61 protein-coding genes and 1 pseudogene (2 of these 62 only partly in view) are annotated in these 57671 nt (G+C 42.1%); 50 read left to right on the top strand and 12 right to left on the bottom strand.

Annotated elements, in window-relative coordinates; genetic code table 11:
- On the bottom strand, positions 1 to 418 hold the 5' portion of the coding sequence (locus L1611_RS06265) for an arylamine N-acetyltransferase (protein WP_236312247.1). It extends 416 nt beyond the left edge of the window; the window shows 418 of its 834 coding nt (coding positions 1-418); it begins with the start codon at positions 416 to 418; its stop codon lies beyond the left edge, outside the window.
- A 64-nt stretch (positions 419 to 482) separates the two neighbouring features.
- Entirely contained in the window at positions 483 to 755 is a 273-nt protein-coding gene (locus tag L1611_RS06260) for an SRPBCC family protein (protein WP_236312246.1), read from the bottom strand.
- A gap of 792 nt (positions 756 to 1547) precedes the next feature.
- On the opposite strand from L1611_RS06260, the gene L1611_RS06255 reads away from it, so the two are divergent.
- From L1611_RS06255 to L1611_RS06245, 3 genes are read left to right on the top strand one after another with little or no spacing between them, the layout of a single operon-like run.
- Positions 1548 to 2300, top strand: a complete 753-nt coding sequence (locus tag L1611_RS06255; RefSeq protein WP_236312245.1) for a DeoR/GlpR family DNA-binding transcription regulator — start codon at positions 1548 to 1550, stop codon at positions 2298 to 2300.
- Complete coding sequence (pfkB, locus tag L1611_RS06250; protein ID WP_236312244.1) at positions 2297 to 3220, top strand: 1-phosphofructokinase; 924 nt, start codon at positions 2297 to 2299, stop codon at positions 3218 to 3220. The genes L1611_RS06255 and pfkB overlap by 4 nt, the downstream gene beginning before the upstream one ends.
- Position 3221: 1 nt before the next feature.
- Positions 3222 to 5090, top strand: a complete 1869-nt coding sequence (locus L1611_RS06245) for a PTS fructose transporter subunit IIABC (protein ID WP_236312243.1) — start codon at positions 3222 to 3224, stop codon at positions 5088 to 5090.
- A 61-nt stretch (positions 5091 to 5151) separates the two neighbouring features.
- Here the strand turns inward: L1611_RS06245 and L1611_RS06240 are convergent, their stop codons facing one another.
- The 3 genes from L1611_RS06240 to L1611_RS06230 all read right to left on the bottom strand — a co-directional run bounded on the left by L1611_RS06240 (position 5152) and on the right by L1611_RS06230 (position 7968).
- A complete protein-coding gene (locus tag L1611_RS06240; protein WP_236312242.1) occupies positions 5152 to 5412 on the bottom strand; it encodes an atypical membrane-integrating protein (Mistic protein) in 261 nt (86 codons plus the stop codon).
- A gap of 227 nt (positions 5413 to 5639) precedes the next feature.
- Positions 5640 to 5840 carry an alpha/beta-type small acid-soluble spore protein gene (locus L1611_RS06235; RefSeq protein ID WP_236312241.1) on the bottom strand — a complete coding sequence of 67 codons (201 nt, stop codon included), beginning with the start codon at positions 5838 to 5840 and terminating at the stop codon, positions 5640 to 5642.
- Positions 5841 to 5955: 115 nt separating this feature from the next.
- On the bottom strand, positions 5956 to 7968 hold the full coding sequence (locus tag L1611_RS06230) for a molybdopterin-containing oxidoreductase family protein (RefSeq protein WP_236312240.1): 2013 nt from the start codon (positions 7966 to 7968) through the stop codon (positions 5956 to 5958).
- A 147-nt stretch (positions 7969 to 8115) separates the two neighbouring features.
- On the opposite strand from L1611_RS06230, the gene L1611_RS06225 reads away from it, so the two are divergent.
- Positions 8116 to 8481, top strand: coding sequence for a VOC family protein (locus L1611_RS06225; protein WP_236312239.1), 366 nt, complete (start codon positions 8116 to 8118; stop codon positions 8479 to 8481).
- A gap of 281 nt (positions 8482 to 8762) precedes the next feature.
- Here the strand turns inward: L1611_RS06225 and L1611_RS06220 are convergent, their stop codons facing one another.
- Positions 8763 to 9857: a citrate synthase/methylcitrate synthase gene (locus tag L1611_RS06220; RefSeq protein WP_236312238.1), complete on the bottom strand. Its 1095-nt coding sequence runs from the start codon at positions 9855 to 9857 to the stop codon at positions 8763 to 8765.
- 118 nt (positions 9858 to 9975) lie between these two features.
- Between L1611_RS06220 and L1611_RS06215 the strand changes: the two genes are divergently transcribed.
- From L1611_RS06215 to L1611_RS06130, 18 genes and pseudogenes are all read left to right on the top strand, one after another.
- Positions 9976 to 10860, top strand: coding sequence for a LysR family transcriptional regulator (locus L1611_RS06215; RefSeq protein WP_236312237.1), 885 nt, complete (start codon positions 9976 to 9978; stop codon positions 10858 to 10860).
- A 139-nt stretch (positions 10861 to 10999) separates the two neighbouring features.
- Positions 11000 to 12217, top strand: coding sequence for an MFS transporter (locus L1611_RS06210; protein ID WP_236312236.1), 1218 nt, complete (start codon positions 11000 to 11002; stop codon positions 12215 to 12217).
- A gap of 348 nt (positions 12218 to 12565) precedes the next feature.
- Complete coding sequence (locus tag L1611_RS06205; RefSeq protein WP_236312235.1) at positions 12566 to 14554, top strand: S9 family peptidase; 1989 nt, start codon at positions 12566 to 12568, stop codon at positions 14552 to 14554.
- A 312-nt stretch (positions 14555 to 14866) separates the two neighbouring features.
- Positions 14867 to 15255, top strand: a pseudogene (locus tag L1611_RS06200) (HIT family protein).
- 29 nt (positions 15256 to 15284) lie between these two features.
- Positions 15285 to 16049, top strand: coding sequence for a class I SAM-dependent methyltransferase (locus tag L1611_RS06195; RefSeq protein WP_236312234.1), 765 nt, complete (start codon positions 15285 to 15287; stop codon positions 16047 to 16049).
- Between the two features lie 350 nt (positions 16050 to 16399).
- On the top strand, positions 16400 to 16540 hold the full coding sequence (locus L1611_RS06190; protein WP_236312233.1) for a hypothetical protein: 141 nt from the start codon (positions 16400 to 16402) through the stop codon (positions 16538 to 16540).
- A 66-nt stretch (positions 16541 to 16606) separates the two neighbouring features.
- Positions 16607 to 18301, top strand: coding sequence for a M3 family oligoendopeptidase (locus L1611_RS06185; RefSeq protein WP_236312232.1), 1695 nt, complete (start codon positions 16607 to 16609; stop codon positions 18299 to 18301).
- A gap of 75 nt (positions 18302 to 18376) precedes the next feature.
- Positions 18377 to 19084 carry a purine-nucleoside phosphorylase gene (gene deoD, locus L1611_RS06180; RefSeq protein ID WP_236312231.1) on the top strand — a complete coding sequence of 236 codons (708 nt, stop codon included), beginning with the start codon at positions 18377 to 18379 and terminating at the stop codon, positions 19082 to 19084.
- Between the two features lie 177 nt (positions 19085 to 19261).
- The gene (locus tag L1611_RS06175) at positions 19262 to 19996 is read left to right on the top strand and encodes an ABC transporter ATP-binding protein (protein ID WP_236312230.1); all 735 of its coding nucleotides are present in this window, start codon (positions 19262 to 19264) and stop codon (positions 19994 to 19996) included.
- Positions 19986 to 21002: an ABC transporter permease gene (locus L1611_RS06170; RefSeq protein ID WP_236312229.1), complete on the top strand. Its 1017-nt coding sequence runs from the start codon at positions 19986 to 19988 to the stop codon at positions 21000 to 21002. Before L1611_RS06175 ends, L1611_RS06170 begins: the two co-directional genes overlap by 11 nt.
- A gap of 74 nt (positions 21003 to 21076) precedes the next feature.
- Entirely contained in the window at positions 21077 to 21733 is a 657-nt protein-coding gene (locus L1611_RS06165) for a TetR/AcrR family transcriptional regulator (RefSeq protein WP_236312228.1), read from the top strand.
- A 39-nt stretch (positions 21734 to 21772) separates the two neighbouring features.
- The gene (locus tag L1611_RS06160) at positions 21773 to 22513 is read left to right on the top strand and encodes a TspO/MBR family protein (RefSeq protein WP_236312227.1); all 741 of its coding nucleotides are present in this window, start codon (positions 21773 to 21775) and stop codon (positions 22511 to 22513) included.
- Positions 22514 to 22576: 63 nt separating this feature from the next.
- A complete protein-coding gene (locus L1611_RS06155) occupies positions 22577 to 23668 on the top strand; it encodes a class I SAM-dependent methyltransferase (RefSeq protein ID WP_236312226.1) in 1092 nt (363 codons plus the stop codon).
- Between the two features lie 383 nt (positions 23669 to 24051).
- A complete protein-coding gene (locus L1611_RS06150) occupies positions 24052 to 24351 on the top strand; it encodes a metal-sensing transcriptional repressor (protein ID WP_225065804.1) in 300 nt (99 codons plus the stop codon).
- 19 nt (positions 24352 to 24370) lie between these two features.
- On the top strand, positions 24371 to 26794 hold the full coding sequence (locus L1611_RS06145; protein ID WP_236312225.1) for a heavy metal translocating P-type ATPase: 2424 nt from the start codon (positions 24371 to 24373) through the stop codon (positions 26792 to 26794).
- A 26-nt stretch (positions 26795 to 26820) separates the two neighbouring features.
- The gene (copZ, locus tag L1611_RS06140; RefSeq protein ID WP_236312224.1) at positions 26821 to 27024 is read left to right on the top strand and encodes a copper chaperone CopZ; all 204 of its coding nucleotides are present in this window, start codon (positions 26821 to 26823) and stop codon (positions 27022 to 27024) included.
- A 228-nt stretch (positions 27025 to 27252) separates the two neighbouring features.
- A complete protein-coding gene (locus L1611_RS06135; RefSeq protein WP_236312223.1) occupies positions 27253 to 27615 on the top strand; it encodes a YuzC family spore coat inner layer protein in 363 nt (120 codons plus the stop codon).
- 161 nt (positions 27616 to 27776) lie between these two features.
- The gene (locus tag L1611_RS06130) at positions 27777 to 27992 is read left to right on the top strand and encodes a DUF2188 domain-containing protein (protein WP_236312222.1); all 216 of its coding nucleotides are present in this window, start codon (positions 27777 to 27779) and stop codon (positions 27990 to 27992) included.
- Positions 27993 to 28152: 160 nt separating this feature from the next.
- Here L1611_RS06130 and L1611_RS06125 read toward each other — a convergent pair whose 3' ends face one another.
- Entirely contained in the window at positions 28153 to 28749 is a 597-nt protein-coding gene (locus L1611_RS06125; RefSeq protein ID WP_236312221.1) for a CPBP family intramembrane glutamic endopeptidase, read from the bottom strand.
- Positions 28742 to 29656 carry a DMT family transporter gene (locus tag L1611_RS06120; protein ID WP_236312220.1) on the bottom strand — a complete coding sequence of 305 codons (915 nt, stop codon included), beginning with the start codon at positions 29654 to 29656 and terminating at the stop codon, positions 28742 to 28744. Before L1611_RS06120 ends, L1611_RS06125 begins: the two co-directional genes overlap by 8 nt.
- A 152-nt stretch (positions 29657 to 29808) precedes the next feature.
- Here L1611_RS06120 and L1611_RS06115 point away from each other — a divergent pair, with 152 nt between their 5' ends.
- From L1611_RS06115 to L1611_RS06090, 7 genes are all read left to right on the top strand, one after another.
- Positions 29809 to 32145, top strand: coding sequence for a putative bifunctional diguanylate cyclase/phosphodiesterase (locus L1611_RS06115; RefSeq protein ID WP_236312219.1), 2337 nt, complete (start codon positions 29809 to 29811; stop codon positions 32143 to 32145).
- Positions 32146 to 32425: 280 nt separating this feature from the next.
- Positions 32426 to 33460, top strand: coding sequence for a glycoside hydrolase family 15 protein (locus L1611_RS06110; protein ID WP_236312842.1), 1035 nt, complete (start codon positions 32426 to 32428; stop codon positions 33458 to 33460).
- Between the two features lie 394 nt (positions 33461 to 33854).
- Positions 33855 to 34127 (top strand): hypothetical protein, encoded by a 273-nt coding sequence (locus L1611_RS06105; RefSeq protein ID WP_236312218.1) that lies wholly within the window; start codon positions 33855 to 33857, stop codon positions 34125 to 34127.
- A 312-nt stretch (positions 34128 to 34439) separates the two neighbouring features.
- The gene (locus tag L1611_RS06100) at positions 34440 to 34661 is read left to right on the top strand and encodes a hypothetical protein (protein WP_236312217.1); all 222 of its coding nucleotides are present in this window, start codon (positions 34440 to 34442) and stop codon (positions 34659 to 34661) included.
- Positions 34662 to 34666: 5 nt separating this feature from the next.
- A complete protein-coding gene (locus L1611_RS20640; protein WP_265738376.1) occupies positions 34667 to 34801 on the top strand; it encodes a hypothetical protein in 135 nt (44 codons plus the stop codon).
- Positions 34802 to 35323: 522 nt separating this feature from the next.
- Positions 35324 to 35707 carry a transporter gene (locus tag L1611_RS06095; protein ID WP_236312216.1) on the top strand — a complete coding sequence of 128 codons (384 nt, stop codon included), beginning with the start codon at positions 35324 to 35326 and terminating at the stop codon, positions 35705 to 35707.
- A 168-nt stretch (positions 35708 to 35875) separates the two neighbouring features.
- Positions 35876 to 36283, top strand: a complete 408-nt coding sequence (locus tag L1611_RS06090) for a cupredoxin domain-containing protein (protein WP_236312215.1) — start codon at positions 35876 to 35878, stop codon at positions 36281 to 36283.
- Positions 36284 to 36288: 5 nt separating this feature from the next.
- On the opposite strand, the gene L1611_RS06085 is transcribed toward L1611_RS06090, so the two are convergent.
- The gene (locus L1611_RS06085) at positions 36289 to 36525 is read right to left on the bottom strand and encodes an IDEAL domain-containing protein (protein WP_236312214.1); all 237 of its coding nucleotides are present in this window, start codon (positions 36523 to 36525) and stop codon (positions 36289 to 36291) included.
- Between the two features lie 184 nt (positions 36526 to 36709).
- Here L1611_RS06085 and L1611_RS06080 point away from each other — a divergent pair, with 184 nt between their 5' ends.
- The 17 genes from L1611_RS06080 to L1611_RS06000 all read left to right on the top strand — a co-directional run bounded on the left by L1611_RS06080 (position 36710) and on the right by L1611_RS06000 (position 52561).
- Positions 36710 to 37087 carry a hypothetical protein gene (locus L1611_RS06080; RefSeq protein ID WP_236312213.1) on the top strand — a complete coding sequence of 126 codons (378 nt, stop codon included), beginning with the start codon at positions 36710 to 36712 and terminating at the stop codon, positions 37085 to 37087.
- Positions 37088 to 37197: 110 nt separating this feature from the next.
- Positions 37198 to 37884 carry an HAD family hydrolase gene (locus L1611_RS06075; protein WP_236312212.1) on the top strand — a complete coding sequence of 229 codons (687 nt, stop codon included), beginning with the start codon at positions 37198 to 37200 and terminating at the stop codon, positions 37882 to 37884.
- Between the two features lie 132 nt (positions 37885 to 38016).
- Positions 38017 to 39816 (top strand): GAF domain-containing sensor histidine kinase, encoded by a 1800-nt coding sequence (locus L1611_RS06070; protein ID WP_236312211.1) that lies wholly within the window; start codon positions 38017 to 38019, stop codon positions 39814 to 39816.
- An 18-nt stretch (positions 39817 to 39834) separates the two neighbouring features.
- Positions 39835 to 40476 (top strand): response regulator, encoded by a 642-nt coding sequence (locus L1611_RS06065; RefSeq protein ID WP_236312210.1) that lies wholly within the window; start codon positions 39835 to 39837, stop codon positions 40474 to 40476.
- Positions 40477 to 41045: 569 nt separating this feature from the next.
- Positions 41046 to 41681: a GntR family transcriptional regulator gene (locus L1611_RS06060; RefSeq protein WP_236312209.1), complete on the top strand. Its 636-nt coding sequence runs from the start codon at positions 41046 to 41048 to the stop codon at positions 41679 to 41681.
- 125 nt (positions 41682 to 41806) lie between these two features.
- On the top strand, positions 41807 to 42736 hold the full coding sequence (gene hpaI, locus L1611_RS06055; RefSeq protein ID WP_236312208.1) for a 2,4-dihydroxyhept-2-ene-1,7-dioic acid aldolase: 930 nt from the start codon (positions 41807 to 41809) through the stop codon (positions 42734 to 42736).
- Positions 42736 to 43530 (top strand): fumarylacetoacetate hydrolase family protein, encoded by a 795-nt coding sequence (locus tag L1611_RS06050; RefSeq protein ID WP_236312207.1) that lies wholly within the window; start codon positions 42736 to 42738, stop codon positions 43528 to 43530. Before hpaI ends, L1611_RS06050 begins: the two co-directional genes overlap by 1 nt.
- Positions 43511 to 45028: a 5-carboxymethyl-2-hydroxymuconate semialdehyde dehydrogenase gene (gene hpaE, locus L1611_RS06045; RefSeq protein WP_265738375.1), complete on the top strand. Its 1518-nt coding sequence runs from the start codon at positions 43511 to 43513 to the stop codon at positions 45026 to 45028. The genes L1611_RS06050 and hpaE overlap by 20 nt, the downstream gene beginning before the upstream one ends.
- A gap of 100 nt (positions 45029 to 45128) precedes the next feature.
- Positions 45129 to 46604 carry a 4-hydroxyphenylacetate 3-monooxygenase, oxygenase component gene (gene hpaB, locus L1611_RS06040; protein ID WP_236312840.1) on the top strand — a complete coding sequence of 492 codons (1476 nt, stop codon included), beginning with the start codon at positions 45129 to 45131 and terminating at the stop codon, positions 46602 to 46604.
- A gap of 11 nt (positions 46605 to 46615) precedes the next feature.
- Positions 46616 to 47599, top strand: a complete 984-nt coding sequence (gene hpaD / locus L1611_RS06035; protein WP_236312206.1) for a 3,4-dihydroxyphenylacetate 2,3-dioxygenase — start codon at positions 46616 to 46618, stop codon at positions 47597 to 47599.
- A 208-nt stretch (positions 47600 to 47807) separates the two neighbouring features.
- Positions 47808 to 48263: a pyridoxamine 5'-phosphate oxidase family protein gene (locus tag L1611_RS06030; protein WP_236312205.1), complete on the top strand. Its 456-nt coding sequence runs from the start codon at positions 47808 to 47810 to the stop codon at positions 48261 to 48263.
- A 567-nt stretch (positions 48264 to 48830) separates the two neighbouring features.
- Positions 48831 to 49457, top strand: a complete 627-nt coding sequence (locus L1611_RS06025; protein WP_236312204.1) for a TVP38/TMEM64 family protein — start codon at positions 48831 to 48833, stop codon at positions 49455 to 49457.
- Positions 49458 to 49553: 96 nt separating this feature from the next.
- Complete coding sequence (gene map, locus L1611_RS06020; protein ID WP_236312203.1) at positions 49554 to 50306, top strand: type I methionyl aminopeptidase; 753 nt, start codon at positions 49554 to 49556, stop codon at positions 50304 to 50306.
- A 397-nt stretch (positions 50307 to 50703) separates the two neighbouring features.
- Entirely contained in the window at positions 50704 to 51102 is a 399-nt protein-coding gene (locus L1611_RS06015; RefSeq protein ID WP_236312202.1) for a DoxX family protein, read from the top strand.
- Between the two features lie 353 nt (positions 51103 to 51455).
- Positions 51456 to 51683, top strand: coding sequence for a spore coat associated protein CotJA (locus L1611_RS06010; protein ID WP_236312201.1), 228 nt, complete (start codon positions 51456 to 51458; stop codon positions 51681 to 51683).
- An 18-nt stretch (positions 51684 to 51701) separates the two neighbouring features.
- Complete coding sequence (locus tag L1611_RS06005) at positions 51702 to 51953, top strand: spore coat protein CotJB (protein ID WP_225066192.1); 252 nt, start codon at positions 51702 to 51704, stop codon at positions 51951 to 51953.
- A gap of 38 nt (positions 51954 to 51991) precedes the next feature.
- Complete coding sequence (locus L1611_RS06000; RefSeq protein WP_236312200.1) at positions 51992 to 52561, top strand: manganese catalase family protein; 570 nt, start codon at positions 51992 to 51994, stop codon at positions 52559 to 52561.
- 127 nt (positions 52562 to 52688) lie between these two features.
- Here the strand turns inward: L1611_RS06000 and L1611_RS05995 are convergent, their stop codons facing one another.
- The 3 genes from L1611_RS05995 to L1611_RS05985 all read right to left on the bottom strand — a co-directional run bounded on the left by L1611_RS05995 (position 52689) and on the right by L1611_RS05985 (position 55303).
- Positions 52689 to 53492: a TerC family protein gene (locus L1611_RS05995; protein WP_236312199.1), complete on the bottom strand. Its 804-nt coding sequence runs from the start codon at positions 53490 to 53492 to the stop codon at positions 52689 to 52691.
- A 726-nt stretch (positions 53493 to 54218) separates the two neighbouring features.
- On the bottom strand, positions 54219 to 54854 hold the full coding sequence (locus L1611_RS05990) for an O-methyltransferase (RefSeq protein ID WP_236312198.1): 636 nt from the start codon (positions 54852 to 54854) through the stop codon (positions 54219 to 54221).
- Entirely contained in the window at positions 54851 to 55303 is a 453-nt protein-coding gene (locus L1611_RS05985) for a hypothetical protein (RefSeq protein WP_236312197.1), read from the bottom strand. The genes L1611_RS05990 and L1611_RS05985 overlap by 4 nt, the downstream gene beginning before the upstream one ends.
- A gap of 43 nt (positions 55304 to 55346) precedes the next feature.
- Between L1611_RS05985 and L1611_RS05980 the strand changes: the two genes are divergently transcribed.
- From L1611_RS05980 to L1611_RS20635, 4 genes are all read left to right on the top strand, one after another.
- Positions 55347 to 55886 (top strand): GNAT family N-acetyltransferase, encoded by a 540-nt coding sequence (locus L1611_RS05980; protein WP_236312196.1) that lies wholly within the window; start codon positions 55347 to 55349, stop codon positions 55884 to 55886.
- 5 nt (positions 55887 to 55891) lie between these two features.
- Positions 55892 to 56704 (top strand): HEAT repeat domain-containing protein, encoded by an 813-nt coding sequence (locus L1611_RS05975; RefSeq protein ID WP_236312195.1) that lies wholly within the window; start codon positions 55892 to 55894, stop codon positions 56702 to 56704.
- A gap of 84 nt (positions 56705 to 56788) precedes the next feature.
- Positions 56789 to 57580: a GNAT family N-acetyltransferase gene (locus tag L1611_RS05970; RefSeq protein WP_236312194.1), complete on the top strand. Its 792-nt coding sequence runs from the start codon at positions 56789 to 56791 to the stop codon at positions 57578 to 57580.
- Between the two features lie 70 nt (positions 57581 to 57650).
- Positions 57651 to 57671: the 5' portion of a hypothetical protein gene (locus L1611_RS20635; protein WP_265738374.1), read on the top strand. It continues 105 nt past the right edge of the window; only the first 21 of its 126 coding nucleotides appear in the window; it begins with the start codon at positions 57651 to 57653; its stop codon lies off the right edge, out of view.

Below are 57671 nucleotides of genomic sequence, written 5' to 3'. Positions count from 1 at the left end.
CCTCCGGTAATTTTATAGGAGAAAAGAGAGGAGAACCGTATCCCACGTCGACGTAGTAGTCTTGGTCATCAAAGCAGACCATGATTGCGACATGGCCTTTCCTTACCCGAACTAGTGAGGAGTTGTACCCAAGAGACTTCAGAAGCTTTGCGAAATGGATGTTCAGTGGATAGCAGGTGCCTCCCCAGCCGATTCTTGCCCGCATGACAAATGCCTCTGTATCATATATGTACCGCATACCCATATCATTTTTCATATAATGATATTTGCTGAAATTCTCGTAAGGGATCGTATGTAAATGAGATCGGATCAATGTCCTCAACAAAGCTAAATCCAAGTGAGAGACGTCTTTTACTTTTAAAATATCCATATATTGTTTTATCGTATCTATGGAAAGGGGATGTTGAGACGTGTTCACGACAACCTCCTTAATATGCGTGATCTTGATGTCGCAGGATATATTTGTTGAAAGGCAAACAGTCTTATGCTGTGACCTTTGCTTCTGACTCTGCCATTTCCTTCAATCTAGTCATTTGTTTGTGGAGGATACTCTTGGTCAGCCACCCGAACAAGAAGCCCATGATCTTAGTGAACGTATTGGCAGTATCCATTTCCGCCCGATAATCCAGACGTGTACCTTGTATGGTTTTTGAGAGTTGATAATACGCATTTACTATAAAACTTTGATTACCGATTTTGACAGCGATCATATTAGGACGATCATAAGCAAGCACTTCACCGTCATATTCCACCACGCGCCTACCTCCTATAATCTTCTGTTTGAACTGTGAGCCAACAGGGTTTTTCCGGATCATAGTCACCAACATATTTGGTTTCCTGTAAACCTTCCATCCAGATCATTTGCTTTCCATTGTCACTGATACAGTCGAAGCCCGTTTCTTTGGTGCTTGGATTTCAAGCGTATAGGTGAAAGTGCTCAAATTAAACCCTCCTTTTTCCCTTCTCAATCTATTTCTACAATAATGGAATGAATCCTTTCTTGTCCATTCATTTTTAAAGTTTGGATACAATGGACACCCATCTACGAATCAGCAGTATCCAATTTTGGACCTCACCCGGGATAATGTGAATTTAGTGGAGTGAATCTTTATTCGACCAAACCGGGCCTAAAAAACATGTCCTGAACGTGGTGATTCTCATGGAAACGAATGAAAGTGTATCAAGTTAAAAATAATAGTCCGTAATGAGGGTTTATTTTATACGTTAAAAAAGCCGTGTAACTTTTCAACGATGTAGCTAACCGACGTTGCAGAAAAGTTTACGAACGAAGTATAAGTGGGCTAACGCTAAGCCTTCGCCAAGGCATGGCAAAGCCCGAGTTTTTTTTATTCATTTTTCCGAATGATTTTTTCTGCTTCTAAAAAAATATCGTCCAAACAAACAAGAAATGACCTTTATCGCAACCATTATACGGTTCGTTTCACCACCTCATGAACTAGTAAATGATTCCTTTTGAATGAAAATGATTGAAAATGATTGAAATATGATAGAAAATGATTTACCTTTATATAAAAGGTGGTGTGAAAGTGCTTACAACGAAGCGGCATGAAATCATTTTAGCCTTATTGAAAAAACGGAAAACAGCATCTATACATGAGCTCAGTGAGCATACGGGCGCTTCCATCTCTACGATCCGTCGTGACCTTGAAAAACTGGAGCAGGAAGAAAAGCTCAAACGAGTCCATGGCGGTGCTTCACAAATTACGAATAATCGATATGAACCAGAATTAGAGGAGAAGCAAGGTCTCAATGAACCAGCAAAAGCTGAAATCGGAAAAGCAGCTGCAGAATTGATTGAGGAGGGAGATTGCCTCTTCATCGATGCTGGGACTACTACCCAACAAATCTTGCCGCATTTAGAAGATAAAAATGTCGTAGTGGTGACGAACGCCTATCATTTTGTCACCACGCTATTAGGGTTAGGAGTGGAAGTCTATCTGACTGGTGGACGGGCAAAAGCGAAAACCGGAGCTCTTATAGGTGTCCAGGCAGAGGAAACCCTCCAGTCTTTCCGGTTCGATAAAAGTTTCATCGGGATGAATGGCATCCATGCCAAACACGGGTATACGACCCCGGATCCGGAAGAAGCACGGGTCAAGCGACTCGCGATGGATCTGTCAAAGCGAGCATTTGTCCTCATGGATGATTCGAAATTCCAACAGGTGTCATTCTCTAAAGTAGGAGACATCCGGGATGCAGAAATCATCACCAACAGGGAAGAGGATTCAATTTTAAGTGAAATCCAAAAAACAACAAGAGTGAAAGTGGTGAAAATATGATTTATACAGTTACGCTCAATCCCTCGTTGGATTATATCGTCGGGCTTGAGGATTTGGAGCTCGGAAAGGTCAACAGGGCCGGAGAAACCTATAAATTCCCTGGTGGTAAAGGCATCAACGTATCCAGGGTGCTCAAACGATTGGGACATTCATCGTGCGCACTCGGATTTATCGGGGGCTTTACCGGTGATTTCATTCAATCGGCAATCGAAATGGAAGAGATCGAGACAGATTTTGTAGTGGTGGACGGTGATTCACGCATCAATGTGAAAGTCAGAGCAGATCTTGAAACTGAAATCAATGGTCCATCGCCTGGCATCGACCCTCAACACCTGGATTTGCTTAAAAAGAAGTTCAGCTCAATTCGTGAAAATGATGTGGTCATATTGGCAGGAAGCTTGCCTGAGAATCTGGAGCCTTCCTATTACAGAGAACTGATTGAATTGGTGCCAGAAGGAGCAAGGGTCATCGTTGATACAAAAGGGGTTCCATTGAATCAGGCTATCTTGGCAAGACCGTTTTTGATCAAACCGAATCATCATGAACTAGGCGACTTATTCAATGTCGAAATCATAACAAGTGACGAGGCGGAGAAATATGCACGAAAGCTGGTGGATAAAGGTGCTGAACATGTCATCGTTTCGATGGCGGGCAATGGCGCTCTCCTCGTTACAAGCGAAGGAAGCTATACGTGTAATGTGCCAAAAGGGAAAGTAGTGAATTCCGTCGGTGCAGGAGATTCAGTTGTTGCAGGTTTCGTTTCCAGCTACTTGAACCACGGAAACATTCTCGAAGCTTTCCAGTATGGTGTTGCTGCTGGAAGTGCGTCAGCTTTCTCACTTGAATTTTGTACGAAAAAGGAAGTAGAAGAGCTGTTCCAAACCATCCAAGTCCGTGAATTCGAAAAAGGAGGAGAATAACATGGCTGTATCTGATTTGTTGTCAAAAGTACTGTTGAACCTAAAGGCGATAAGTAAAAATGACGTGATTGACGAACTAGCTATTGCATTACATCAAGCTGGAAAGATTTCTGATCTGAATGTTTTCAAAGAAGCGATATTAAAACGGGAAATGGAAAGCACTACCGGTATTGGGGAAGGGATAGCCATTCCGCATGCTAAAAGTCGTGCCGTAAATGAACCGAGCATCGTATTCGGACGGTCAGCAGAAGGTCTGGATTATGAAGCACTTGACGGACAACCAAGTCACTTGTTCTTCATGATTGCGGTGCCTGAAGGGGCGAACAATGAGCATCTTGAGGCATTGTCGAAGTTATCCACTTACCTGATGGATCCTGGATTCAAGGAGACGCTGTTGAAAGCAGAGACCGAAGAAGATGTAGTATCTGCATTCAAGGTGAAAGAGCAAGAGGAAGGCGATGTTGACACGGAAGACACCGATCAAGCCCCTGTTGAAGAAACTGTGTCCCGTAAACGAATCGTCGCTGTTACGGCTTGTCCAACCGGTATTGCTCACACCTTCATGGCTGCTGATCATTTGAAAGCAAAGGCGAAAGAGCTCGGTTACGACATCAAGGTGCAGACGAATGGGTCAAGCGGTGTCAAAAATAAACTTACGAAAGAAGACATCGAGGAAGCGGATGGTGTAATCGTTGCCGCAAGTACGAAAGTCGACCTTGAACCATTTGTCGGGAAACCTCTCGTTCAAGCCCCTGTGACCGATGGAATCCGTGAACCAGAACGCCTTTTGAAAAAAGCAGCAGAAGGGGAAGCAGCTGTTTACGAGGGCGACTCATCTTCAGGCCGAAAAGGGGATGACTCAGAAGCGGCCAATGGCAGAAGCGGTTTTTACAAGCACTTGATGAACGGGGTTTCGAACATGCTTCCTCTCGTCGTCGGCGGAGGAATATTGATTGCTTTATCATTCCTTATTGATATTGATGGGAATAACCCTATTTCTCAATTGTTCATGACAATAGGTGGAGACAATGCGTTTTTCCTGCTTGTCCCAGTGTTATCAGGATTCATCGCAATGAGTATTGCGGATCGTCCCGGCTTGGCGCCTGGTCTTGTCGGTGGTCTGATGGCCGCTAATGGAGGCGCTGGATTTCTAGGCGGACTGATTTCCGGTTTTCTAGCCGGTTATGCCGTTGTACTCTTGAAAAAAGCATTCCGAAACTTGCCTCAATCACTTGAAGGCTTGAAACCGGTATTACTGTATCCGTTATTCGGAATCTTGATCACTGGTGTAGTGATGAGTTTCATTGTTGGACCGCTTGGAGGGTTCAATGAGTGGTTGAAAGACGCTCTCAGCAGCTTAGGGACAGGTAATGCTGTCCTGCTCGGTGTAATCATCGGAGGGATGATGGCCATTGACATGGGTGGTCCGATCAATAAGGCTGCCTATACATTCGGCATTGCCCTTGTGGAAGCAGGAAACTATGGGCCGATGGCCGCAATTATGGCGGGTGGTATGGTTCCCCCTCTTGGTATGGCCATTGCTACAACCATCTTTAAAAACCGATTCAACAGACAAGAACGTGAAGCAGGAAAAACTGCATATATTCTTGGAGTCTCATTCATAACAGAAGCCGCAATCCCGTTTGCTGCGGCAGATCCGGTAAGGGTGATTTCAGCTTCCATTGCTGGTTCTGCATTAGCCGGCGGACTTTCGATGCTGTTTGGAAACGCTACACCTGCACCACACGGCGGTTTGTTCGTCATCTTGACGGTTAATAATGCAATCCTTTATATCGTAGCTATTTTAGCAGGTGCATTACTGACAGCATTCCTGACCGGCATTATGAAAAAAACAAAAACGATACAATAAGCAAATGTCATTTAAGATGATCCTGAAACCAGGGTCATCTTTTATTGAAAAAAATAGATGTTCAGTCTCCATCCTCTTCATTTTCTTGTGCAGATAACCATGACAGGGCTTCCCTGATAAGATTGTTCATTTTTTTATGGATGAAGTCCTCACCGTATTTTTCCTTTGCTTCTTCTAATTCGTTCAATACCTTATCATCAAGTCGAATGATCGGCTTATCTTCCTCCAGTTCATTGAAGAGTTCGATGATCGCATCTAAACCTTCTGACATTTTATCGATTGAACGGCTGAACTCATTATATTCCCGTTTTATCGCTTTCATGGAATTCCCTCCGATGTATAAAAATGGCTGGTTGGTCTTAGTGTTGATTCTATTAAATTCACTCTATTTTATTGCTTTGGATCCGCAGTATCCTCGCTCGTTCCTCGCTATGGGGACTCCGGTTCATTTATCCGCAGAAGTATCGCGAGTTCGACTTGAAAAATTTTCGATATTCAAGAACAAATAAAAAGCACCCAGCATGAAGCTGGATGCTCTTCCCGGGGTGATTATCTCATACCGCCCATTGATTGTTGAGCCATTTGTACTAGACGCTTCGTAATTTCTCCACCAACAGAACCGTTAGCGCGTGAAGTTGTGTCTGGCCCAAGTTGTACACCGAATTCTCCAGCAATTTCGCTCTTCATAGCGTCGATTGCTGCTCTTGCACCTTGAACTACCAATTGGTTGTTATTTCCTTGTTGTGCCATTTGAACTCCTCCTTCAATTGACGTTCTGGATTGTTAAAAGGTAATTATGTACCTTTCAATCTAAGTATTTGAGAAATTACAAAAATCATTCAAGGAAATTAATGGTAAAAAAACTTCAGGCTTTTTTTATGCCTACAAAGCAGTTGAAAAATGTCGCTCCTCCCCCAATATCAGATAAGCCATCCGGGGTAAGGTGGTTGATGGAGTACCGTTCTTTTTCTTCATCATCCCACCATAAACCTTGGGTGATCAATACACCTTCCGATACATCCTCAGTAATCTCTGCTTGTAAGTGGACAGTGCCTAACTCATTAAATACCTCGACAAAATCCCCAGTTTGAAGATTACGATCTTCTGCATCTGAGGGATGAATATAGACGACTGGTTTTTCAAGAGCTTGTAGGCTATCCAGGTTTGAAAAGATCGAATTAAGAAACTGATGGTTCGGCCCTGATATCAACTGTAAAGGATAATCTCGTTTCTCATCCTTTTCCATGTTGAACAATTGATCATCAGCAGGAGAAGAAAGTTCAATTCTTCCAGATGATGTCGGGATTTTTTCTGGAAAAGTCGTCTCCTTTTCCAGTTTCAATTTCACCCAGCCATCTCTTTTCAACTGGTCTAAGGTGAGACCACTCAAGTATGGACTTCCAGGGTTGTCCAAAGCGTCACGGATCATATCTTCTTCCGTATCTTGAAAGCATTGTTCTGTGAAGCCCATTCCCGCAGCCATCTCTTTGAAAAGAGTGAAATTCGATTTGCATTCACCTATCGGATCCATGACCGGTTCGTTCAATTGCACATAAAGATGCCAATAGGATTTATAAAGATCCAAATTCTCAAAATGACTAGTGGCAGGAAGGACGATATCGGCATAACGACAGCTATCCGTAGGAAATAAATCGTGGACAACGGTAAATAAATCGTCTCTCATCAACCCCTTACGGACCAGTTTCTGGTTGGGAGCTACTTGGGCTGGATTGCTGTTATAGATGAACAAAGCTTTGATTGGATCATCCTTTTCCTGAAGCGCCATCCCAATTTGATTCATATTGGTAGACCGTACATCAGAATCAGGATGCATGTCAGGCCTTTGTACCTTCTGCATATTCCATTCAGCATAACGGCTGTTCCCTTTCAAAGCACCCCCGCCAGTTTTCCCCCATTGCCCTGTCAGTGCAGGCAGACACGTAATCAACCGAGTGATCCTCCCGCCATTTTTTTGATGTTGAAGTCCGTTGCCGATGCGGATGAAGGACGGTGAAATCGTTCCATACATTTGGGCAAGTTCCATCAATTGCTCTTCATGCAAGCCTGTCAGTCCCGCAACTTTGTCTGGTGGATATTCCATTGCCCGTTCCTTCAAACTTTCAAAGCCATTCGTATATTGATCGAGGAACTTCTCGTCAATCCAATCATTCTTTATGATGATATGCATAATTCCAAGGGCAAGAATATCATCTGATCCTGGTTTGATTTGATAAAAGTGGTCTGCCCACTTCGCCGTCCGGTTCCGATGTATGTCGACAACGACGATTTTAGCGCCTTTTTTCCGTGCTTTATTCGCATAGATGACCTGATGAAGATTTGTACTGATCAGGTTGCATCCCCAAATGACGATCAATTTTGAGTGGACCGTCTCTTCAGGGTCGATCCCGACTGCTTTTCCCATTGTGATCTGATACCCTTCTGAACCAGCGGTATTGCAGATGGTACGCTCAAGTTTCCGTGCACCGAGACGATAGAAGAAGCGCCGGTCCATGCCTTCGCTGTTGATGATCCCCATATTCCCATAAAAACTGTATGGAAGGATTGCTTCAGAACCATATTCTTCCATAATCGCTTTAAACCGTGAAATGATTTCTTCATACGCTTCGTCCCAAGTTATACGTTCAAAAGATAAACCACCTTTTTTACCAATCCGTTTCATAGGGTGGAGGAGCCGTTCAGGATGATGAGTGCGTTCGGGCATCTTTCGTACTTTATGGCAAATCATCCCTTTTGTGACAGGGTGATCCGGATTCCCATCTACTTTCGTTATTTTCCCATTTTCCTTTTCTACCAGAAGACTGCAAGTATCAGGGCAGTCAAGCGGGCAGACGGATCGATGATAGGTTTTCGTAGTCATGTATGTGCTCCTTCCTGAATGTGAACGTGATTTTATAAAGATTAACACTTTTATTAAAAAATATTAAGAGTTTAGCAGGAAGTTGTTATGTCGATGTCTAATATTTATAACGAACATATGTTCTAATACTATTCAGGAGGGTTCAAGATGAATCGAGTCGTACACTTTGAAATGCAAGTTCCTCATCCAGAAAAGTCAGTCGAATTTTTTAAAAATGTATTCGGTTGGCGTGTTGAGAAATGGGAAGGTCCGGAAGATTACTGGCTTATCCATACCGGAGAAGAAGCGGACGGGATTGATGGGGGCTTGATGAAATCCCCGGATGGTGAAACTCGGACTGTCAATATCATCCAAGTGGAATCAGTAGATGACTATTCCTCGAAAATCGAAGGTGAGGGAGGAGAAATCGTCTTACCGAAGATGCCAATCCCTGGAGTGGGTTATGTGGCATACGCCCATGATGTTAACGGCTTTCTTTTCGGCTTTATGCATGATGATCCAGAGGCGAAATAACCAAGGAGGAAAGGCAATAGCCTTTAATGTGAGGGACCTACTTATGAAACAGACGTTTAGTTCTTAGAGGCCATCTATTCCGTTAATTACGGAAAAAATGCGTAATTGCAAAAAATAGAGGACAGATATTCTGTTATTCAGGTAAATAGCTGCTGATTTTTAACGGATTACCAGTTAAGGCCTCTGGTGTCCTCTATTTTTGTAAAGTATAGCGTTGTAGAACAGATAAGGCTCTGGTATCCACTTAACTTGACTATGGAAATTTAAGGATCCAGCCCTTCTTAGATTTGCTTCGGCATTTGTCCTATATATAAAGATGATGGACGGATGATCCTGTTATTTTCGTTTTGCTCAAAGACATTTGCAATCCATCCGACGACCCGGCTCATGGTAAACGTCGGGGTGAAAAGAGCTGTCGGCAAGGCCAGGGCTTTCAATATTGCTGCGGCATAGAATTCCACATTCGTATATAGCTTTCTTCCTGGCTTATACTCCCCAAGAAGGTTGATCGCAATTTTTTCGACTTGGTTGGCAAGATCGAACCAGGGATCGTCTGCTGAAAGATTTGACGTGATTTCTTTGAGAGCCCTTGCACGAGGGTCCTCCGTTTTATATACCCTGTGGCCGAATCCCATCAGTTTTTCATCATTATCAAGCAATTGCCTTAAATGATTCTCTGCATTTTCTACGGTACCGATGTTCTGCAGAAGTTCGATGACGCCAGAAGGTGCTCCTCCATGAAGGGGGCCTTTCATTGCTCCGATCGCACCCGCTACAGCTGAAACCAAATCCGACTCTGTCGATGAGATGACCCTTGCAGCAAAGGTAGAAGCGTTCATGCCATGCTCCATCGTCAACACCAGGTATGCAGTCAATGCTTTGACATGGGAATACTTCGGTTCATAGCCATCTAACATGTAGAGGTAGTTGGCAACATGACCAAGTTTCGTATCAGGTTTTACAGGATCCAAACCATTCAAACAACGTTGACGATAAGCAATGATTGTAGGAATGATGGAGGTGATTTTAATGGCCTGTTCAATGGTTGATGGCCAACCGAAGTCATCGTTTCCTTTAGATGATAAAACCGTTCTGATGACGCTCATCATATCCATATCCACAGGTAGATTTTGGAGGATGGTTTCATCTGCATCACTCAAGAATCGACATTGTTTCATTGTTCCTTGAAAGTCTGAAAGCTTTTCATCTGTTGGAAAATGCCCATTCCAGAGCAGATAGGCGACTTCTTCAAAATTTTTTGTTTTAGCGATTTCTTCTGCCCAATGCCCTCGGTATACCAATAATCCTTCTTCACCATCCACTAAGCTGATCGTGGACTGAGCTACGGTGATGCCGTCTAATCCTTCTTTAATCATTAAGGACACTCCTTTAGTAAACATTTCTTAATATTAGTTTAAGATGATTTTATGATTATTACTAATAAACAATTAGGTTATAATTGATTATGAATCATAATGAATGGAGTGGATATGGATGCATATAAGATGGTTGCAGACTTTCGTCATTGCAGCGAAATATGAAAACTACAGGTTGGCTTCAGAAAAGTTGTTCATTGCCCAACCTACGGTCACAGTCCATATTCAACATCTTGAAGAAGCATTAGGCTGTAAATTGTTCAAGAAAAATGGAAGGAACATTTCTCTGACTGAGTCCGGAAAGCATTTTCTCCCGTATGCTCAGCAGATATTAGACTCCTATAATGGGGGATTGGAATCCTTATCAAACTGGCAGCAAGGCTATGAAAGAAAGTTGACCATAGCCGTTTCACCATTAATTGCCGCGTCAATCCTATCTTATGTCATAAAAGCATTCATGAAGGAACATCCGCATATTGAAGTAGGAATACAAGTCGCTGAATCGAATGAAATAAGTTCGCTTGTCTATGAACAGAAAGCGGACTTAGGCATATCCAGGATGAGCGCGATCCATCCAGGACTAGAATGTAAAGCACTCTATAAAGATCCCATCATTGCCGTATCAGCACATGATGGTGGAGACAGTGAAACAAGTCCGCCGATAGAGTTGAAAGAATTGCTTCGTAACGATGTGCTTCTTACCCATAACCATCCGTTGTACTGGGATGATTTGATATCAAGAATCAGGATGATCGAACCTGCCGTCAGGACGATGTCAGTCACACAAGTAAATGTTACGAAACGTTTTATCGAGGAAGGGATCGGCTTTTCGTTTTTACCGCAATCAACCGTCAAGAGGGAACTTTTGGAAGGAAGGATCCTGGAAGTGCATGCGGGAATGCTGGAACTTCCAGTAGCATATACGTATCTGATACAAAAGGAAACCACGGAAGAAATGGAACGATTCATCACCTTCATAAACCAATATCATTTCGGATCATAAAACGTGGAGGGATGTCAATGGTGCAGATTCGGAGAGAATAAAAAAGGTGCAATTTCACGTGAACCGTTTTATAATATATACATATATTTAGAGACTCGAAATACTTTCATTTCGATCATGCGAGAGGGGATAGACGACCGTGTGGAAAAACCGTAATTTTTTATTGCTCATGTTCGGTTTAGCGGTTTCAAGTACAGGACTCTGGGTAGGGATCATCGGTAACCTTGAGTTCTTACAAAAGAATGTTGGATCATCATTTTTACAGGCACTTATCATCTTGTCAGGATTTCTGGTAGGAATTTTCCTTGCTCCGTTGGCTGGTCGGGTAATCGATCGGAGTGTCAAACGAAACATTTTGATCTATGCGGGGATCGCCAGATGTATCGCGATATTGTTCATGTACCTGGCGATCGCAACAAATTCGGTATGGTGGATGTTGATTTATACGTTTATCATTGGAATTTCGGGTACATTTTCGAATCCGGCCATGCAAACCATGATCCCTTTGATTGTACCAAAAGAGCAGCTACTTGACGCGAACAGTGTGAACGTAAACATATTTACTGGTGCAAGGATTGTCGGTACTGCCCTTGGAGGGCTCATGCTCGTTGGAATGTCGCTCTTTTCCCTGTATACCGTCACACTTATATCCTATGTACTTTTGTTGATCGGCACCTATTTCATCAAAGTGGATGAAGAACCGAGGAAAGTGAATAAGAAAGATAAGAAAGAGAACTTCATCAGTACATTGCGTGAATTGTACCCGATCGTACGGAAACAACCGATGGTGGTCTATGGCATCTTTCTGTTGATGCCTGCGTTCCTGTTTTTGGCTGGATTTAACTTGATTGTTATCGAAATCAGTGAGCTGCAAGACAATCCAGGCATTAAAGGGATCCTTTATACGGTAGAAGGGCTATGTGTATTTGTGGGAACATTCCTGGCAGGGAAATTTTTTAAAGAAAATCCGAAGCTCACCTATATGTTTGCCATCACTTTTATTATTGCAACTGCACAGACCACATTGTTCCTGGCTGATCATCCGATAATGTCGATCTTTTCCTTCGGGTTATTCGGGTTAGCAGCTGGAACACTCTTTCCTGTGGTCACGACCATTTTCCAAACGGATGTGCCATCTGACTATCATGGCCGGTTCTTTTCGATCAAAGGGATGGTTGATAACATCGTATTCCAAGCATTGATGCTATTGACCGGCTTGTTTCTTGATACGATCGGATTCAAATACATGGTCATAGCATTTGGCGTCACTTCATTCCTATTTGTGATCATCATTCTAGTACGTCACCTGACAATTGCAGCACGAAAGAAAGAGAAGGCTGTCGCTTTACCAAGATAAATGTCGAACGATTGTGAGATGCAAAAATGTTTTTTTGCATCTTCTTTTTATGCTTAAAAAGTGTTGATTTTAAAAGGATTCTCAGCTCATTTACCTATATTATTTGAAAATACCTTGAATGTTTGTTTGGTTAATTTTATAATATTTTTAAAATAATTCAAAAAGTTCGAAAATTCGAACATTTGATAAGCAAATCAAGTTGGGTTATGAATACACCTCCATGGTGACCGATTTTCCCTGGAGTAATGATTCTGATTACTGTTTTAGCTTTTAACTTTGTTGGTGATTGATTATGAGATGCGTTCGATCCGAAGATGAAATCATAAAGATTTCGAAGGAGGATGAAATATGGATCAATTAAATAGTATTGAAATTGACGATCTATACAACTTGAAATTTGTCAGTGATCCACAATTGTCTCCCGATGGAAACCGCCTGGCCTATGTTGTAAAAGAAATCAATGACCAAAAGAAGTATCAATCAAGCATATATTTGTTGAATATCGGGACGAAAAAACCTGTACGATGGACGAGCGGTAGTTATATGGATTCATACCCGAGATGGTCTCCAGATGGTTCGTCATTGCTGTTTTTATCAAGTCGCTCCGGAAGAAACCAAGTGTGGCTGATTTCGACTGAAGGCGGTGAGCCACAGCAACTTACTGATGAAGAAAATGGTGTGTCCAACCCTTCATGGCATCCAGAAGGAAAATCAGTCCTTTATCAATACACTGTAGAGAAGAAGGATAAAAAAGAACCTAAGCCGATCGTGGTTGACAAATTGAAATACAAGGCCGACGGGAAGGCGGCGTTAACCTCTCAATCCTATGGTCATATCAGTGAAATATCGTTACAGGATCGGAAAATCAATAGGTTGTCTGAAGGGGATCATGATCATCTGAATGCCAACTTTACACCTGATGGCCAGGCAATCGTCTTTTCGAAATTTGAAGAAGATGTTCCAGGGTCATACCGTCGATCCAGCATTTATTATTGTGAAGTTGATGGTACCCCTCTAAGAATATCAGAAACTGATGGAACATATACTCATCCGCTATGTTCACCAGACGGGCGGTACATTGCTTATGTCGGTCATGATCAGCGATATGGCGGAGCAACGTACAACGAAATTTTCATTTATGATCGGGAGTATAGTACCACTCAATGCCTGACTGAAAAACTCGATCTCCAGGTCGGGGATATGATGATCAGTGATTTGCAAGCTGTCGAACCATCACCGGACTTGCGCTGGAGCAGCAATAGTGAGGTGCTCTACTTTTTAGCAAGCGAGTTCGGTAACACAGAACTCTATTCAATCGATTTATTTGGAAATGTTGATAAGATTGTGGAAGGAGACCGTCATATCTTCCAGTATGCTATCGATGACAACAGGAAAGATGTGTACCTTGCTCTAAGTACACCGACCCACCCAGGGGATCTCGTCCGTCATGATATCAATAGTCTAAAAGAAGAACCTCTCACTTTTCATAATAAATCGATGTTGGATAATACCATGTTATCCGTCCCGGAGCCGGTCCAGTTTCCGAGCCAGGATGGTCTTGTTATTCATGGATGGATTCTAAAACCGCATAAATTTAAAAAAAGTAACAAATATCCGCTGGTCCTGGAGATCCATGGCGGACCACACATGATGTATGGGAATACTTTTTTTCACGAGTTCCAGGTGTTGACATCAAAGGAATATGCTGTTTTGTACTTGAATCCCAGGGGAAGCCATGGGTATGGGCAAAACTTTGTCAATGCTTGTTGTGGTGATTATGGCGGTGGAGACTATGAAGACCTTATGGCAGGAGTTGATCATGTTTTAGAAAGTTATGAATGGATCGACCCAGAGCAGTTATTTGTCACCGGTGGAAGTTACGGAGGATTCATGACCAACTGGATCGTCGGGAATACAAATCGATTCAAAGCTGCTGTTACACAACGCTCCATTTGTAACTGGCATAGTTTTTACGGTGTAAGTGATATCGGGTATTTCTTTACCCAGTGGGAGATAGGTGCCCATATGGAGGACAATCCAGAAATGCTATGGCACCACTCTCCGATAAGACTTGTCAAAAAAATCGAAACGCCACTTCTCATCTTACATGGAGAGAAGGATTACCGATGTCCAATTGAGCAAGCAGAGCAATTATTCGTTGCTTTGAAGCAACAAAACAAGACGACACGCTTTGTTCGTTTTCCTGAAGCGGATCATAATTTATCACGCTCTGGAGACCCAGCAATGAGGGTTGCACGGCTGGAACAAATTTTAGGTTGGTTTGACGACTATAGGGTTTCCGTACATTCCTCAGACATGGTAAAAACACGATCATAAGATACTTGAGTCTGACATTAACCACATTTTCCAGGCTTTTATAAAGGATAAGGGAGTAAAAAATTTTGTTTCGATGAAGTGATGTCTAGCTCCATCGCCCAACAACTTGGATCACTTCAGTCCTCTGCGGCAGTCGACACATTGAAGTGCTACTTAAGATGTTGCCCACGCAGAACCGAACTTTATTTGGTTCGAGGCTCCTCACCGGACTTCCAGTTAACCAGGGCGTTTACGCTTTTCTATATTGGTGTGGACAGGAATCCTATCTTCTAAATCGAAATAAGTAGAACAGGACCAAGAGAGGTGGTTTATATGGAGGATTGTCCGTTTTGTAATCCATGTAAAGATCCTGGTCAAAATATTGTTTTTGAGAATGAATTCTGCTATTTCCTACAACATTCGAACCATCAGGAGGTCCTGGAAGGGGCAGGGGTGATTGTTCCTAAGGCTCATCGAAAAGATGTATTCGAACTTAGTAAGGAAGAGTGGGAGGCGACACATGATCTCCTTCAGAAATTGAAGGGATATATCGAAGAGACGTTCAATCCTGACGGTTTTACGTTGGGATGGAATGTCGGAGAGGCTTCTAATCAGTTCATCTTTCATGCTCACTTCCATATCATTTCGAGATACAACGACGAACCAATGCCGGACGTGGCATACGTTACTGGCTGAAACAGCCTGAAAACAAACGTCCATAATCTGATAAGAAAGTAGTGTAAGTAAGCTTATGAATAAGAAAGAAAAACTCGATTATTACATAGACTTATCGAAAAAACCGTTTTCCGGGTGGGATTTTTCGTTCCTTTCAAAATCAGAGAGGGTCAGTTCAGAGCCTCTTCCCTGGAGCTATGGAAGTACAGTTTTACCACTTATCAGGAAAGCACATTGTATGTTGGATTTGGGGACAGGCGGGGGAGAATTGCTTTCTACGTTTCAACCATTGCCGGAGACCACTTATGCAACTGAAGGGTATCCACCTAATATTCCGATTGCAAAAGGGAGGTTGAATTCGATCGGTGTAGAGGTATTTGAAGTTGCAGAGGACAATAAGCTGCCCTTCGAAAATGATTACTTTGACTTGATCATCAACAAACATGAGGCATACTCGGTTGAAGAAATATACCGTGTTCTGAAACCAGGAGGGCACTTCATCACCCAGCAAGTCGGAGGCCAGGACATTAATCGACTGAATGTCCTCTTAGGAGAGGATGAGGACTTTGGGTATGGGTATTGGGACTTGGAATATGCTGAGAAAGAACTGAAAAGTGCTGGCTTTTCAATAACTTCAGCAAAAGAATCGTTTCCTTACTGCCGTTTTTATGACATTGGAGCAATTCTTTATTACTTGAAGGCGGTTCCGTGGCAAGTACCGAACTTCAACATCGAATCTCATTTAAATGAATTGATGGAGATTGAAGATTTACTCGAAAAAGAAGCGTACATTGAATTGAATGAACATCGGTTCATTATTTCTACACTAAAAACGCAGTAATCATGAAAAAGGGGCTGTCCAATAACAACAGTGTGAGACCCTTATAAGCCAGCCCATCTTCATCCATTTCTCCGATTGGTAAGACAGCAATTTATATTGAAATCGGCATAAGGTGCTCTTGTACTTTCGCATAAAGTGTTTTGTAATGGATTATTGATAAAGGCAAGGCTAAATAAACGGTTATTTTATTATACGTCCACCTAATAACCTCAAACTCCCACTTATTATGGTTCCCCTATTACTGTCAACCACCATCTATTATACCTAGAAACATATTTTTAAAAATACATTTATGAGACATCCTGTAAGAATCATAGGATGGAAGGAACAGGGCGGGAAGGGTGAAGGCTATGAAGGGGTTAGATTGGCAGATGCTCGCATTTGTAACAGTATCTCTTTTCCATGATCATTGGGTATACTCAAGGCTCCCTAGACTTTATTATTATGATACGGATTCTTCCTGGAGGAAAGGTGAGGCAAAGGAAGAATAAAAGGTTTTCACGATGGAATCTAGAAAGACATATGGACTGGCAATTTGAAAAAAGGAGACTTCGTATATGAAATTTTCAGATTATAAGTATGAAAGACCTGATATGGAAAAATTTAAACATGCGTTCTTTTCTATATTGAAAGAATTCGAACAAGCTGACAGTTTCGCAGAACAGAATCAACAGCTTGGAAATATCGTCGAGCTCCGTAATGAGTTCGAGTCGATGATGAATATCTGCCATATACGGCATACGATTGATACGAATGATGCGTATTATAAAGAAGAACATGACTTCTTTGATGAAAATTCCCCAATCTATGAAGGATACATATCCAAGTTTTATAAAAAGCTTGTTGATTCAAAATTTCGATCCGAACTGGAAAGGGAATGGGGACCCCAGCTTTTCAAGATCGCAGAACTATCGTTAAAAACCTTTTCTGATGAAATTGTTGGCGATTTGAAGAAAGAAAACAAGCTGGCTTCAGAGTATTCCAAGTTGATTGCTTCTGCAAAGATCGAGTTTGAAGGGGAGGAACGGACGTTAGCACAGATGAGTCCTTTCATACAATCGAAAGACCGGAACATGAGAAAACGCGCAAGCGAAGCCCGATATGGATTCTTCGTTAAAAATGAAGCTATGCTTGATGATATTTACGATCAGCTTGTAAAGGTAAGAACAGAGATTGCGAGAAAACTAGGTTATGATAACTTCGTACAGCTAGGATATGATCGATTGACCAGGACGGACTACACAGCTAACGAGGTAAGTGTGTTCCGTGATCAGGTAAAGGATTATATCATTCCGATCACCCAGAAATTATATGAACGGCAGAAAAAGCGGATCGGCCTTGACAGGTTGGCCTATTATGACTTGCCTTTCAGTTTTAAAACAGGCAATCCTACTCCAAAAGGAAACCCAGAATGGATCATTGAAAATGGTAAAAAGATGTATGCGGAGCTTTCTACTAAAACGGATGAATTCTTTCAATTCATGAATGAGAATGAGCTTATGGACCTCGTCAGTAAACGCGGGAAACGTTCGGGTGGATATTGCACCTATATAAGCAAGTATAAAGCGCCGTTCATCTTTTCTAATTTCGTGGGTACTTCCCATGACATTGATGTTCTGACCCATGAAGCAGGCCATGCATTCCAGGTATATTCCAGCAGGCATTTATCTGTACCAGAATATAGTTTTCCGACCTATGAAGCTGCGGAGATCCATTCAATGTGCATGGAGTTTTTCACATGGCCATGGATGGAATTATTCTTTGAAGAGGACACGGGAAAATACAAGTTCAGCCATTTAAGCGGGGCATTGATGTTCATTCCATACGGAGTTGCAGTGGATGAATTTCAACACTACGTCTACGAGAATCCAGATGCATCACCTGCTGAACGGAAATCTGCCTGGAGGAAAATCGAGCGGAATTATCTCCCGCACCGTGATTTTACAGAAAATGACTACTTGGAACGAGGTGGATTCTGGCATCAACAGGGTCATATTTTCAGGACTCCTTTTTATTATATCGACTATACATTGGCTCAAATCTGTGCACTTCAATTTTGGAGAAAAGCAAACGAAAACAAAGACCTGGCGTGGGAAGAATACCTTCATTTATGTAAACAAGGAGGAAGTAAATCATTTACGGAGCTTGTGAATGTTGCCAACCTCCAGTCCCCTTTCGAAAAAACTTGTGTACAATCTGTTGTTTCTGAAATTGAAAAGTGGCTTGATTCTATTGACGACCAAGCTCTATAATAATGGAGTATTGCATTGGTTCGTCAGAACAGCAGCTACAGCATTGAATAAGATTTCAGAGGAAGGAATGATTTTATGAGTATTCATATAGGGGCCAAAGAAGGCGAAATTGCAGAAACGATTTTGCTTCCAGGAGATCCGCTTAGAGCGAAGTATATTGCGGAAACATTTTTAGAGGACGTGACTTGTTATAATGAAGTCAGAGGCATGCTTGGATTCACTGGAACCTATAAAGGGAAGCGTATTTCTGTCCAGGGAACGGGGATGGGGATCCCGTCCATTTCAATATATGCACATGAGTTGATGGATCATTACGGTGTGAAGAATCTGATCCGTGTCGGCACATGTGGTGCTTTCCAAAAGGATGTAAAAGTTCGTGATGTCATCATTGCAATGTCAGCGTCAACAGATTCATCATCCAATCAGCACCGTTTCGGAATCGATTATTCTCCTACGGCTAATTTCGACCTCCTTCATAGCGCATATGAAAACGCAGTGGAACACGGATTAGAAGTAAAGGTCGGTAATGTGTTCACAAGTGATACCTTCTACAATGACACATTGGATCTGGCGAAAAAATTAGCAGATTATCAAGTCCTTGCAGTCGAAATGGAAACATCAGCATTATATACATTAGCGAACAAGTTCGGGGTAAAAGCCCTGTCTATCCTGACAGTCAGCGACCACGTCTTTACAGGGGAATCGACTACTTCAGAAGAAAGACAAGAAACATTCAATGAAATGATCGAGGTTGCACTCGATACAGCAGTGGACAATCAATAATTGGATTAGAAAGCATCCGTTGAAACGGGTGCTTTTGTTCGTTTAAAAGATAATACTTTTTTACTGTTTTGCAAGACAGAGGGGAAAGATTGCAAAACAAAGAGGAATCATTGGGATAATAACGAATATTTTGAAGTGAGTAATCACTCATTTTTTATCCGGAGAGGTGGATAAGTCATGGACAATACAATGGTGATCGAACTGACGGACTTGACTAAAGCGTTCGGAAGTACGACTGTCATAAAGAAAACATCATTGGAAGTGCAAAACGGGGAGATTTTTGGAATGCTAGGACCATCAGGGGCTGGAAAAACGACTCTTGTAAAAATGATTGCTGGAATAGAAAAGCCTACCAGTGGAGAACTTCGTCTATTTAACGAAAAGATGCCATCCCATAGGTTGATCCGCCAGATTGGATATATGGCACAGACCGATGGCCTTTACCACGACCTTACAGGACTTGAAAACCTTAAGTTCTTTTCTGCCATGTACGGGATGAAAGGAAAGAAGCAAAAAGAGCGGATGGAGGAAGTACTGGAGCTGGTCGATCTCACCGCATACAAACAGAAGGTGGTACGTAATTATTCGGGAGGAATGAAGAGGAGGTTATCTCTGGCAGTCGCATTGCTGCACGAGCCGAAATTGATTTTGTTGGATGAACCGACAGTTGGAATAGATCCTGTTCTTAGGCAGTCGATTTGGAATGAGCTTTACAAGCTGAAGGAAAAAGGGATGACGATTCTTGTGACGACACATGTCATGGATGAAGCTGACAAATGCGATCGTTTGGCGATGATGAGAGAGGGAGCGATCATTGCTGTGGGAAGTCCAGATTCATTAAAAGAAGAGACGGAATCCGAAACGATCGAAGAAGTCTTTTTATATCATGGAGGTGGGAAATATGAGGGTTAAAGCAATCACCGTCCGGATTATCAAACAATTCTTCCATGATAAAAGGACACTGGCGATGATGCTTGTTGCGCCGTTACTGATCTTGACGATCATCTCCCTCGTATTCAATGGGGAAGATTCTGTCCCATCGATCGGAATCGAGCAAGTGCCTGAACCGGTAAAAGAGCTCTTGAAAGAGCAGAAAATTACCGTGAGTGAAATGGACCAAGGAGATGCTGAACAAAAATTCAGGGAAGGCAGTTTGGACGCTTGGATTACGTTAGAGGATAATCAACCGAGAATCGTTCTTGAAGGTAGTGATCCTGGAACAAATCAGATGGTATTGAATATTGTCCAACAAGCTATTCAGTCACCTGGTCAAAAAATGAAGCCTGATGTGGAATACTTCTATGGTACTGAAGACATGACAAGCTTTGATAACTTTGGACCAGTATTGATCGGTTTCTTCGCATTCTTTTTCGTATTCTTGATCGCTGGTGTTTCGTTTTTAAGAGAAAGAACAGGAGGAACATTAGAGAGATTGATGGGGAGCCCAGTCAAAAAATCAGAGATCGTTATCGGGTATCTGTTGGGGTTCGGCTTTTTCACGCTGATCCAATCCACTCTGATCGTCATTTATTCGATTTATGTCCTCGACCTTCTAATGATTGGAGATTTCATCTGGGTTCTGGCTGTGACCTTGCTCTGTGCTTTTACGGCATTATCGCTCGGAACACTTTTATCAACATACGCTCATAATGAATTGCAGATCATTCAATTTATTCCAATTGTGATTGTGCCCCAAGTTTTCTTTTCAGGATTGTTCGATTTAGAGGCTATATCGGATTTGGTCAGCTGGATTGGCCCGATCACTCCGCTCTACTATGCAGCAGATGCGCTGCGGGATGTTATGATAAGGGGACTAGGTTTTGAGGAGATTGCGATAAATCTGGCTGTTTTATTTGGGTTTTCATTGCTCTTTTCAGCAGCAAACATTCTGGCGCTACGAAAATACCGCAGCTTTTGATAGGAGTATCGACTATTTAGACGAAACCAAGAATATGTAGACAAACAGTAAAGTTCGATAAAGGAGTTACTCGTATGGATTTAAACAAATGGGCGGATGATTTTTTCTCATTGATGGATGAAGAAAAGATGAGCGGAAAACAAAAAAAGATTCTGATCGCATCGATAGAAGTATTCGCAGAAAAAGGCTATGCTGCTTCGTCTACCTCAGAGATTGCAAAGAAAGCGGGGGTGGCGGAGGGAACGATATTCCGGCACTATAAAACAAAAAAGGATTTGCTGCTGTCAATTGTTGCGCCGGTGATGGCGAAGTTCATGGCACCTTTGATCGTAAAGGATTTTCATAAGGTGTTCAAACAGGAATTCAATTCTTATGAGGAATTTGTAAGAGCCTTATTTCACAATCGAATTACTTTCATAAAAGAACATTTATCTGTGGTAAAGATCATGATCCAGGAAATACCTTTCCATCCTGAGTTAAGACAGCATTTTAGCCGAAAGGTCATGGACCAGGTAGTGTCAAGGATTGAGTCAATCATCATCCCATTCCAGGAAAAGGGTGAATTGATCAACCTGCCGCCGAAGTCGATTATCCGATTTACTGCTACATCCATTATGGGTTTATTGTTCGGGAGGTTCATCCTATTTCCTGAAAACGACTGGGACTTGGAACAGGCGATTGAAGAAACGATTCAGATGATTTTACATGGGGTAGAGGGAAAGGGAGACTAAGACATACTTGTCAGAGGTATGTAAGAGGTAGGTGATAAAATGAACAAAAAAGCAATCGTTTTATACATACTGTCTGTACTATCTTATCTATTGATGATCGGTGTAAATGCCTATAGGAACATCCGACCCTTGAACGGTCAATCCACAGGGGAGATCTCTGCACGTTTCGGTGTATTATTTACCCCTGCTGGGTATGTTTTCTCCCTCTGGTCTGTCATTTATACTTTATTAGCAGTTTGGCTTGTTTATCTGTTGTTTCCGAAAAGCGTGAACCATAACGTATTTCAAAAGGCAGGTCTTTGGTTTGTATTAAGCTCATTGTTGAATACGATCTGGGTCGTTCTATGGTATTATGGATACTTCAAATGGACGATTGTTGTCATGATCGGCTTATTAGTATCGCTGATCATCCTTTATTTTAAGATCCAACATTCGTCTGGACGCCGGTTGATGGATCGTTTGCCATTTTCTGTATACCTTGGGTGGGTTTCAATAGCGACCATCATCAATGCGAGCATCATCCTCGATTACAACAACTGGGGGCTATGGGGGCTCTCTGAAATGTCATGGACGTCCATCTTGATAGTTGCAGGTGCTTTCATAGCCATTTTCTTTTCCTTTAAAAATAACGATTTGATCTTTCCCCTTGTGTTTATTTGGACGTATATTGGGATTGCAGTCGAGCATACAGATGTTCCACTTGTAAAAAATACCGCTATGTTAACAGCTATCATGCTAGCAGCTTTCATCATCTTCCGGGTCTTCACCCGAAAACGGTGAAAACGAATAATAGTCAGAAGATTCCAAAATATCCATTGACTCGTTTTATATGCTGTGTGTAATATGGAATTTAAGAACGTGATGGACGGGGGAATCAATATGGCGGTCATTCATATGGAAGAAAAGACATCAAGAATGCCTTATGGTGAAAAGGATTTTGATAGTACAGAAGTGTTGTCCAGTTATCGTATCGATCTAAGGAATCCTGGAAATGAATTAGCTGACAGATTTATTAACGCTGATCTCGTAAAAGATTGGTCGAAGCTGTCATGGAAAGAGGTGGGTAAGCCTTACGAAATAAAGACAATATCGGTCGATCGGACCAATTGGGAAAGAGAACACCAACAAACAATGCCGGTTAAAACGTCTTGGGAATATTTCAACCGATCCTTCCATGAATGGTTTGTAAAAGATGTGCCTAAAGAACGTAGCAAGGCAAAAGAAAATCTTATAAACCACCTTAAACAATTCAAAAAGCATGAGATCCAAGAAAGTGTTGGGGAACTGATCCGCCTTTCTCTCTGGAATTATATCCACCGTATCGAAGACGGCATTTGGGATCCGAGAGGAAAAAAAGCTTTGTTCGAAGGGCTTGATGTTGAGAAGCCAAACATTCTATTCCTTGGTGCTGCAGAAGGATACGAGGCGATGCAGCTGCAGGCGATGTACCCAGGTGGACAAGTAGTCATGGTTGATTATGATCTTTTCTGTAAGACGAACCGATTCGCTGAGTTTCCAGATACATATCCTTTCTTAGGGACGAATCCTCAGACCGGAAGCCCAAGAGTATGGTATAAACACCAGATGAGCATCGATTATGTCGTAGAGGATATTCGTAACTTGAAATACGGGAAGGAATTCGATATCGTCATCAGCGTTGGGTTACTCGAGCATGTGCCGGACGCTTATAAAGAAGAGATCCTTGATTTCCATCGCCGTTTTTTGAAGCCGGGAGGGTATGTAATCATGACAACTCCAAGGAATCAATGGAAATCCCGTATGTATTATCGTGTCATGGCGGATGTGATGAACCATACGTACCGTGAGTTAATGGATATACGGCAAATGGGGTTGTATATTTACCAATCAGGATTTGACATTTTAAGGCATGGTTACATGAAAGTCCATAATGGAATTGTTGCCAGGCCAAGATGAAGGAAATGGGGAGATGCCCATTTCTTTTTTGAAAGATAAAAAATTTTGTATCGATGCTAGCTCCATCGCCCAACCACTTGGATGACTTCAGTCTTCCAGCGGCAGCGGCGGTATCCTCGTCGGACCTCCAGTAACCTTCGTGGTTAACCAGGACGCTTGCGCTCACTGGCAATGTTGTCTCGGATCGACCCTTCCTTGGCTTCCAACATCGGTTTAAAGGACGAGTACTTCTAGTCGATCGCTTGCCTGATGGACTTTTCCTTGCTTCTTTCCCATGAGTCAATTCCTTCTCAAATCCAAATTCACAAACAAAATACTTGAATAATATACTGTAGGGGGGTATAGTAAGAAGTGTAAAGAAAAACATGAAAGAAGGTGGAACGATGGAAGAACATGATTCACCAATCATTCCAAGAACAGAAAATGAAAAGATCAAAATAAAAAATCGGCTTAAACGAATAGAAGGCCAGGTTCGTGGACTGAACAAAATGGTTGAAGAGGATCGTTATTGTATGGATATCCTTGTCCAGATCTCAGCAATCAATTCTGCTCTAAAGCAGGTGGGTTTTTCTTTGATGGAACGCCATGCGAACACTTGCGTTAAACATTCCATCGAATCGGGTAACGGCGATGAATATATTGAGGAATTGATGAAGATTGTAAGACAGTTTTCAAAGTCATAAATAAAAAGCAGGTGTACACATGAGTGAAGCACTAGAAAGACAAAAACCGTGGCAAGTCGAAAAAATACCCATTACAGGTATGACTTGTTCGGCTTGTTCAAGCCGTATCGAAAAAGTATTAAATAAAATGGATGGTGTGGATGCATCCGTCAATTTGACGACTGAAGAAGCAACGATCAAGTATGATCCGCATTCGGTGAAAACCGAAGACATCATCAAGAGGATCCAAAAGCTTGGTTACGATGTGCCGACTGAAGGACTAGAACTCGATATTCAAGGAATGACATGTGCAGCATGTTCAAGCCGTATCGAGAAGGTGATTGGAAAAATGGATGGCATCCAAAGCATCAACGTCAATTTAACAACAGAGACGGGTAAAATCGAAATACAGCCTGGGGTTGTTAGTGAAGAAGAAATTCTTCAGAAAATCGAAAAGCTCGGGTACAAGGCAGAAGTGAAACAGGATAGAAGTACGAAAGTAGAGAAGAAAGACAGGGAAATGAAGAAAAAGCAACGGACGTTATTGATCTCCATCTTGCTTTCTGCACCTTTATTGTATACCATGTTTGGGCATTTGCCTTTCACTTCAGGAATTCCTGTGCCCCATTTCTTGATGAACCCCTGGGTCCAATTCGCATTAGCGACTCCAGTGCAGTTTTATATCGGTGGCCCGTTTTATGTCGGAGCATATCGGGCCTTGAAAAATAAAAGTGCCAATATGGATGTGCTTGTTGCGTTAGGTACGTCCGCGGCCTACTTTTATAGCTTGTTGGAAACATTGAGGAGTGCCTACTGGCCGGGCTACCATCCCCAATTGTATTTTGAAACGAGTGCGATATTGATCACTTTGATCTTAGTAGGTAAGTATTTCGAATTTCTTGCGAAGGGCCGAACGACTCTAGCAATCAAATCACTTCTCAATCTCCAGGCAAAGGATGCTACCCTCATTGAAAATGGAGTAGAAAGGAAAGTAGCTGTCGATCAAGTTCGTGTCGGCGACCATTTGCTTGTAAAACCAGGAGAAAAGATTCCCGTGGATGGGGAAATCATGAAAGGACGTTCTTCAATCGATGAGTCGATGATCACAGGTGAATCGATTCCAGTTGAAAAAAACATTGGTGATTCCGTAATCGGCTCGACCATCAACAAGAATGGCACGTTGACGGTTGAAGCGACTAAGGTTGGTAAAGATACGGCACTTGCAGGCATTATCAAAATCGTTGAGGAGGCACAAGGATCCAAGGCTCCGATCCAACGGATGGCCGATGTCATTTCTGGCATTTTTGTGCCGATTGTCGTAGCAATCAGTGTTGTCGTTTTCTTCATATGGTATCTATTCGCAGCACCAGGGCAGCTTACTACAGCACTTGAAGCATCCATCGCTGTACTCGTCATCGCTTGTCCTTGTGCGTTAGGTCTTGCTACTCCGACTTCGATCATGGTCGGGACAGGAAAAGGTGCAGAACAGGGAATCCTTTTCAAAGGCGGAGAGTTTTTAGAAGGTACCCATCGAATCGATACAGTATTATTTGATAAGACTGGGACGATCACAAAAGGGAAACCTGAGGTGACGGATTGGATTCCATTGAAAGAGGACAATGATTTTCTGAGTTTGCTCGTATCTGCTGAAAAGGGATCAGAGCATCCGTTAGCAAATGCAATTGTTGCTTATGGCGAGGAACATCAGGTTGAAATGTTGGAACCAGATCATTTTGAGGCAGTACCGGGACATGGAATTGTGGCAGATATCTCATCTCGCAAGGTTCTTGTCGGAACACGCAAACTGATGGAACAACATCTCGTCCAGACTTCAGAATATGAAGGCGAGATTAAAAAATTGGAGCATGAAGGAAAAACAGCCATGCTCATGGCGGCCAATCAGGAATTGGTTGCTTTCGTTGCGGTGGCCGATACGATCAAAGAAACATCAAAAACAGCAATGGACCAGTTGAAGCGAATGGGAATTGATGTCTACATGATTACAGGAGACAATGAACGGACTGCAAAAGCGATTGCTGATCAGATCGGTATTGAAGGTGTTTTTGCTGAAGTACTGCCAGAAGAAAAATCTGAGAAGGTACGCGAACTGCAGTCCCACGGTAAAAAAGTGATGATGGTTGGCGACGGGATCAACGATGCGCCTGCATTGGCACTTGCCGATATCGGGGTTGCGATCGGGACCGGTACGGATGTTGCTATCGAAACTGCAGATATCACCCTTGTCGGCGGAGACCTGACATTATTGACTAAAGCGATAGCCCTCAGTAAAAAGACGATGAGGAATATACGCCAAAACCTATTCTGGGCATTATTTTATAACTCTGCAGGCATACCGGTAGCCGCGCTCGGTCTGTTAGCCCCATGGGTCGCTGGGGCGGCGATGGCATTCAGTTCAGTTTCAGTAGTAAGTAACTCTCTTCGTCTAAAAAGAGTGAAATTATAAAAACAAATTTTATAGGAGGAACGGAAATGGAAAAGACACTCGAAATTAAGGGAATGACTTGCAACCATTGCAAGCAGTCAGTAACGAATGCGTTGCAGGAATTGAATGGAGTTAACCATGTAGAAGTGGACTTGAATCAAGGTAAGGCATATGTAAAATATGAAGAAGGTAAAGTTACAGAAGCACAAATGAAGGACGCTGTAGAAGATCAAGGTTATGATGTGAATTAAACCATGCAAGAGCCGTTCCAACAGGACGGTTCTTTTTTTGGTTTGACACATAGACATAACTCATTTATCGGTGGAGTTCGGAAATTTATCGGTGGAATTCTGAATTTTATCGGTGCAAATCGAAATTTTATTGGTGTAAATCAATGATGAATTATTTCAAAAGCTTGTATGAAAAAGAAACAAGGATAACCCTGATTGAATAGATTGTGGAAAAGGACGGTGATTCACTTGTCTAATTCAGAATGGGATTATGATGTGGGTTATTCTGGCTGGGGCGAATGGGTACCCCGACTTCCAATCTCGACCGATCCAGAAGACGTGACGAAAATGAAGCACTCTGCAAAAAGCTTTTTACGGCCAGCAAGGGATCTACAGGGGTTTCTGGAAGCTGTGGCAGAAAAGAAAGGATTTGCACAACTACTGAAAAAAGCGGCAGAGTTGAACGAGAATGAAAAGGTCGATAATTTGATCAAGTCTACAGGAGTCGTGACTGATTTCACGACAAACCTGACTCCAGATGGAATCCGAATCACTTTTCAACCTGATGATACGGCAGCTTGTTTTCACATCACGCTGTCTTTATGTTGGTAAAATCCAACCTTAGACCTCAACAACCAAAAAAAATTGGGAAAATCTATGATTAAATACGCAGTTTTTCTGCATGAAATTCAACCTACTTTCCCAATACAACAGTAGTCCAGGCTGTGGTAGGATAAAAGTACCTTAAAATAATTGATAAAGGATGTGGGAAAATGTCTAGAATGATTGTAACCGTAAAGCGAGGAAAGAAGTGGGCAAATATTTTAGACGGGAATTACCGATCCTCTAGTACGCATCTTACCCAACAGGATGCAATTGAAGTGGCTAAGTATCGAGCACAGCAAAAAGGCTATGAACATGTCATTTACCGCAAAGATGGAACGATCCGCGAAATCAATAAGTACTTGCCTTTAACCATTCAACAATAAAGGAACATGACTATCGAATTCCATACAAAAAAGGAATGATCCGAAGGTGAACAACCTTTAATAGATCACTCCTTTTTTCATGTCGGTCATATATGTCGATTCGTCGTTAAACCCGCTATCTTCGTCAATAAATCTGAAACCAAGATTTAAACCGCCTGTCTCACATCAAAGGAAAAATGAGAAACAACAATAGGTCGAAAGCCAAATGAGAAAGTAGAGGGACCAGGATGTTCTTCGTCTTTTCATAAAGGATGCCCCATGTAAAACCAGCAATCAGCGCTGCCCATGCTAGAAGGATGCTACCAGATGCAAGATGAGCGAGAGCATACAATAATACGGATATACCTAATCGGAAACTTACGGACCCTGATAACCGGTTCTGTACATAACCTCTCCAGAAGAATTCTTCAGCTGGAATAATGATCGTGAAAACGATGAGAGTGTGCCACCATATTTCAGGTGAAATCAATCCATAAAGACTTTCCAATCCTTCAAATAAACCAGGCATGAACACGAGTACCAGCAGTTTTCCAAAGGCAAAAAGTCCAAAGAGTAAAATCCCGCTTCCAATACCAATAGCAATCTGTTTTTTACTTAAGATTCTTAACAACAGTTTTCCTTTTACAAGAGCGAAAAGCAGCAATCCCCCTTGCACAAGGGGAAACAGAACCCAGAAATTTCCTCTTGATTGAAAAGCATATCCTAACAGAATCCATGCAATCAACACGATCATAAGAGGAAGGATATTCTTAGACATTTTGCTTCAAACCACCATCAGCACTTTTCAGGGTGAGGCGCTTCCGTTTTAAGAAAACATAGATCCCAAAAAGGATGATCGCACCACCGGTAATTTGTTCTAGCCGAACGGTTTCATCCAAAATGAAATAGGCAAGGATCGAAGCCCCGACAGGCTCTCCTAATATCGACATGGAAACAACGTTCGTACTTACATGTTTCAAAGCCCAGTTGAAAATGGTATGTCCTAGCAATGTAGGGAAGATCGCCAAAAGCAAGAAATACACCCAGTCTCCCTCTGGATAAGGTCCCAGTGAGTATCCGAGAGATAAATCATAGATGAATAGGGTACCTGTCGCCATTCCATAGACTAAGAAAGTGTATGTCATCAGATGGAGGCGTTTTCGCACCGTTTGGCCGAATAGAAAATAAACGGTTACAGCAACTGCCCCCAGCAGTGCAAGTAGATCCCCAAACAAAGCCATTCCGCTCATCCTGAAATCTCCCCAGCTGATCAGGATACTTCCGCTTATTGCCAACCCTCCGCCGATAAAAGCTTTTAAGGAAAGCTTCTCTTTAAAAAAGATGTAGGTTCCAACAAAGGCAAATATCGGCTGTAAAGCGATAAGGACGACTGAGCTTGCCACCGATGTGTAATTCAATGATTCGAACCATAAGATGAAATGAATTGCTAGAAATATCCCCGAGAATAAGCAGAAGAGAAGATCCCTCATCTCAATCTTCTGGAAATCCTCTCTAAAATATAAAAAGATGAAAGGAAGCATCAACAACGTTGTAAACAATAAGCGATAAGTAGCGATCACAGGTGCAGGCGCTGTAGAAAGCTTGACTAGTATGGCGGAAGTAGAGATGGATAATACTCCGAGACCGATTGCGATATAAGGATTGATGACTGGTTCTTGTTTCAAGAGATGACCCCCATACCATTTCAATTACTAGTTGTAGTTTATCACGCTCGAATTCTAAGAGAAATACACAATTCTAAATAATATGCTAAAGAAAAGTCGATAATTGTCGATATAAAATATGGAAACAAGCTCAATGTTGGGGGCATTTATTTATGACTCTGTTGCGAATTCAGATTGGTGTTGGCTCGGTTGTATCCTTCATGTTGATGATCTATCTCCTAGATGGGGAAGCAACGCCGCTCTACACAGAATCTATATCATATATGTTCGGTTTATTGTTTTTAGCTAGTTTTGTAATGTTATATAGAGGGTGGAACCATAGGAATCACCTTACCAGGACCTTGATCAAATTTATAAGTGTCAGTATTTTTTTCTTTGGACTGGCTGAGTTGATCAAGTCTATCGGTGGAATAGAACAACTTCATCCGGTTGCAGATACGTTTTGGATCATACATATTTTACTTCTCTCATTCGGATTTGTGTTCGTACTGGCAAAAGTGCGATCAAATTTTCAAATGAGTTATTTGCTTTTTGACCTTCATATTACCATAACGGTATTGGGCGCGATCTCCTACGTAACGTATGAAAAAGTCTCTGGAAATGTTTTGTTTTTACATGCTGTTATCTATCCACTAGGTGTCCTTTATGTATTATTCATCCTGGGTACCTTATTTTTGATTAATGATAAACCTATCAGAAAGTCAATTTTGAATGGCCTGGTTTTAGGGCTGTCCATTTGCTTGTCATCGGACATCTTCTTCCTTGTCGATTCATTGGATGGGACGGTATTACAAGAAACGTATCTTTTGCTCGATGGATTAGGCATTTTTATGATTGCCTCATCATTTCATAGAAAACAAAATGGTTTTCTCACTCGATATCGGGACCGAGTCACGATATCCTACTCACTCTGGGAGATCATCAGGCCGATCATCCAATATACCGCTGTTCTTATTCTTCTGTACGATTTTTTATTCGTCCATCCAGATAACAAAGTGTTATTTGGAAGTTTGATCGTAACCTTTGTATTGGTCATTTGCCGTGACATTATCAGCGTCATTCAAAATCAATCCCTTGTAAAACATTTGAAGCTTTTTAATCAGCATCTTGAAAAGAAGATTGGTGAACGTACCCAGGAATTGACGGATTCCCATAAAGATCTGGAGGACGCATTCAAGCAGATCGAATATATCGCACGCCATGATACATTCAGTCGGCTACCCAACCGCAAATATCTTGAACAAACAATAGAGTGGAAAATACTTGATTCAAGCCGGTCGCGTACGATGGTATCTCTTATTTTTATTGATGTCGATCGCCTGAAGCATGTGAACGATACACTCGGCCATTCAGTAGGGGATCAGCTCTTATTACATATCATTAAAAGAATCAAAAGCTGCCTGCCGGAGGGGGCCTTCATGGCCCGCCACGGGGGAGATGAATTTGCCATATTGATAGACGGTATTTATTATGACGATGAAATTAAAGAATTGACGGCAAAAATCATTCATTCGCTTGACCCTCCCTTCCACATCAATGATAAAGAATTGTCGATAACACTGAGCATAGGGGTGTCAATCCACCCGGAACATGGTGATTCTGTTGAAGAGTTGATGAAACATGCAGACCTTGCGATGTATAAGGCGAAGGAGGATCGACAAAGCAAAGTCGTTTTCTATTCAACTGAAATGGACGAAGAACTTGTTGGCAGAATGGAGCTTTTGACGGATCTTCATACTGCCATCAAACGGGAAGAATTCCTCGTCCATTATCAGCCTCAATTTGATATCCATACAGGAACGCTTTCAGGTGTTGAAGCCCTTGTACGCTGGGTACATCCTTTGCATGGTTTGGTTTCTCCGGGTGAATTCATCCCACTTGCTGAGGAATTCGATTTGATCATACCGATCGATGAAATCGTGATGAAGACAGCGATCCAACATTTCAATGAATGGGAAAAAGAAGGGATAGCTCCTCCACGTTTGAGCGTGAACTTATCACCCCAGCAATTTGCACAGGGAAATCTTAGTTCAAAGATTTCGATGATTTTGATGGAGACACGCTTTCCAGCAGAAAAATTAGTGATTGAAATTACAGAGAGCATAGCGATGAATAACGAGGAATACTTAACAGCTCAATTGCAAGAAATTGCTGCGATGGGCGTACAGATTTCGATAGATGATTTCGGGACCGGCTATTCTTCTTTAAGCTATGTCAAAAAATACCCATTGAACCAATTGAAAATCGCACGACCTTTCATTATGGACGTGCCGGCTAACTTCAATGATACCGCTATGATCAAAGCGATCATTGATTTATCTCATCACTTCAATTTATCTGTGGTTATAGAAGGAGTTGAAACAATTGAGCAGTTGAAATTCCTTAGAACTATGAATTGCGAAGAAGTCCAAGGCTTCTATTTTTCAAAACCGTTATGCCGTAAAGACTTGGAACAGAGTTTTTTGCTACCATTGAAACAAAGCGTTTAGCACGGAAGGTTTGGCTTGTTGTCATTCCTTTATAGTCATAGGTTCTGTTATAATGCGAATTGCGATCCGCAAGCCTCCTCTGACAACACCTGTCTAAAGCTTAAAGTAACACGGAATTGCATTCATTTGGGCTGACATTTGGACGGCTAATGAATACGATATTAAAGGCAATGCAGCACTATTGATGGTTTTCATCCTCTTTTTCACAACCAAGAGTAAATTGTTGAATTAAGGGAATAAAGGAAGTAACAAGGTATAAGAAAGAGGAAGGATTTTGATGATGGAAAAATCAAAACTATACGATGTGTTGGAGACGATGAGGCTCCCGAATGGAGCCTATCTTGCAAGTCCATCCAAGCATTATTCTTATGTATGGATTCGCGATGTATGTTATGCGGCACTTCCATTTTTATATAATAACGACGGCAGGTTCGAAAAAGCGTATTATGCCCTTTTAGACTTATTCAGGACCTATGAATGGAAAATCGATATTCATCGGTTCCAACGACCTGTACACCGCTATGAATATATTCATGCCCGTTATTCTCCTGATCTCAGGGAACTTCCTGTCGAGTGGGGGCATGCTCAACATGATGCGATTGGAAGCTTCTTGTGGGGAATAGGTGCCGGTTTAGCACGAGGAAAGAAGATGATCCGGGATGAGAAAGACCGGGTCATGATTCAGAAGCTTGTGGATTATTTGAACTGCGTGCAGTATTGGTCTGATGAGGATAACGGCATGTGGGAAGAATATCAAGAGCTTCATGCATCCAGTGTCGGAGCGTGTGTTGCGGGACTGAAACAGGTGCGGATGCTTGTCGATGTACCAGATGAGTTGATCAAAAAGGGGGAAGAAACGCTTAGATTCTTACTTCCTAGAGAAAGTCAGACAAAAGAAACGGATCTTGCGTTATTGTCTTTGATCTATCCTTATCAAATCGTGTCTAGAAAAAGTGCACTTGAAATAGTAGCGAAGGTAAGGGAACAACTGGAAAGGAAATATGGCTGTATCCGTTATGAAGGGGATCAGTATTTTAATGAAGGTTCGGAAGCTGAGTGGTGTTTCGGTTTCCCATGGTTAGGTCTATGTTATGGACAGTTAGGTGACATGGGTAAAGTCGAAGAGTATTTAAGAAAGACTGAATCCATTGTTCCGGTGGATGGCAAAGTTCCGGAACTTTACATCGGCGGTACCGACAAAGCGAATGAAAATACGCCCCTCGCCTGGGCTGTTTCGATGAGTATCCTTCTTATCGAATATGCGGAAACATTGAACAATGAAATTAGCGAGAACACAGAAACTTCCCTTGGTTAAGGGAAGTTTTTTATAAGGATAAGAAAGTGTAATTCCTCCTCATCGGACTTCCAATGCCCTTCGTGGCTGATCAGGGCGTTTGCGCTTTTCTTGATGTCTAGCTCCAACGCCCAACCACTTGGATCACTTCAGACCTCCTGCGGCGGCGACAGCCTCCTCGTCGGACTTCCAGTGACCTTCGTGGTTGATCAGGGCGTTTGCGCTTTTCTTGGTTCCTGGATCAAACAAGTCCATACCACTGTTGGATTAACTTTTTTGAAGGAACGTGTCGAAACAAACATATATTGACATAAAAATTCAATTAAAAGAATTTTTGAAAATATCTAAATTCATGCTTTTTTCTTGGATAGAATCTGTTACAATAGAATCAATCCAAAATAGGAGGGAAACAAGTTTGGAAAAAATAAAACTAGGTCAACCTCCCCACTGTCACAAGGTTTCTTTTGATGGTAAAGCATTCAAAATCAAAGGAATGGAAAATGTTGTTGTCCCGTTATCCGAGACAGAAACAGCGCAAATCGATGTTTTGAATGAAGAAACAGGAAATTTGAAACTTGTCGGAAAAAACACTATTTTGGCTCAATTAGAACTGCCACTCAGGTACTGTGAAGTCGGCCAAGGGTGGGTACTAAACAAATTATCAAAAAAGAAAAGGAAATCAGGATAATAAAATAACACCCAGGGCTGACACCTTTCGTCAGCCCTTTTAAGTTGCAGGTCGCTTCCGCTTTTCTTTCGCCTGCGGGAAGCGAGTATATTTCCAAATCCTAAAACAACAACCTATACGAAAACCGCCTAAGTTATAAAAGAACCATGCTACATTTTTCAAATTGAGTATGAAAATCATCCATTAAGTCAAGGTTAGTAATAGATCTTCAAAGTATGCGTAAAAATAAAAGTAGCTGTGTCTGTTCGATAGACAGTCAAACCGCTGTACCAAAAATGGTGTAAAAAAAGCTTTTTATAAGGAGTGGTAGTAATGAATAAAGATTCTAGGCGTGATAAAAGGCAGCCTGAATTACATTCCGATTCCGCCATTAATCCTGGCTTCGGTACGGTCGCCGAAAATGAAGCTGACCAGTATTTCATGGATGGATCAATGGGAAATTCAATTGTAGATTTTGATGAAACCGACGCTGCGGTTGATGATATTGATGATAGGGATATCATTCAGTATACGAAGGACGGAAAAAGGAGCTGACACTAATGAAAGATCAAAATTATCCGGTAGCGGATGTTTCGAAGGAAATGTTGGATAAGATTCAAAATTATGAAAAAGAACTGAAGAAAGAAAGCAATGAAGAGATCATACTCATTGCTTACCAAAAAGAACGCAGCTGAAACATTGACCTTGAAGGATGCACTAAAGTCCTTTTAGGTCATCTTCATTTCCATTCATTACCTTATACCTGGATCTGTGTCAGCTTGTCTTTTGTCCTCATTTGGAATTGGATCGGTAAGACCATTGGAATACAATAAGATGTTCTTTTATAACACTCGGGTCTTTGGTGTAGTCATGGTGGGAGATAGTTCAAAGCAGTAAGGGCATTGTTCATATGATGTATGGATCAAAAAATGGACATGTTCTTCGTCTGTACTGTCTTCACGGATAGTACTTTCATAATTAGGGATGCGACATTCATCACAAACATAAGAGGAAAGATGAACCGTTTTTTTCTTGTGATTTATGATGTATTTGGACACAGTACACCTCCTGAAAGAATGTTTATATACATATTCGTGAAAATTGGATATTTTTCGGGTATGGATAGTTAAGATATGGAAGATGGGTAAAAGCCTGCACTCTAAAGTTTCAATTGACATATGATAGTCTGAAACCCATATTGAAGGGGGAGTATGTCTTTGAATAATCGGCAGAATCCACTTGCTTCCATAATGCAAAACATTCTCGGCGGAGGAGGCCAGCAGCAAATCGGCCCCCCACCCGGTCCGCCTTTTCCTAGTGGAGGTGGACCTCCGCCAGGACCGCCTCCGAGTTTTATACCGAACCAGTCACCATCTGCACTTCAAGCAAGTCCAGGTACGGGTACTTATGCGGTAGACCCTGGCGCATTGAGGCCTTGTTTACGAAGGTACGTCTACATTTGGTTGAGAGGCGGATATTCTTTCTGGGCTTGGCTCACATTTGTCGGAAGGAATTCTGTTGCAGGCTATCGATGGACAGGACGGAGATGGGTATACTTCGGAATCGACCGCCGCCAGATTGTTTCATTCGTATGTTACTAAGGAAAAAAGACTGATCAAATAGAGAGCAATACTGCGGTTGGAATTTTAACGCATCAAGTATTCTCCCTGATTTGGTCAGTTTTTTTTATTTAGTATGAAAAGCAGTATTAGCGAAAATATAATAACAATATGGTAGAGACCGATGGAAATGCTGGAGGGACCACTTTGATGCATAAATTTATTCTTTTCATGCTCGGAATAATGTTTTTGGGAGCTTGTGGAACAGCAGACGTGACAGAAGATGTACCTTCTGATTCACCGGTGACAGTTATTGAGGTGGAAGCGGAGAATTGGCAGTTCAATAAGAAAGTATATAAAGTTTTTGCTGACCAACCCATCACGATCAATTTCAAAAGTGAGGAAGGTGAGCATGAGTTTGCGATAAAAGGAATGGAAAAGGTAAGAATCAAAGGTGGAGGGTCCATCAAAAAGATATTCGAGGCGGGGGAATATCAGATCTATTGTCCGATTGCCCAGGCAAAAGGGCATTATGAAATGGTCGCAACGCTGATCGCTGTCCAAAAAAATCAAGTACAGCAAAAGGGGCTGACATTGTCCGCCCCTTTAACGATTTAGAATAATCAATTATTGCTGTACTTCTTTTTGAATTGTTCAGCAAGACGGTAAAAAGACTCCTTGTCATTGCGTTCAAGTGCATCGTCAATTCTCTTTCTGAGTTTTTGGCTCTGATGTTGAAATAACGATTCGTCCAATTGAAGTCGGGCGGCAAGGGAAACAAAATACTGTTCGGCTTTTCTCTGTCTCAATTGTGCCTGTTCTTTCATTTTAGCCTGAAAAGATGAAGTATGCTTATTCATGAGGATTCCTCCCAAACCCTTTTAGTTATTATCTAAGATATGCAATCCGATGTCAATTAGTTTTCAGAATATTACATTAATTTATTTTTTTTTGTGGAACAGTTTTTTATTGCGATGGATTCGAATAAATCTGTCTAACTTGTTCAAAATAAAATAAAACAATCGGACCAGGGGGTTGATCGGGTTGGAACGAAAGCCGTACTATATAACTGTTCAAGTTGGGATGCAAAACGCTGAAATCCGCAATAGTAAAGGTGAATCAAGCTACGACTTTGAAGTGCATGCGACGGAAGACGAAGCGGCGTTATTGAAGGACTTGATGGAAGAGGCGTATCACTCTGACACGATCGGTTATTTCCATTCTCATTTTTTTGCAAATGTCATTGATACTGCAGACCGTGACCATATGATTTATGATCGTCTCCTAAATGAAATTTACCTGACCATTTATGATTTAGGAACGGATCAGACGAAAAAGGATATTGAAGAAATGGGCATACTTGAACGTCTTAAGGAAGTTAAACCTAGTCATAATCCTACAGATCCAAATCTTCTTCAATAAAAACTGGCTCAATCGATTGCATCGGTTGAGTTTTTCTATTTAGAATGTATTCTATCTGAAAAATCAGCCTTTTCATGTATACTTTATTTTAGATACTGATGGGAGGGTAGATGGATATGATCAAAGGATTGATGTTTGATTTGGATGGGACACTGCTGGATCGGACAAGATCGTTACAAGAGTTTATTAATACACAATATGAACGTCATGCTGACTTATTGCAAAAAGTTACATCACAAAATTACGTGGAAGATTTTCTGGAATATGACCAAAACGGTTACCTACATAAAAAACATGTTTATCGTAAACTTGTTGAAAAATATAAACTCGATCACCATTTGTATGATATTCTGTTAGCCGATTATTATATGGAGTTTCATGGCCATTGCGTTCCAATGGATGATTTAGATGTTTTGATTTCCTATCTGAAAGAGTCTTCCTTGATGAGCGGCTTGATGACAAATGGGGAAACCATATTTCAAACGAAGACGATCGAAGCACTTTCGCTGGAGGATGTTTTTCATTGTGCGTTAATTTCTGAAGAAGAAGGAATCAAAAAACCATCTCCAGAATTTTTCTATCGAGGATTGCAACAGTTGGATCTTCAATCAAATGAAACGATTTTTGTCGGCGATCATCCCTACAATGATATTCAAGCAGCAAAAAAATTGGGGATGTACACGATCTGGGTCAAGAGCATTTATTATGAAAAGCCGAAGGAAGCGGATTTTATGATAGATTCTTTATCAGAAATACCTGAGATCGTTCAGTCTTTACTTAAAGGAGGATCAACATGAAAATAAGTAATATATCGCTTGCACTGATTTTATTATTAGTAGGATTCATTTTCGGATTAAGCTATTGGGTTTCAAAGGGTTTGTTAGGATGAGGGAAACATCACTTTTTCCATAGATAGGGGTTTTTGAAGTATGGATAGGTCCCGTGAACGGAATTCCAATATCATAATCACTTGCATAACAGTTATTGGCTGGTTATTAGCCTTCTATAGCCTGTTTCAATTACATACTATTAGTGATCTCTGGTCATTTGCACTGCTGGTCGGTTTTTTATTCATTACAGAATTGTTTCCGATTCCGGTTTGGAAGAGTATCACATCATTCAGTTTCCCTCTTATCTACACGATCATCATTTTATATGGTCCATGGACGGGTGTGGTTTCATTTGTTCTTGTCAGTTTTATTGTCAATTTGATTAAAAGGCGACATATCCAGATTGTTTGGTTTAATCCGGCACAGCTTGCTTTGACACTTGTCCTTGCACAAATGGTTACGAGTGCAATTCTTTATTTGACTTGGACGGGAGCGATTGGATTAGGGTATCACTATTATAAATTGCTGCTGTTTACTTTGTTTTTTTACATCATAAATAATCTGCTGATTGATATGATTCTTTGGCTTCGTCCACAGAAATACTCCTGGAAAGATTGGAAGCAGAAGATGCTCCAGGAGACTATAATTGTTGCCATTTCCATCAGTTATCTGATGTTGATGTTCGCATTAGGAAATCAGAACAGGGGCGGGGTCGTGGATGTCTTTTCGTACCTTTTTTTCTTCTCTCCCTTACTGGCTGCCTCAATCATCAGTGCTATCATAAATGGGTTGAACAGGGAGAAAAACCGTTTCAAGGCCCTGGTTTCTCTTACAAAGGAACTGAACAGGATCCTTCCATCCGAGGATTGGGTTTCTTCAGTTGAAAGATGGATCGATGAATTCATTACAACAGACGTGGCTTTATTCATCGTTAAAGAAAATGATGAATGGAAAGGCTCGTTTAAAAAAGGAGGCATCATCCATGGAATCGAAAATGCATTTGAGCAAGACTGGTTCACACTTTTGGATGAAGCGGTCCACTTCTCATCTCGGAAGGACTTTCCAGAGGGATTGGATGCTTATCTGGATTCTTCTATACGCTCGGTTGTCGTCACCCCTTTACGGATAGAGAATGAAACAGTCGGTGTTTTACTTGTCGGAAAGGAAGACAATAAACTGTATCAAACGACGGATATTCAATTTTTATCTACTTTAGCGAATCAACTTGCTGTTATAATAAAGACGAGAAATCTATTTGCAGAAAGAGAACAGCGGATCGTTTTGGAAGAAAGGAACCGAATCGCAAGGGAAATTCATGACGGGATTGCACAATCACTCGCTGGTGCTGTCTTGAAGCTTGAAACCTCAAAACGTTTGAAAACTGGAGATGATGAAAAGGTCAAGCTAGTAAATGAAAGCATCGAAAAACTGAGAGGAAGCCTTGGCGAAGTACGAGAATCCATTTATGCTTTAAGGCCGAATCCTAGTGAAAAGTTTGGCATGATGGAAGCCATCCGTGCAAAAGGTGAAGAGGTTGTGAAGGACTTTGACGTGAATGTATCAGTCCATACACGAGGCGTTGAAAAAGAAGTAACGCCACATGTAGAGAAGAACGTGTATGAAGTCGTGTCAGAAGCATTGCAAAATGCCGGGAAACATGCTGAGGCTTCCAAAGTGGATGTCATGATCAGGTATTGCAAAGAGCATGTTGTCGTACGGGTTAGAGATGATGGCAAAGGGTTTCAATTGTATAAAGCTTTGCTGAGAGCAAAATCGGAAGCTCACTATGGTATTTTGAATATGAATGAATTAGCAGAACAGATCGATGCGTCTTTGAAAATAAATAGTACACCAGGCCGAGGTACCGAAATTCTAATGTTTGTACCAGCTACAAAATGATGTGGAGGAGACTCAACAATGATAAAACTACTTTTAATCGATGACCACGCAATATTAAGAGATGGAATGAAGAATATTATTGCTATTGAAGAGGATATTGCAGTTGTCGGAGAGTTGACCTCTGGGGAAGAGATATTAGAAACGATTGAAACGACTGAACCAGACGTGATTTTAATGGATATCAATCTTCCTGATAGAAATGGAATTGAACTTACTAGTTTAGTAAAGAAGAGTTTTCCAGAATGCAGGGTATTAATTTTGACGATGTACAAGCATGATGAATACTTCATGGCCGCTTTGAAAGCAGGAGCTGATGGATATATCCTGAAAGATGCACCTTCAGAAGAGGTCATTGAGGCGATCCGTGCGGTAGCAGAAGGTAAATCGATTTTGCACCCTAGCATGGCTAAAAAACTGGTGGACTATCATCAAAAGAAAAGTCAAATCAGCCAAAATGGTAACGACCTGACAGATCGGGAAAAAGACGTCTTAATCTGTCTCGTTGAAGGCCTGAGCAATAAAGATATCGCTAACCGATTATTTATCAGTGATAAGACTGTCAAGATCCATGTAAGCAACATTTTGAAAAAACTTGAAGTGAAAAGCCGTTCACAAGCCATCATCTATGCTGTTCAAAATCAAATTGTACCGTTGCCATAACGATTTGTAGGCTAGTAGTTGAACCTGAGTGGAGATTCTTCCCTCGGGTTTTTTAATGAAAAACACAAGATCGCCCTGTCTCTCTGGATACCTACAGCAATTCTTCTAAGAATCCTAGAAGCTAAAAATAGAATTTCAGGTATTCATAAGAGGTTTTGAAAAGTAAAGAACCGGATTATTTACTCAAATAGAGGTTTGAAATACAGGAAATATGAAAAACGGAATGTGGGATACTCATCAAAGCGTCATGGGGCCCTGAAAACGCGAAAAATAGAAATTGAGGTACTCATGAAGGCGTCATGATGCCCTTAAAACGCGAAAAATGGATTTTGAGGGTCCCATAGGAGCATCATGAGACCCTGAAAACACAAAAAATAGAATTTGAGGTACTCATGAAAGCGTCATGGGGCCAAGAAAATGTGAATGGCGATATACGAGGTACTTATAAGCATCACATGGAAGTTCTGATTTTCTCAATTTGTGACTATTGAAACAATTCTGATATTCATCTTGAAATCATATATGATTTTATATATCATAAACTTATGAAAGCGCTTAATTCTAAATCCATGAATAAACAACAATTTGCGTATAAGTTGCTTCGTTCTCGAATTCTTGACGGGACGTATGGTCCGGGTTATCGAATCGTGATCGACCAGATTGCTAGGGAAATTGAGACGAGTGCGATCCCGATCAGAGAGGCGCTCCGCCAGCTTGAGTCGGATGGATTAATCCAGTTCAAACCTTACAGTGGTGCGATCGTTACACCTATCAATGAAAACGAGTATCTTGAAACGTTATCGGTTCTCGCCGTAATTGAAGGATATGCGACAGCCATCAGCGGTCAACATTTCCCACTGGAACGGATTCCAGAGCTTATAGAAATCAACCAATCTATGAAGCAAGCTTTAGAGGAACTTGATTTCGTGTCTTTCGGGAACCATAATCGCTCATTCCACGGTCTTACATACGAATATTGCGAAAACAAATACCTCGTGGAAAATATCCGGTCCACATGGAAACGCCTCGATTCAATAAGAAGGGCAGGTTCTGCATTCATGCCTGTCCGGGCGAAAGAATCCGTCTTGGAGCACGATGAAATCATACGCCTACTTGAACAGAGGGCAGCCCCTGAAGAGATTGAAGCCTACGTCCGGGAACACAAATTGAATACTGTCAAATCGTTTTACCAGCAAAGGCATTGACCAGCACTTTTAATATGATCAAGAAAGAAAGGAGCTGTAACTTCTGCGTTTTGTATTTTTAATGTATTTACTTATGACTGGCCTATTTCCTAGGGTCAAATTACATTTAAAAAGGAGAGGTTGTCATGTCGAAGTTAGATGTGGTGAAACAACAATTGAGAGGATCGATTGCACCGATTATCACCCCGTTCAAGGAAGATGATTCTCTTGATCTTGATACGTTGAAAAGCTTGATTGAATGGCACATCGAAAGCGGTTCCCATGGAGTATCTATTACTGGTACAACTGGTGAACCGAGTTCTTTGACTCTTGAGGAAAGAGTCCAGGTTATGGAGACTGCAGCGAAAACAGTCAACGGCAGAGTCCCGTTCGTACCAGGTACAGGTTCCACTAATCACCAAGAAACGTTATACCTCACCAGGAAAGCGAAAGAAATCGGAGCAGACGCAGCAATGGTCATTGTTCCATACTACAACAAGCCCTCCCAACATGCGCTTTACAAACATTTCAAAACAATCGCAGACACCGTAGATATTCCGATCATCATCTATAATATTCCAGGACGCACAGCCGTCAACATGGACGTCAAAACAATTGCAAGACTTAATGAGGATTGCGATAACATTATCGGAATCAAAGAATCGAATAAGGACTTTGAACATGTCAATCGCGTGCTTCTGAATTGCGGGAGAGACTTTTTGCTCTATTCCGGGATCGAGCTTCTCTGTTACCCGATGCTTGCAATTGGTGGAGCAGGATATATCAGTGCGACTGCAAACATCATGCCTGGCAGGGTGGCGGACGTTTATAACCACTGGGTGAACGGTAATGTAACAAAAGCACAGGATCTGCATTATGATTTGATGCCTTTGAATGATGTCCTGTTCAAGGATACGAACCCTGCGCCGCTCAAAGCAGCACTCGGTATGATGGATCGGATCACCCCGAACCTGCGTCTGCCGATGGATTTGCCAAGTGAAGAATTACAGAAGGAGATCCGCTCTGTATTGGACCACTACGGTTTACTATCTAAAAATGTTGGGAGTCATGCGTAATGAAACATGCCCGTTTTATTATAGAAGGTAGAGAACAATCAGGAACAGTGGTAGATGGAAAAATCCAGGCTTCATCTGGAAAGGTATATGAAGAAAGTGAGATTGATGTCTGGTTGGCACCGTTCAAGCCGAATAAAATGGTCGGGCTTGCGTTGAACTATGCCGATCATGCAGATGAATTAGGGCTTGAAAAGCCGAAGGAACCAGTCTTGTTCATCAAACCGAATTCTTCCATCATCGGTCACAAATCCCCCATTTACTATCCGGACGGAGCTACGTACATGCACTATGAAAATGAATTGGCTGTCGTCATTGGACAAGAAGGACGCAATATCAAAAAAGAAAATGCAATGGATCACGTCAAGGGCTATACGATTGCTAATGATGTGACAGTAAGGGATTTCGTCAATAACATGTATCGTCCGCCAGTACGTGCAAAAGGGCATGATACGTTCGGACCGATGGGACCTTATTTTGTTGATAAAGAAGACATCCCGAATGTGAATAATATCGAGTTGCGCTCCTATGTAAATGGGGAGCTTCGCCAGCAAGGGAATACGAAAGATCTCATCTATGGTATCGATGATTTGATCGAATTCATAAGCTCGTTCATGACACTCGAGGAAAATGACGTCATCTGGACAGGGACGCCGAAAGGGATTTCACACGTATACCCTGGTGATCACGTGCGTCTCGAAATCGATTACCTGGGTGCTTTGGAAAACGGTATTTTAGACGGAAGAACCGATCAGGTTGCGGCAGGAGGTTCTGAGAATGCTAGAAGCAACAATTAAAGACCCGATCCAGCTTTATATCAATGGTATGTTCCAAAATGCACGTACTGGACAATCTTTTGAAAATTTCAGCCCGGTAACAGCGGAAGCGCTGAACAATGTTGCAGAAGGTCAGAAGGAGGATATTGAATTCGCGGTGGATGCTGCGAAAGAGGCTTTCCGTAACGGTCCATGGGGTTCGATGAAACTTGACGAACGTCTGAAATACATCTATAGGATTGCAGATTTGATCGATGAGCATATCGAAGAGATTGCACATCTTGAATCACTTGATACAGGGTTACCGATCAAGCAAACGAAGAAAATGACCTCGAGAGCAGCTTCCAACTTCAGGTTCTATGCTGAAATGGTGAAGAACAGGATGGTCGGCGAAGCATATCAGGTCGATGATGAATTTTTGAATTATACAGTCCAAAAACCGGTCGGTGTAGCTGGATTGATCACACCATGGAATGCCCCATTCATGCTTGAAACCTGGAAGGTCGCTCCTGCATTGGCTACTGGGAATACTGTTGTATTGAAACCGGCTGAATGGTCACCGTTAACAGCAAATAAATTGGCTGAAATCATTGACGAAGCCGGATTGCCGAACGGTGTATTCAATGTTGTCCACGGGTTTGGTGAAACAGCTGGAGCATCCCTGGTGGCACATCCTGATGTCCAGTTGATCTCTTTTACAGGAGAAACGACGACTGGCTCTGAAATCATGCGTAATGGCGCTGCAAGCTTAAAGCGCTTTTCCATGGAGCTTGGTGGCAAATCTCCGATCATCGTTTTTGACGATGCAGACATGGAAAGGGCACTCGATGCTTGTGTATGGGGGATTTTCTCTTTCAATGGTGAACGCTGTACAGCGAACTCCCGGCTGTTCCTTCAAGAATCGGTTGCAGAATCTTTCATCGAAAGGTTGAAGGAGCGTGTATCCAATATCATAGTCGGGGACCCGATGGATATGGAAACCGAGGTTGGCCCGCTTGTTCACAAGGAGCACTACAACAGGGTGAAAAATTACCTGGCCATTGCTACCCAAGAAGGAGCTGAGCTCTATTATGGTAATATCCCTGCAGGATTTGAAAAAGGGAATTTCGTCGCACCGACCTTGCTTCTTAACGTGAAAAATGACATGCGTGTTGCACAGGAAGAAATTTTCGGGCCTGTTTTATCAGTGATGACTTTTAAAACAGAAGAAGAGGTCATCCAGCTAGCGAATGATATCCGTTATGGCCTGGCAGGTTACGTATGGACGAATGATATGAAAAAGGGGCATCGGGTTGCACAGGCTGTAGAAGCAGGGATGTTATGGGTGAATTCCCAAAATGTCCGTGATCTTCGTATACCTTTCGGTGGATCGAAAAGCTCCGGAATTGGCCGTGAAGGCGGGCATTACGCTTTTGAATTCTATACGGAAATGAAAGTGATCCATGTAGCGATGGGGGAACATCATATTCCGCAATTCGGAAAGAAATCGTTGACATCCTCATCTTCACAGCAAAATTAATCGAATACCTCCGGCGAATTACATGAATGATTTGCAACCAGACAGATTTGTCGGCGTAAGTTTGGACAATGAAATGATCAATTATCCAGGAGGGATCGGATTGGGTGCACGAAATGGTAAACAGTATATAGATGGTTTGAAAGCCGCAAACAATAATGTATGGATTCATGGGGAAAGAGTAGAGGATGTCACTGAGCATCCGGCATTGAAGAACGTTATCCAGTCGATGGCAAGGCTGTTGGATCTCCAGCATGAGAAACCTGACAAGATGCTTTATACCTCCCCAAAATCCGGTGAGAAGGTAGGGTTATCCTTCATCGCACCGAAAACGAAAGAGGATCTGATGAAACGGAGCGGCATGTTCACAGAATGGGCTCGTAATACTGGCGGAATGATGGGGCGCACACCTGACTACTTGAACACGAGTGTGATGGCTTTCGGGACAGCAGATCAATTTTTCGCTGAACAGGACCCGATGTTTGGCGAGAATGTCCGTAAGTACTATGAGTATTGCCGCGAAAACGACGTGACATTGACACATACATTGATCCACCCGCAGATCAACCGTTCGAAAATGCAGCATGAGCAGAAGGATCCTGGCATTTCAGCGCATATTGTTGAAAAGAACAAGGACGGCATCGTCGTCAATGGAGCCCGCCTTCTTGCAACACAAGGTGGGATCACTGATGAAATCGTCGTTTTCCCATCGACCTTGAATAAAGCTTCGACTGATGACGATCCATATGCGATGGCTTTTGCAATTCCGAATAACACAAAAGGCTTGATATACGTCTGCAGGGAGTCATTCGATATCGGGCGTAACCAGTGGGATCATCCATTGAGCAGTCGTTTCGAAGAAAGTGATGCGATCGTCATTTTTGAAAACGTTTTCGTACCATGGGAGCGTGTCTTTGTAGCAGGTAATTCTGAAATCTGCAACCGTACTTATGTCGAGACGAATGCGATGGTCCATATGACACACCAAGTCATAGCCAAGAACACAGCGAAGACTGAATTCGTCCTCGGAGTCATTTTAAGCATGATTGATGCGATAGGAATTGAACGGTTCCAGCATGTAAAAGAAAAAGCTTCTGAAGTGATGATCATCCTCGAAACGATGCGTTCACATATGTTCCGGGCTGAACAAAATGCAGCTCTAGACAAGTACGGGAATATGACACCTGATTTTGCGCCGCTGAATGCTGCGAGGAACTGGTATCCGAAAGTGTATCAACGGATGGTCGAAATCGTACGGATTCTTGGTGCTTCCGGTTTGATGGGAACACCGACACAGGATGACTTCAACAATGAGGACATTGGAGAGCTTGTCCATCGTTATACCCAAGGCGGCCAGATCGATGGGTATGAAAAAGTCCAATTGTTCCGATTGGCATGGGATATTTCATTAAGTTCTTTCGGTGGCCGTCAAGCTTTATACGAATATTATTTCTTCGGAGACCCTGTACGGATGTCGAACGTATATTATGACGTCTACAACAAAGAGCCATATAAAGAAATGGTCAAATCATTCCTGGATCGAGTCAAGCCGACTACGACTGAGAATGTGAATGTATAGGGGGCGGCAATATGGACTTTAACATCATACGGATAGCAAGAGTGGTCATGAATGTGACAGACCTCGATAAGGCAAAAGCCTTTTATGTGGATGCACTTGGATTTGTGGAAACAGAGCGGGACGAGGAACATTTATATCTGAGGGGGTTGGAAGAACATGTCCATCATAGTCTGGTTCTGAAAAAAGCAGCAGGACCAGGCGTCCAGGCGATGTCCTACAAGGTGATGGAAGAAAGCCATCTTGACAACCTCTATAAGCTTTTCGAATCAAAAGGGATGAAACCGAAGTGGCTTGAACAAGGTTCACAAAGAGCTGTAGGCAGAACGTTTCGGGTTCAAGATCCATCCGGTCTGCCACTTGAGTTCTTCGCAAAAATGGAAGGTGTCGATCGTTTGCTTCAACGGTTCGATCTATACCGGGGGGCACGCGTCCAGCGAATCGACCATGTCAATTGCATGGTTCAAGATGTGGAAGCAGCCCAAAACTTTTATATCAATGAGCTAGGCTTTCGGTGTTCAGAATACACCGCCACTGAAGATGATCGGGTATGGGCGGCATGGTTACATCGCAAACCTACTGTCCACGACCACGCATTCATGAACGGGAAAGGACCAAGGCTGCATCATGTCGGTTTTACCCTCAGTGAACCGATGAGTGTCATCCATTGCTGTGATGTCCTGGCATCGTTGGGCTATGCCGATGGGATCGAACGCGGCCCCGGCAGACACGGGTTATCCAACGCTTTCTTCTTGTACTTGAAAGATCCTGATGGAAACAGGATTGAAATGTATACGGGAGATTATTTGACGAGCGATCCGGATTTCATGCCGATCCGGTGGGACCTGAATGATCCTAGAAGAGCGACATTCTGGGGTCACGCTGCCCCTGACAGCTGGTTTAATGAAGCGACGGCTGTACTTGATGTCCATACCGGTAAAGAAGTTGCACAAGGAGAACCGACCTTGCAGCAGCGTAAGCCTGATTTTGTAACATGATGAAATACACTCACGAGGCTGACGATTCCATTGGATGTCAGCTTCTTTCTTTCAATTGATGTAAAATAAGTTTCTAGTCGGTTGAACTGGGGAATGAGAGGCAAGAACAATAGAGGTTATGAATTTCAGCAATCCAATACTTTGCAGCCTTTTTGACTAATGATATATTTAATCTAGCAACAGGTAATCATTGAAAGGAGTTTTTGACTTGGTAAAACAAGAAATACCTACAGAACTATCACCTGAGCTCGTTGAATTTTTTCAAGGTGAGAAACTTGTGAATATCGCAACAGTGGACGCAGAGACCGGGGCTCCTAATGTGAATGCGATTTCTTGGGTGAAGAGTGTCGATGAAAAGCGGATCCGTTTTTCAGTTACGAACAATTCAAGGATCGTGGATAACATCAAAGCGAATCCAGGGGTTGTCTTGAATATCATCGGGTTGGAGACCGTATATTCGATCCAGGGTAAAGCTGAGATCCTTGAGGATATCATGGAAGGTGTCAACCTGAAACTTTCGAAAATCGAAATCACTGTGGAAGCTGTTTTTGAAAGCATGTTCTGGGGCGCGAAAATCACCAGGGAACCTGAATATGAAAAGACATATAATCCAGTCAAGGCAAAGGAATTGGACGATTCCGTCTACGCTGCGTTGATGAAGTAGTGATCAAGGGCTGACACACAAATGTCAGCTCTTTTTTAAAGGATAAGAAAGCATAAAAATTTTGGTTGCGGTAAGAAATGGCCAGCTCCACCGCCCAACCAATTGGATCACTCAATCCTCCTGCGGCGGTCGACACATTAATTTAGGTCAAAGTGTTTACCCACGCAAAACCGAACTTTTTTTGGTTCGAGCCTCCTCGTCGGACTTCAAGGGACCTTCATGGTTAACCAGGGCGTTTGCGCTTTTCTTTTGCAAAATCCACCTTTTGAGCGAGTGTCCGCAAGTTTCCTCACCGTGTTTCGCCCGGTTTGTTTTTTTTCGCAGGAGGGTCATGAATTTTACTGAAAAAGTTTTCTGGAAAGAAAATTTGATAATGCCAAGCTTTGTTTTCCTGATGTGAACGAAATTGACAAGCCCCGCCTTCTTAGGCAACCTGCTTTTTTACAGTGAAATCACCTATTCTTTGACAATTCTTTTAATAATAATTGAAATTAATCAGGTTAAAAACCTTTTCTTTTGCCGTATGATAAAATAAAGGCTATACATATAGGATGAAGGAGTACATTCATGGGCACTTACTGGGAGCGACTGAAATACTTTTTAACTGAATTGACGCAAGAAGATATTTTACGATGGTTGGATGAGTACCAGGATCTTGGACCTTTTCCAGGGATCCTGCTGCCGATGCTTGAAGCGTTTTTACCTATTTTGCCTCTCGTTTTATTCGTTGCAGGAAATGCAGCAGCCTATGGATTTTTCTGGGGGGTCTTGTTTTCGTGGATCGGAACAGTTTTTGGATCGATCTTTGTTTATATGCTAGTCAGAAAGTATGCACAAGCACGCTTTTTGAATTTCCTTACCCGACATGATAAAACGAAATCATTGCTTGAATGGGTTGAAAAGAAAGGGTTCGGGCTTTTGTTCGTATTATATTGTTTTCCATTCACGCCCTCTGCCTTGATCAATGTCATTTGTGGATTGTCCAAGGTGAGCACCTTGACTTTCGTACTTGCTGTCAGTCTGGGAAAGCTTGTGATGGTGTTCTTCATTTCCTATATCGGGCATGATTTCTTTTCCATCATCAAGGAACCGGTTAAAATGATCATCATCAGCATTGTTATTTTCGTACTTTGGTTGATAGGCAAATTGCTGGAACGGAAATTACACCGTCCATTGAAAAAAGTCTCCCAGTAACAATAATGGTTTTCTGTTAATAAAATGAGGTAATTCCTTTTGAATTATCTCATTTCTTTTGATAAAAACACTTAAGGAAGTTAGAGAGGTGATCGGATGACTGCTTTTAAAACAAAAGAAGAAATTGAAATGATCCATGAAGCTGGCCGGTTAGTCAGTGATTGTCATCATGAAATCAGGAAGCTCATCAAGCCGGGAGTTTCAACTAGGGAAATTGACGACTTTGTTGAACAATACCTAAAGAAGAATGGGGCAACCCCCGAACAGAAAGGCTATCAGGGATATCGGCATGCAACGTGCGCCTCTATAAATGATGTCGTCTGTCATGGGATCCCTTCATCTTCCAAATTGAAAGAAGGAAATATCGTAACAATTGACTTTGTTGTGAATTTGAACGGATGGTTGGCTGATTCAGCATGGTCATATCCGGTGGGAAAAATAGATGAAAAAGCACAAGACCTTTTACAAACGACTGAAGAAGCATTATACAAAGGGATTGAGCAGGCGAAGGTGGGCAATCGGATTGGGCATATCGCACATGCTATTGAACGATTTGCTACAGAAAAGGGGTTTTCAGTTGTCAAAGACTTCCTTGGCCATGGGATTGGTAGAGAAATGCATGAACCCCCAATCGTTCCTCATTATGGGCCGATTGAACAAGGACCTGAATTGAAGGAAGGTATGGTCATCACAATCGAACCGATGCTGAATTGCGGAAGCCATTTCGTATATGTAGAGGAGGATGGCTGGACAGCGAAAACCGTGGATGGTCAATTGTCTGCCCATTATGAACATACAATAGCGATCACAAAAAAGGGACCCATCATACTCACGAACCAATACAGATAGACTGCCTTAAAAGAGGCGGTTTTTTTATTAAAGTGAAATTCACAATAATCCTGCAGGAAAAGCGAGCCAGGCGGGACCCCAGTATGCAGAAAAATGGTGTCCAGCTCGATCGCCCAACCTGGGGTCACTCCAGCCCTCCTGCGGCGGTCGACACATGATTTAGTTCGAAGTGTTTGCCCACGCAGAACCGAACTTTGTTTGGTTCGAGCCTCCTCGTCGAACTTCCAGTGGTCTACGTGGCTAAGCGATTAACTTCTGTTTTTTTCAGATGCGGAAAGGGAAGTAAGTTTTATGGATAATATTTTTTAAAAGCACCTTGACAAAAGTAAGTAATGTATAATAATATACTTACATAAAGTAAGTGAAAAAACAAAGTAAAAGCAAAGGAGAGATATAAATGGATATCGCACTATTATTACTTCGTATTGTATTTGGTTTGACTTTTGCGGCACATGGGACACAAAAACTGTTTGGATGGTTCGGTGGTCATGGGCTGAAAGGAACTGCAGGTTTTTTTGAATCACTTGGCTTGAAGCCGGGTCATACCATGGCTCTTATGGCTGGTCTAGGTGAATTGGTCGGGGGATTGTTGATCACTATCGGCCTGCTTACAGAGGTCGGTGCCGTACTGATGATTGTCCCTATGCTCATAGCGATCTTCAAGGTTCATGGTAAGAACGGATATTGGGCTACAGATGGCGGGTATGAATACAACCTTGCGATCATAACAGTTGCTGTTGCCCTCGTTTTAGCAGGGCCAGGCGCGTATTCTCTTGATGCACTGCTGCTTGGTTGAAATAATAGTATGAAAAAGAGCTGATTCTTATGAATCGGCTCTTTTTTAAAGGTATGAAAGTATAAAAGTTTTTGTTTCAGTGAAGAAATGTCACACTTCAGTCCTCCTGCGGCGGTCGACACATTGATTTAGGTTCGAAGTGTTTGCCGACGTAGAACCGAACTTTGTTTGGTCCGAGCCTCCTCGTCGGATTTCCAGTGACCTTCGTGGCTGATCCGAGCGATTCCGCTTTTCTTGGTTAAAACTGTTAAGCCTAAAACGCTTCACCCCGCATGAAAGTTTATTGAGGTCTATTGTTCGTTGAACTTGAATAAGGTGTATATGACATTGTTTATAGGGAGGTTTTAACCGTAATGAGCACCTATAGAAAATCCTGGCGTCCCTATATTGGACCGAATGACCCGTGTCCACCGTTAGAAATCAAATACTACGAAACCCCACCAAATCTTTATTTAGGTTATCAACCTTATGGCTTGAAGCAATTCGATCCCTCCACAGCACTATTTAAAGGTACACTCTGGCCCGCATTGTATGCACCATACAGCAATCCTTATAAGAAGAAACGAGAGGAGGAGGAGTAGGTGGCAAATCCCAAACAGATGCCGGATGAGTTTTATCAATGGATGAAACAACTCCAGGAAATTGATTTTGTCCTGGTCGAATTGACCCTTTATCTTGATACCCATCCAGAGGATTATGATTCGATCAAGCAATTCAATGAGTTTGCTGAAAAGGGGATGAGACTGCGGCAAAAGATTGAAAAGAAATACGGCCCGTTGATGCAATATGGTCAAAGCTACTCCGGATATCCTTGGAATTGGGATGATCCTCCATGGCCTTGGCAGATGTGATCAACTGACTACTACTATAAGGAGGTATGCGCTGAACCATGTGGGTCTATGAAAAGAAACTACAATATCCTGTCAAGGTAAGCAAGTGCAATCCCATGTTGGCGAAATTCCTGATTGAACAATATGGTGGGGCAGATGGAGAATTAGCAGCAGCGTTGAGATATCTGAATCAACGTTACTCGATACCGGATAAAGTAGTCGGATTGTTGACGGATATCGGTACGGAAGAGTTTGCACACTTAGAGATGATTGCAACGATGGTTTATAAGCTTACTAAAGATGCTACCCCAGATGAGATGAAGGAAGCAGGGCTCGGTGACCATTATGCTAACCATGATAACGCACTTTTTTATCATAATGCGGCAGGTGCACCTTGGACTGCAACTTATATCCAGGCAAAGGGAGACCCTATTGCTGATTTATATGAAGACATTGCTGCTGAAGAAAAGGCAAGGGCTACATATCAGTGGATCATCAATATGAGTGATGATCCGGATCTGAACGATGGCCTCAGCTTTCTAAGGGAACGTGAAGTTGTCCACTCACAACGTTTTAGGGAAGCAGTGGAAATCTTGAAAGATGAACGTGACCGCAAGAAGATTTTTTAACATCAAGAAGAAGGGAGCAGCTGCGGCATATGTACCGTAAATCCGCTCCCTTTTTATCTTCAGCACTTTCATTCCATTGCTTGTATTTGCGAAGTCCCTTTTCCCACGGGCGATCCGGTAAGAACATTTAAGTGTTTCCAGTTTGTTCTTTTGATTGTTTCCGCTTTGTTCCAGGTTCTTTTTTCTGGTCAGATAGAATCCATCCAGCAACAGCAATTGCGACTAGTATGCTGTAGAATGTAAACTTCCATGGGATACTGTGCGCAAAGTGTTCTGAAATGATCCCTATTTTTTTATGGGATAAGGTAAGAACGACAAGTTTCACACCGACCCAGGTGACGATGAGGTATGCGGCTGTTTCAAGGCCAGGTCGCTTTCTCAGCACCTTGGATATATAAGTGGCAGCCGTCCGGATGAGTAATAATCCGATAAACCCTCCTAGGAAAATGACAGCAAACTGTCCTCCATCCATTCCGCCGATTTGTGGAAGCGGGGTTTCGGGAAGCGCGAGTGCTAGCGCGACTGCAGCCAATATGGAATCGACAGCAAAGGCGATGTCTGCTAATTCAACCTGTACAACTGTTTTCCAGAATCCTTTTGCACTGACTATTTCTTCTGTCTTTTCCTCTACATGTCCTTGATTCTTAATCCGGTATTGTTTATAAATATGTTTTAGCCCGATGAACATTAGATAGGCGGCACCAATTGCTTGCACCTGCCAAACATTGACGAGAAATGAGATTGCGAACAAGGCAGAAAATCTGAAGACAAATGCACCGAGAATCCCATAAAAGAGAGCCTTTTTACGTTGTTCTTTAGGGAGGTGTTTCACCATGACAGCAATGACTAAGGCATTATCGGCGGATAGTAAGCCCTCAAGCCCAATCAATATCAGTAAAGTCCACGCATACTCCAACCAAAGTGAATCCATCATAATGGCTCCTTTCAGAAGAAAGACTTGATCCCCTAATGGTAGAGTCTTTCCATACAAAAAAACCCTTACCATTAGAGGCAAAGGTCTTGCTAACAACATCGAGTTGCCAATAACGCCGAGAGGGAATCCCTCTGGATTGACGACGAAATTGTTAAAGCTACTCCCCTTTGAAATTCTAAGGTAACTATAAAAATGAACAAGCTTTTTTGGCAGTGGACGGTTATCTTTGATGTATAAGCTTATTTCTTAAAATACCCAATACAAGTATCGTTAAACACCGATTTTTTCATCGGCCAGACAGATCGGTCATTTTCCCTCGTTCGTATCCTAATAGATGGTAGACAGCATCATTTGACCGCTGGATGGCAGGTTTAAGATTCCGTCACCTGCCTCCTCGTCGGACTTCCAGTAACCTTCGTGACTGGTCAGGGCGTTTCCGCTTTTCTTGATGTCTAGCTCCACCGCCCAACCACTTGGATCACTTCAGTCCTCCTGCGGCGGTCGACACATTGATTTAGGATCGAAGTGTTCACCCACGCAGAACCGAACTTTGTTTGGTTCGAGCCTCCTCGTCGGACTTCCAGTGACCTTCGTGGCTGGTCAGGGCGTTTCCGCTTTTCTTGGATTCAAGTTGTTTTGTGATTATCATGTGCAATGAAAAAAGAGCAGGACACGATCGGTGCCAGGCTCCTGTTCGTAAACTATGGTCGTCATTCCTATTTATCATTTCGATTTTAACCGGGCAATCGTCAATCCGTCGCCAAGCGGAACCAGGAGACTTTCTAGTTGAGGATGATCAGCCACTTTCCGGTTATAGGTTTGTAAAGCTTTCGTATCTTTATTTTCTGTATGCTCATTAAGGACTTCACCGCCCCATAGGGTATTGTCCGCTATGATTAATGCCCCGGGACTAGCTAATTGGATACAATAGTCCAAGTAGTTCACATAGTTTCCTTTATCGGCGTCAATAAAGAAGAAGTCATAAGTAATGCGGTCCCTTTTAAGTTGTTTCAATGAATCGAGCGCAGGACCGATTTTATATCGGACACGGTCTTTAAACCCAGCTTCTTCTACATGTTGTTTCGCCATATCCGCATAAGTTTCATGCAATTCCAATGAAGTCAGATTGGCAATGTCATCCCCTCTCAGCAGGCAAATTCCGCTATAACCGCCTAAAGCACCGATTTCTAGAAGGTTTTGTGCCCCTGAAATTTTAACAAGCAGAGTCAATAATTTGCCAGACTCAGGTGAAACAGAGATGGTCGGCATCCCCGCTTGAAGCAAACTGTCGGTGATCTTTTCAAGCTCTTCATCTTTCTGGACAAAAAGCGATTGGATGTAACTCTCTAAATTCATCATCCTTCCTCCTTTCCTGGATCATCTTCTGACTGCTCTTTTTCATCAATGCTGTAAACGATCGTAAAACCGAATACAATTCCCGCAAAGAAATGGAGTTTTTGGTTTCCATAGAGTAAGTCAGCAAATGGAATCAAGTCGCCCCAGCCGAATAGCGAAAAATAATAAGCAGGAAAAAGCAAGACGAGAAGCGAAGGAATTCCAAATATAAGCAGCTTTTCCCAACTGATTTTCAAATTCCGGCTTTTTTTCAATGAAAAATCGCCAAGTGGAAAAGCCAGTAACATCCCGACCAATATCGGAAACAAGATGGAATAATAGAAGACTGGGGTAAGCAGAAAACTCTCTGTTGCTTTGACATGAAGCAATTCTTCAGTCTTAAACCCAGTGATCAGCAATGCGCTGTACAAAATCAAGTATATGATATAACGTAATGCGGATGAATGAATCATATGTAAGACCTCCATTTCAACGTACTATAGTCCGGAAAGGTTGATGACGGTGATTGAATCAGGAAACTTGTTCATACGGCCATTGGAAAAAGATGATGCTTTATTGCTGGTCAAATGGCTGAATGATCCAGAAGTTCTGCAATGGTATGAAGGCCGTGACCGCCCACATGACCTCCATAAAGTCTATGAGCATTTCTATGAAAGTGATGATGGGGTTTTTAAAAATTTGGTGATATGGGACCAAAAACCGATTGGTTATGTTCAATATTACCCTTTATCCGAGGAAGAGAAAAGAATTTATGGTTATAAATTTGATGAATCATTATATGGGATGGATCAATTTATCGGAGAGCTTAACTATCAGAACCGAGGGGTTGGAACGAAGCTTGTTAATACGGTTGTCGATTACCTGTTCCATGCATCAGGTGCAGAAAAAGTAGTTATGGATCCACAGGTACGGAATCATCGTGCCCTACGCTGTTATGAAAAATGTGGTTTCCGGACTGTCAGACGATTGGTTTCCCATGAACTACACGAAGGAAAAAAAGAAAACTGCCTATTGATTGAGAGGATCAGGAGTTGAAAAAAATGAAGGATCTGAAGAAATCTGTTGCAGAAGCAATTAACCTTCATGATTGGGAAGAAATCATCAATTTATTGGGAAAAGAGAAAACGAACCATGCAGGTACAGCACCTGCGCATGTTAAACGAAAAGTCACCGATTGGCTATTGAAGGAACTAAAAGAGGATACCGCTACCCTTAGGAATGTTACAAGTCATTTTGGGAATTCTGAAAGCCCCTCTGCGAAAGAAATTTGTGCTCATTTGATATCTGAATGTTTTGGGAATTTCCCTGAAGAGGGTGCCAGGCTGTTACATCAAATTTCTGATGATGAAAATTGGGAGGTAAGGGAATGGGCTGCTGGTGGCTGTGGTGAAGTCTTAGCAAAACACTATGATACTTTCTATCCTGTCATCAATGTATGGAAAGAGGATGAATCCGAGAAGGTTAGGCGTGCAACGGTCCTTGCAATCATGTATGCGAGTAAATCACTTGACGAATCACATGCTCCAGAACTGTTACGAATCCTAGAGCCACTCATGCAAGATGAATCGGATTATGTAAAGAAAAATCTTGGGGCGTTTGCAATTGGGGACGGGTTGTTGAAACGGTATCCGAACTATGTGATAACTTGGTTGAAATCACTTGTTGAATCAGAGAATGTGAATATAAGGTGGAATATTGCAATGGTATTCTCGGCTGCTGCTGCAAGACCCTTTCATGAAAAAGGGGAAAGGCTGTTGGCGATGTTGGAATCGGATGATAGGAAGCCTATCCAGCGAGCTGTGGATAAGGCTCGGCGGAATTTAGAGAAAGCAGTTAAGGAACCAGCGAAATAATTTTAGTGAATTTCCAAAAAGTAGTTGATTCCATTCTATGAATCTGTAAAATGGTCTTATTACAGTTTCGGGGAGGGGATCAACTTGATTAGAAAACTAACAGCAAATGATCACGAACAAGTCATGGGATATTTAAGTGAAGAACGTGCTTTGAACCTGTTCATCATCGGAGATATCGAAAACTTCGGTTATGACGCAGATTTTCAGCAAGTTTGGGGTGAATGGGATGATAAAGGCCATATGATTGCCATCCTACTTCGCTATAAAGGTAATTTCATCCCATACGCTAAAGGCCCATTCGACGTGGAGGGATTCGCGAACATCATTACTTCGGACGAAAACTTCCAAATCTTATCAGGAAAAGAGGACATAATTGATCAATTCGCACCTTATATCTCCTCGAATAAGAAAAAAGGGATGTATTTTGCGGAAATGACCAATGGGGACGTATTAGGACTTGAACTTGAACGGGAGGATATACGTATTGCTGGAGAGGAAGATGTGGAAGCGATATTTTCATTGCGTGAAAGAATTGAAGAGTTCTCAAGTTCTATCGCTTCACGGGAAAGTATGCTCCATTCGATTCAATCGAAAACAGGACGTACATATTTCATTAAAGAAGGAGATACTGCAATTACAAGTGTTTCCACGACTGCAGAAAACTCGATGTCAGCGATGGTTGTAGGTGTCTGTACTGACACGGGCTTCCGTAATAAAGGTCTTGCTTCCAGATGTTTGAGTGCACTTTGTGAAGACGTCTTGAAAGAGGGGAAGACTTTGTGTCTGTTTTACGATAATCCGGCGGCAGGCTCAATTTACAAGCGTTTAGGCTTCAAAGATATCGGGCGCTGGACGATGTGGCACAAAACGGCATGAACAGGCTTGCTGAACTGGAATTTTTACGGTAATATAAAATTATTACTATTGAAATTAGGGGGTGTAAGGAATGCTTACAGGATTGTTGCGC

Origin of the sequence: Pseudalkalibacillus salsuginis, assembly GCF_021646685.1 — a bacterium.
Taxonomy (GTDB): domain Bacteria; phylum Bacillota; class Bacilli; order Bacillales; family Fictibacillaceae; genus Pseudalkalibacillus; species Pseudalkalibacillus salsuginis.
This window is presented reverse-complemented; position numbering and strand designations above follow the sequence as displayed.

Bases quoted from the DNA above. Each gene is read 5' to 3' on its own strand.
- L1611_RS06205 (WP_236312235.1), top strand. From the start codon at position 12,566: ATGGATCAATTAAATAGTATTGAAATTGACGATCTATACAACTTGAAA.
- L1611_RS06175 (WP_236312230.1), top strand. From the start codon at position 19,262: ATGGACAATACAATGGTGATCGAACTGACGGACTTGACTAAAGCGTTC.
- L1611_RS06015 (WP_236312202.1), top strand. From the start codon at position 50,704: ATGGATATCGCACTATTATTACTTCGTATTGTATTTGGTTTGACTTTT.
- L1611_RS05975 (WP_236312195.1), top strand. From the start codon at position 55,892: ATGAAGGATCTGAAGAAATCTGTTGCAGAAGCAATTAACCTTCATGAT.
- hpaD (WP_236312206.1), top strand. From the start codon at position 46,616: ATGGACTTTAACATCATACGGATAGCAAGAGTGGTCATGAATGTGACA.
- L1611_RS06155 (WP_236312226.1), top strand. From the start codon at position 22,577: ATGGAATTTAAGAACGTGATGGACGGGGGAATCAATATGGCGGTCATT.
- L1611_RS06145 (WP_236312225.1), top strand. From the start codon at position 24,371: ATGAGTGAAGCACTAGAAAGACAAAAACCGTGGCAAGTCGAAAAAATA.
- L1611_RS05995 (WP_236312199.1), bottom strand. From the start codon at position 53,492: ATGGATTCACTTTGGTTGGAGTATGCGTGGACTTTACTGATATTGATT.
- L1611_RS06240 (WP_236312242.1), bottom strand. From the start codon at position 5,412: ATGAAAGCGATAAAACGGGAATATAATGAGTTCAGCCGTTCAATCGAT.
- L1611_RS06160 (WP_236312227.1), top strand. From the start codon at position 21,773: ATGAACAAAAAAGCAATCGTTTTATACATACTGTCTGTACTATCTTAT.
- L1611_RS06075 (WP_236312212.1), top strand. From the start codon at position 37,198: ATGGATATGATCAAAGGATTGATGTTTGATTTGGATGGGACACTGCTG.
- hpaI (WP_236312208.1), top strand. From the start codon at position 41,807: ATGTCGAAGTTAGATGTGGTGAAACAACAATTGAGAGGATCGATTGCA.
- L1611_RS05985 (WP_236312197.1), bottom strand. From the start codon at position 55,303: ATGATTCATTCATCCGCATTACGTTATATCATATACTTGATTTTGTAC.
- L1611_RS06090 (WP_236312215.1), top strand. From the start codon at position 35,876: ATGCATAAATTTATTCTTTTCATGCTCGGAATAATGTTTTTGGGAGCT.
- hpaE (WP_265738375.1), top strand. From the start codon at position 43,511: ATGCTAGAAGCAACAATTAAAGACCCGATCCAGCTTTATATCAATGGT.
- L1611_RS06185 (WP_236312232.1), top strand. From the start codon at position 16,607: ATGAAATTTTCAGATTATAAGTATGAAAGACCTGATATGGAAAAATTT.
- L1611_RS06110 (WP_236312842.1), top strand. From the start codon at position 32,426: ATGGAAAAATCAAAACTATACGATGTGTTGGAGACGATGAGGCTCCCG.
- L1611_RS06000 (WP_236312200.1), top strand. From the start codon at position 51,992: ATGTGGGTCTATGAAAAGAAACTACAATATCCTGTCAAGGTAAGCAAG.
- L1611_RS06060 (WP_236312209.1), top strand. From the start codon at position 41,046: ATGAATAAACAACAATTTGCGTATAAGTTGCTTCGTTCTCGAATTCTT.
- L1611_RS06150 (WP_225065804.1), top strand. From the start codon at position 24,052: ATGGAAGAACATGATTCACCAATCATTCCAAGAACAGAAAATGAAAAG.
- L1611_RS20640 (WP_265738376.1), top strand. From the start codon at position 34,667: ATGAAAGATCAAAATTATCCGGTAGCGGATGTTTCGAAGGAAATGTTG.
- L1611_RS06190 (WP_236312233.1), top strand. From the start codon at position 16,400: ATGAAGGGGTTAGATTGGCAGATGCTCGCATTTGTAACAGTATCTCTT.
- L1611_RS06115 (WP_236312219.1), top strand. From the start codon at position 29,809: ATGACTCTGTTGCGAATTCAGATTGGTGTTGGCTCGGTTGTATCCTTC.
- L1611_RS06050 (WP_236312207.1), top strand. From the start codon at position 42,736: ATGAAACATGCCCGTTTTATTATAGAAGGTAGAGAACAATCAGGAACA.
- L1611_RS06235 (WP_236312241.1), bottom strand. From the start codon at position 5,840: ATGGCACAACAAGGAAATAACAACCAATTGGTAGTTCAAGGTGCAAGA.
- L1611_RS06245 (WP_236312243.1), top strand. From the start codon at position 3,222: ATGGCTGTATCTGATTTGTTGTCAAAAGTACTGTTGAACCTAAAGGCG.
- L1611_RS06130 (WP_236312222.1), top strand. From the start codon at position 27,777: ATGTCTAGAATGATTGTAACCGTAAAGCGAGGAAAGAAGTGGGCAAAT.
- L1611_RS06065 (WP_236312210.1), top strand. From the start codon at position 39,835: ATGATAAAACTACTTTTAATCGATGACCACGCAATATTAAGAGATGGA.
- L1611_RS06005 (WP_225066192.1), top strand. From the start codon at position 51,702: ATGCCGGATGAGTTTTATCAATGGATGAAACAACTCCAGGAAATTGAT.
- L1611_RS06070 (WP_236312211.1), top strand. From the start codon at position 38,017: ATGGATAGGTCCCGTGAACGGAATTCCAATATCATAATCACTTGCATA.
- L1611_RS06125 (WP_236312221.1), bottom strand. From the start codon at position 28,749: ATGTCTAAGAATATCCTTCCTCTTATGATCGTGTTGATTGCATGGATT.
- L1611_RS06195 (WP_236312234.1), top strand. From the start codon at position 15,285: ATGAATAAGAAAGAAAAACTCGATTATTACATAGACTTATCGAAAAAA.
- L1611_RS06010 (WP_236312201.1), top strand. From the start codon at position 51,456: ATGAGCACCTATAGAAAATCCTGGCGTCCCTATATTGGACCGAATGAC.
- L1611_RS05990 (WP_236312198.1), bottom strand. From the start codon at position 54,854: ATGATGAATTTAGAGAGTTACATCCAATCGCTTTTTGTCCAGAAAGAT.
- L1611_RS05980 (WP_236312196.1), top strand. From the start codon at position 55,347: ATGACGGTGATTGAATCAGGAAACTTGTTCATACGGCCATTGGAAAAA.
- L1611_RS06230 (WP_236312240.1), bottom strand. From the start codon at position 7,968: ATGACTACGAAAACCTATCATCGATCCGTCTGCCCGCTTGACTGCCCT.
- L1611_RS06165 (WP_236312228.1), top strand. From the start codon at position 21,077: ATGGATTTAAACAAATGGGCGGATGATTTTTTCTCATTGATGGATGAA.
- L1611_RS06225 (WP_236312239.1), top strand. From the start codon at position 8,116: ATGAATCGAGTCGTACACTTTGAAATGCAAGTTCCTCATCCAGAAAAG.
- pfkB (WP_236312244.1), top strand. From the start codon at position 2,297: ATGATTTATACAGTTACGCTCAATCCCTCGTTGGATTATATCGTCGGG.
- copZ (WP_236312224.1), top strand. From the start codon at position 26,821: ATGGAAAAGACACTCGAAATTAAGGGAATGACTTGCAACCATTGCAAG.
- L1611_RS06085 (WP_236312214.1), bottom strand. From the start codon at position 36,525: ATGAATAAGCATACTTCATCTTTTCAGGCTAAAATGAAAGAACAGGCA.
- map (WP_236312203.1), top strand. From the start codon at position 49,554: ATGACTGCTTTTAAAACAAAAGAAGAAATTGAAATGATCCATGAAGCT.
- L1611_RS06215 (WP_236312237.1), top strand. From the start codon at position 9,976: ATGCATATAAGATGGTTGCAGACTTTCGTCATTGCAGCGAAATATGAA.
- L1611_RS06220 (WP_236312238.1), bottom strand. From the start codon at position 9,857: ATGATTAAAGAAGGATTAGACGGCATCACCGTAGCTCAGTCCACGATC.
- L1611_RS06100 (WP_236312217.1), top strand. From the start codon at position 34,440: ATGAATAAAGATTCTAGGCGTGATAAAAGGCAGCCTGAATTACATTCC.
- L1611_RS06025 (WP_236312204.1), top strand. From the start codon at position 48,831: ATGGGCACTTACTGGGAGCGACTGAAATACTTTTTAACTGAATTGACG.
- L1611_RS06170 (WP_236312229.1), top strand. From the start codon at position 19,986: ATGAGGGTTAAAGCAATCACCGTCCGGATTATCAAACAATTCTTCCAT.
- deoD (WP_236312231.1), top strand. From the start codon at position 18,377: ATGAGTATTCATATAGGGGCCAAAGAAGGCGAAATTGCAGAAACGATT.